Raw genomic sequence first — 57671 nt, 5'->3', positions numbered from 1 at the left:
AACGCCCCAGTCCAGCTTGCTTAAAAAACTGACCAGGTCCGGTTCCTGGCTGATGACCCGGACATGGGGAATCAGGTCTTTCAGATTGTCTGCCGGGAGCTGGAGATTGTTCTTCCTGCCCAGATCGAGAATGGTTGCCGGTCGGATATTGCCATCCAGATGACGGTGGATATCGGTCAGGGGGATTGCTGGTGTAATCATGGCGTTGTACTTATTTCTATGATCAAAAGGTGAAGGGATTCTATGATACCTGATTTTTTCAGATAAGGAGGCGTTCCCGAGGGTCTTGGGTTGGAGCAAGCAGGGTGCATGGCGGTTGCCAATGTCGGCTCCTTCAGGAACCGACGCGGTAAGACCCTTTTATGGGCTTTTGGCAAGAGCTGATCGTGGGAACGAGTCCATAAGAGCAATGTCCGAAATCATAATATTCCGGACATTCGACCAGATGTTAGTGATTAAAATGCTTAAAACGCCTGATCAAACCATTGGTTGAGCTATCCTGATCGGTGGTTTCCTCTTTGGCACGAATTTTCTCAATCAGGCGATCACCCAGTACTTTACCCAGCTCAACGCCCCATTGGTCGAAGGGGTTAATCTGCCAGATAGTGCCCTGGACAAAGACTTTATGCTCATACATGGCAATCAGTGCACCGGTGGTTTCCGGTGTGATCTTCTCTGGAACAATCATACTGTTCGGACGATTGCCCGGAATCACCTTGTGAGCAGCCAGACGTTCGACCTGGCCAGCATCCATACCAGAAGCGGTGAGTTCATCCCGCACTTCTTCCAGTGTTTTGCCCTGCATCATGGCCTGACTCTGGGCCAGCGCATTGGTAAACAGCCAGGGATGTTGTTCGCCAATCGGGTTATGAGTGGTGGCCGGAGCGATAAAGTCCACGGGAATTAACCGGGTGCCCTGGTGCAGCAGCTGGTGGTAGGCGTGCTGGTCATTAGTACCGGTTCCGCCCCAGATGACGGATCCGGTATGGTAGGCAACGGTGCTGCCGTCTTCACGGGTACGCTTGCCGTTACTTTCCATATCCACCTGCTGCAAGTGGCCCGGCAGATCACGCAGGAAGTAGTCATAGGAGATAACAGCATGGGATTCAGCACCCATAAAGTTCTGGTACCAGACGCCCAGCAGACCGGCAATCACCGGCATATTTTCTGCCAGAGGAGCTGTGCAGAAGTGCTGGTCCATGGCTTCAGCGCCTTTTAGCAGACGCTCGAAGTTGTCGTAGCCGACCACCATGGAAATCAACAGGCCAATGCTGGACCAGAGGGAGTAGCGACCGCCAACCCAGTCCCACAGCGGCAGGGTATTTTCCTGGGCAATACCAAACTGGTCAATGGCTTTCAGGTTGGTGGAGATGGCCATAAAGTGCTTACGGATGTCCTGCTCGGCACAGCCCTGGGCAATCATCCAGGCTCTGGCCGCCTGGGCATTTTGCAGGGTTTCCAGAGTACCAAAGGACTTGGAGGCAACGATAAACAGCGTGGTTTCCGGATCGATTTTACCCAAGACTTCAGACAACTCGTTAGGGTCAATATTCGCCACAAAGTGATGCTCAAAACCCTTAACGTGGTAAGGAGTCATGGCATTAATCGCGGTTTTGAGCCCCAGGTAAGAACCACCGATACCAATATTCACGATGTGTTTGATCGGCTTGCCGGTATGGCCAAGCCACTGTCCGGAGTGAACCTGTTCAGTCATGGCCTGCATACGGGCACGGGTTTCACGGATCCCGGGCATGATGTCTTCACCATCCACCATCACCGGAGCATCACCAAAGCTTCTCAGTGCCGTATGGAGCACCGCACGCTTTTCCGTGTAGTTGATCTTGTCACCGGCAAACATGGCGTCACGGGCTTGTGCCAGATTGGCCTGCTCCGCCAGCGTTACCAGGGATGCCATGACATCGTCGTTAATCAGATGCTTTGAGTAATCAAGAAACAGGCCAGCAGCTTCAAGGCTGTAGCGGTCAAACCGGTTTGGATCTTCAGCAAACAGGCTGCGCAGATGAATATTGGCCATTTGCTGTTGCAGCGCCGCCAGATCTTTGGATGCGGGCAGATGATCCAGAGCAGTTGAGTTAATCACTGTCTTGCCTCATTAGATAAGGATGGAAGGTGGGCTGGATAAGAAAGGTGGGGAATATACCTTACTTATTGATAGCGGGAAAATAGTTAGCATGATACGAGTCAACCCTATCGATTATATAAAAAGACTTTCACCACAAAGGCACAAAGTCACAAAGGAAGAAAAAAGAAATCTTTTCTTTGTGTCTCTGTGCCTTTGTGGTTCAAATTCAAATCTATCAACCTAATATCAATCCCCCTGTTCGCTTACACCACTCACCGATTTTGTCGGCGTTTCAGGCAGTAATTGATACTCTGCAAGAGCCTTGATGACACTTTCCCGATAACGAGGGCCCCCCCCACAGCAAGAACTTGACTGCATATCCAGTGGGCAACGGCGCTCAACTGTCCATGTACCGTAATTTTGTGGCTTGGGAAGCGAGGGTTTCTGCCCACTGACAGCGTCACTTTGGGGCGCATTAACAGAACTGCCAGCCACCTGGCTTGCACAGCCGCCATCGTACACCTTGGCTGTTGTTGCTTGCATGATAACCTCTCTATTGACCAGTCACACCCCGAACAGGCTATTCCATACCCACTCAGTAGCTACTTTGAACTGGTCGACTGGTCTGGCCGAATTATCCGCAAAGGCAACTGTGGTCGTATAACTGACGATGTTCCGCCTATCCTGGAGCGCCTGGGTATTGACCCACTTGAGTGGCTGAAGACTATGCGCTGGAATAATCGCTTTCACCGCGCGTTGGCCTCACTGAAAATTCATGTAGAAAGCATTGGAAAAGGCTGGGTTCATGGCATGGCTGTGAGCAGGGGATTTTTTATCTCTTTCCCTTTGTTCGCATGAGGCTTCTGCTATCTGTTGCCTACCTACCGGTTCACCATGGTTATCGATGGATTCATACTCGGTCAGTTCTAAGTACACAGGGATGTCAGGGGGGGCGGGTTCTTTTTCATTACCCACGGGAGGATTGCTGTCCCCTGTTGCCGTGTTCCCTTGTCTGAACGTTAACGGTTGGTAATGGTCTGGGGGAGCAGGCAGCGGTCTTGTGTTCCTCGGCCTGAACGACAACGGTTGGTAATGATCCCGGGGAGGAGCAGGCAGCGGTCTCGTGTTCCTCGGCCTGAACGGCACCGGTTGGTAACGATCCCGGGGAGGAGTAGGCAGCTGTCCCTCAGCACGGGGGTGGCCGCTGGCTGGGGGCACCATGGGTTCCGCGCGGTTACGACCAGCATTAGTCGATGACCTTTGGCTGTAAGAGCGGTAGGCGACATAGACCAGCACAAAAATCACCGTGCCCACGATGGCGATAAAAGCTATAACGGCAGGGCTTGATGATGCCATTGGCGGTGTTGGTGCGGCAAATGTAGCAGAACCCGGGTCGAAGATGGTCATTTTTTGCACCTTGGGCCCAATTGTTGTGTTAGGACAATAATTATCGATTTGGTGCTTTAGTTTTGCCAAGTCGTGGGCAATAGTTCCACAGACATCATTATTCTGCCAATAGTCACACCCCTTGGCAGTGCTTCGTTGTTCGTCATTAACAATGACATTACAAATAACAGGGTTAGATCCTCTGAAGATATCCACAGCGGCATTTTCACTTTTAACGGTGCTATAGAACACCCTGGTGTTGGCGATACTTGCTTTTCCATAAAGGTTTCCTTTGCCAATACCGGCGTATGCTGATTCTCCCATTGTTTCAACATGACAGTTCACCGCCATTGTGTTGTTAACGATTCCACCACCCGTCGATGATCCAGCCCCAATACCAGCATCTGCATAAGAGTTGTCGGTTTTCACCGTGCAGCTCAACGCTGTCGTGTCTGTAACCGTTCCTTTATCACGCTGAGATCCCACCCCAATACCGGCACTTGCTGATGTTCCCTTTGTTTCAACAGTACAGTTCACCGCCATTGTGTTGTTAACGGTTCCCCCCCCCCCCGTCGATGATCCAGCCCCAATACCAGCATCTGCATAAGTGTTGTCGGTTTTCACCGTGCAGCTCAACGCTGTCGTGTCTGTAACCGTTCCTTTATCACTCTGAGATCCCACCCCAATACCAGCATTTGCATGAGTGTTCTCGGTTTTCACCGTGCAGTTCAACGCTGTCGTGCTTGTAACCGTTCCTTTATCACTCTGAGATCCCGCCCCAATACCGGCATTTGCTGAGCTTCCCTTTGTTTCAACAGTACAGTTCACCGCCATTGTGTTGTTAACGATTCCATCACTCATCGATCCAGCCCCAATACCAGCATCTGCACCAGTGTTGTCGGTTTTCACCTTGCAGTTCAATGCAGTCATGTTAGTAATAGTTCCTACGCTTACTTTGCCCACGCCAATAGCTGCGCCTACGTGTTCTTTATTGGTAGCAACGTGAGCACGTTCAACCCGAATATTATTGATCATGGCGTTGTCAGACATTTCACAAGCCACTACCCCGACCGAATCCGGTGAGGTTTTTATATTGGCATCACTAAGGGTCAGATTCTCGATACGGCCCCTAGCGGACAGGTGTTTTACCAGGCACTTCGATAAATTGCCAATAGTACGATAATTGCCGTCCAACTTGCCGGTGAAACCATTGTATTTGTATTTACCCCCAATGGACCGGGGCAATTGGCTACCGTCGATATCATCAATCAGGCGATAATCTTTGTCACATGGGAATTTCGCATCATGGCAGATATCGCCCAGGGTCTTGGCATCCGTCACGTTAATCCAGTCAGAGGCGGATGCTGATGCCGCACCGACCGCGGACAGGCCGACCAGAGCCCCCAGTGCCAAGGGTGTGTTTGGCAACTGGCTGGCCCGTAGCGTTGGGGCGGCGGATTTATCATACTGGTGTCGTAGGTTCTGTGAGGCTTTTCTGGCTTTGCCTTTCGTGTTTTCCAAAGTCTCGTCCGGTGTCTTTTCCCTGTGTGTGCCAGGCTCAGGTATCGAACCGCCGCAAGCATTGAACGCATTCAGCTGATCGCTGGCAAACCGGCCCACAGCCGCCAGGTTGGCAAGATAGCTCAGCAGACTATTGATTTCTGAAGGCATGCCGGAATAGGCTGCTATCGCCCGTCCTGCCAGTGCAGTGAACTGATGAAAATTATTGTTCTGGCCAACAACGCCCCAAGGATCAATGCCAGCAGCAGAGTCGGCAACATCCTGCACTGGCAGATGGCGGTGGCTATTGAGTGGATCATACAAGGGGTGCAGTGACCGAACAAATGCACTAGCCCCCGATTGGATCACCTCCCACCCTCTCCATCGACCCTCCGGTTCTGTAGTGGAGGTTGTTACAGGTTGCGGGTCGATGGCCATGCCTACCGGGTTTACGCCTGATTGCCGTATCAAAATCATTACCTCATAAAATTGTTTACGGAGATATTAATCCATTGCCTTACAGGGCAAACACAAAGAAGCAAACAGGTCAGTGATGTTTGAGTATTTCTTTTTTCTACATCGGTAAAAGCGTTAATAGGGGTTTGATAACGGTAGCCAGTTTTATGGCAGTGGTAAGAATAGTTTGAATTACATGGGGCTTTTTTTGCTATGAAAATGCAATTTCCGGACAGCCGCTTAGGAATTGTCTTTTAATAAGTTCCCGATTTCCGTTCACCCTGAGTGCTGAGCTTGTCGAAGTATCGAAGGGTCGTGCCACCGAACTTCGACAAGCTCAGTCCGAACGGAGTCAGGCAACGAAAATAGGGAAGTTATTTCCAGACAGCTCCTTAGCGCTGTTGGTGCGGCAAATGTGACAGAACCCGGGCCAGAAAAGGTCATGCCTGGTACTCCATCGTTTCTGTGATTGGAGACGGTAGAGGGGTTCAAAGCCTGGCCATAGTGTTTGGTCGTCTTCTGGAATGATAAAAGACAGAAGTGTAGTTTGATATCTACCTTAAGATGATCGATTGAAGTAAATATTATCAATCAATCGGGCTTTGCCTAAATAACCAGCAGCAAGAATAACCAGTGACTGCTCATTATGGGTAGCGGGCAGCAGGGTTTGTGGATTGCAGATATTAAAGTAATCCGGCTTGAACCCGGCCTGGGCCATGTGGGCAAACGCATTTCTGCGCAGCAGGTCAAAGTCGGTTTCGCCCGCCTGAATCGCGTCTCTGGCTTGTGTCAGGCAGCGATAAAGAGCAGGTGCTATCTCTCCGCGCTCTTGTGGGGTCAGGTAGCCATTGCGTGAACTCATGGCCAGGCCGGTTGGCTCCCGGGCGATTGAGGCACCGAGAATCTCAACTGGCATCACCATATCCTGCACCATTTTGCGAATGATGGTCAGCTGCTGGAAATCTTTCTCGCCAAATACCGCGATATCCGGGCGCACAATGTTGAACAGCTTGGTGACCACCGTGGCAATGCCCCGGAAGAAACCGGGCCGGGTATTTCCGCAGTGCATACCGTCCAGCACATCGACACTCACATGGGTATGGTTTTCGCTGCCTTCCGGATAGATTTCATGGGTGCTGGCGGCATAGAGCAAATCAACACCGTGATCCATCAGCAGCTGCTGGTCCTGCTCCATGGTGCGTGGATAGGAGTCATAGTCCTCGTTGGGGCCAAACTGCAAGGGGTTTACATAGATACTCACCACCACAAAGTCGCAGCTTTCTTTGGCTTTTTCCACCAGGGTCAGGTGCCCACCGTGCAGGTTACCCATGGTCGGTACAAAGCCAATGCGCAGGCCAGCCGATTTACGGGTGCCAACGATATCCTGAACTTCAGCAATAGAGTGTACAGTTTGCATGATGGATACTTTCCGTTTAGTCGAATCCGTGTTCCGGACCCGGGAATGTGCCGTTCTTGACTTCTTTGACGTAGGCAGCAACAGCATCCTGGGCAGAACCACCTTCAGCCATAAAGTTTTTTACGAATTTGGGTTTGCGTCCGGCGGTCATATTCAGCATGTCGTATATCACCAGAACCTGGCCGTCCGTGTCAGCACCGGCACCAATACCAATCACCGGAATCTGAACGGCACGGGTGATTTCCCGGGCCAGCGCCGAAGGTACGCACTCCAGCACCAGAATGGCGGCACCGGCCTTTTCCAACCCGATGGCGGCTGCAATCATGGCGTTGGCACGGGCTTCATCCCGACCCTGAACTTTGTAGCCACCCAGAACATGCACTGACTGTGGTGTCAGACCAAGGTGGACGCAGGAAGGGATACCCTGCTCACGCAGGCGGGTAACAATAGGTGCCAGCCAGGCTTCACCTTCCAGCTTGACCATTTCAGCACCCGCCTGCATAAGACGGGTTGCGTTGGTCAGCGCCTGTTGCTCATTGGTGTAGGAAGCGAACGGCAGGTCGGCCATTAACAGGGAGTCGCCCGCTTTGTTACTGACACAGCGGGTGTGATAACACATGTCGTCCACAGTAACAGGAACCGTACTGGTTTGTCCCTGACAGACATTGCCAAGGGAGTCACCAACCAGTATCACTGCCACGCCCTGACTGCTGGCCAGGTGAGCCTGGGTGGAATCGTAGGCCGTCAGGCAGGTGAATTTCTCACCCGTTTTTTTCATCTCGGACAGGATACTTAGGGTGACTTTAGCCATGGGTAAAGACCTTGATTAATTGCTGTCGCGGATTATACGAGAAGTGTGAATGCTTGTCAGTTAAGGGCTTGGCGCAACGGTCAGGCCGCCCTGTTTCCAGAGTGCGGGTTTGCAAAGCCAGACGGTTAAAACCATGGATAACGGTCAGCAATAACATTCAGCCCCTGGTACCCTAGTTCATCCACCATTACCTGCAATAGAGTACCATCCGGAAGTTCAAGATCCGGTGCAACATCCAGCAGCGGGCACAGCACAAAATTGCGAACCCGCATCTGATAGTGAGGAACGGTCAGTCGTTCTGACTCAATACACCGGTTGCCAAACAGAATGATATCCAGATCCAGAGTCCTCGGTCCCCAGCGTACCGAGCGCACACGACCATGGGCGTTTTCTATCGACTGCAGGGCATCCAGCAGCCTGAGCGGTGCCAATGTGGTATTCACAGCCACCACCGCATTGCAGTAATCGGGCTGGCCGGGGGGGCCAACCGGGTCACTCCGGTAGAGCCTGGAACAGGCGGCAACCGTTATTTGAGGCATACTGTCAATGTCATCCACAGCACGCTGCAACTGCAGGTCTGGTTGCTCAAGGTTACTACCCAGTGCCACATAAGCGGTTTCTGCCATCAGGACTCTCCAGACTGATGTGCTGACGAGGCATCACCACTGCGAGGCTTGCGCCTGCGCCGTCTGCGTTTAGTGCCCTGCTTTTTCTGCCCGCCATGGCTGGTAAGCGACCGGATCATGGCATGACGGCCATGTTCATCCAGTTCCTGTATTTCTGTCCACCATTGACCGGCCGCCGACAGGTTTTCACCGGCTTGCTCCCGGAGTACCAGGAAGTCATAGGCCGCACGAAATTTGGGGTGCTCCAGCAAGGTTTCAATCAGTTTCGGTTGTCTGCGTTCCAGTCGAATCTGCAGATCCCAGATATCACGAACCATCATCGAGAACCGGCGGGGAATCGCGGTGTGATGACACTGGTTCGTGATCACCGTCATGGAAGCCTGCTGGAATGCCGGAACAGGCGGAATACCCTGGTCCATAAGCTCTCTGGCCATTCGCCTCATGGGTGCCCATAAAAGTGCGGCGAACAGGAACGCTGGTGTCACAGGACGATTCTGTCTGACGCGTTTGTCGGTACTTTTCAAGGCTTCAATAATCAGGTGACCGGCAAGTCTGTCCTGTTCGTGCAAGCAATGCGCTGTTGCTGGAAACAGTGGACCAAACAACTGGTATTCCTGCAGTAATTCAAACGTACGTACACCCTGACCGGACTGCAGCAGCTTCAGAACCTCATCAAACAATCGTGCAGCTGGAATATCGTGCAACAACTGCCCAAGATCCCGAATGGGTTGCTCGGTTTCCGGTGCCATTGTGAAGTTGAGTTTGGCCGCAAAGCGAATGGCCCTGAGCATGCGAACCGGGTCTTCATGGTAACGGGTAACCGGGTCACCAATCAGTCGCAGGGTACCGGTGCGAATGTCGTCAACCCCGTTGCAGAAATCCACCACACTGAAGTCACGACCATCGTAGTAAAGGGCATTAACGGTAAAGTCCCGGCGCATGGCATCGTCTTCCATGGTGCCATAAACGTTATCCCGAAGAATTCTTCCGGATTCCGAGTGGCGGGACTTTTCCTGACCATGGTGCTGTTCATGGTTGGCACGGAAAGTGGCTACCTCAATCATTTCACGACCGAACAGCACATGAACCAGTTTGAAACGTCGGCCAATCAGTCTGGAATTACGAAACAGCCTGCGGACGTCTTCAGGACTGGCATTGGTCGCGACATCAAAGTCCTTGGGGTGAAGATCAAGATACAGATCGCGGATACACCCCCCCACCAGATAAGCTTCATAGCCCTGGCTGGTTAACCGGTTAATCACTTTGAGCGCATTGTCGTTGATGTAGCGACGGGAAACCGGATGTTTATCCCGGGGGATAACGGTTTTCTGCGGGTCGCCCGTTACATCAAATGTGGGCCGGTGGCGTTTTGACCGATTTCTGTTACGCATGAGCCAGAAAATAAGTGTGCCTCCAAGCACCAGGACAGCCATTGCTGTTGTAAAACTGTACATTCCGGTACCTGGCATCATAGGGTTTGCAGGATTTGTTTAAGTTGTGAAAAAAGTTGCATGGATAAAGTGGCTTACCGTGGTTGTTTGTGGCTTTGATCTGCCTGATCAACTTGACCTGAAGGGTAGGTCCGTAAGGATCAGCGCTTATCATAGCACCGCCGCTGTTTTCACTCCATTTGTCTTGACATCAGTGACAACTGTTGTCGGTTTTTATCAATAAAAAAGTTGCCGTGATTCAGAAATTTCACAGTCGGCAACCCGAAAAATTCCTGAACTGAAAAGTCAGTACCTGTTGCCACCGGAGTGCTGACCAGAACATCTCCGGCCAAAAATTTTACCAGACGATGTACCAATAATTAATTACAACTGGTATTTACGTACTTCTATTTCTTCACTGGTAATGGGAACAAATCATTTTTCTACTTGTCAGAGTTGTCGGTACGTCCATAAAACTTTTCACAACGTATCGAGAGGATAGTAATTATGAGTATCGAAACTTTGGGCTTGTTTGGTAATACAACCCAAGATTTGCTTGATGGTAAAGACCAATACTTGTTGGTGCACACCACGAAAAACCAGGAAAAAGTGGATACCGGTGATGACGTTCTGACAAGTTTCTTCGGTTCGAATCAGAGAACTGTACGCATCAAACCTCCAATAGAAAATCTGCTAACACCTACCCAGCCGGTAGGCGACGACATCAAATTTGGTGCCACCAGCAGAATTGATGTGGTCAAGGAAATGATGGCCGAGCGAAATCTGTTTCAGGATGCTTCTATCGAGGCGGTATTGCCCAGAGTCTATATCAGTTTTGAAAATGGCCTGCGGGTCAAACCTGACGGACTTGTCGACGTTGTCGGCGCTTGCATTGAAATCGACGGCAAATCTTACTACGGAGAGTCCGAAGAGGTCCCTGTTCGGGTCAATCAAGAGCGCATTAGCATGATGACGGACGAGATCCGCAAAGAATTGGGTCCGGATGCAGATGTTTACGATTTCAAATCCCATTATCACACCCTCAATGCAAAACAGAAAGAAGCTTTCAACTTGATGATATTTGGTCACAGAGATGGTTGTGACGCAAAAGACGCGGTGCCGGAGCCACAGGTTGCAGGCCTGCGCCAGAGGGTGATAGAGGAATTGAAAAACCAAGGCGTCAGGGACTACTGGCGGATATATACCGATGATCGCCTGACCCGTAAGCAGGGACTGTCTCAGGCAGTCAAGAACGCCGTGAACGATTTCATCAGTAAGCAGAGCGGTGAAGATAAACTGCGACTCGTCCAGACCCTGAAGCAATCCCTGATCAGTCGGGGGCTGCCTGCATCCCTTGGGGATCGCTATGGGCAAACAGTATGGATGCGTGATTTTGGTATTATGGCCTATACCCTGAGCAAACAAGACGTCACCCGCCCTGAGGCCCACAAAAAGCTGACGGACTCTCTGGCATCCATTGCCAGCAAGCAGTTCGACAGTGGACTGATTCCTCAGGTAGTGATTCCAGACCCGTATTTGAGCGAATTTGTCTATCAGCGGGTGCTGGGGGGAGACACCGGGAATGGCTGGTACTACAAGCTGCGTGACTATATGAAAGAAAAATTCCCCGAGATCACCCTGCCCACTCTGGATTCGGAGTCCCTGAAAACCATCGCACCGGAAGAACTGAAGACCATACTCAACCAGCTTTATGCTAACTACCTAATGGCGAAAGAGACGGGTGACCCGGGTGTACCCAATCCGACCCATACCTTAAGGGGCTTACTGACCGATACCCTCGGCACATTAACACCGGGCACCACCGACAGTGAAATTCACTTTATTCGCTCCATGACCAAACTGCTGGAACTTGCCGGCACTCAGGAGCAAAAGGACGACGTCCGGAAACTGGTTCCCAACCTTGCCCATGCCATGGCTTACCTTGATAAAAAAGTACTGGACCCGGCCAATGGCTTGCCTCAGGGTGGCGATAACCGTGATATGCTCGACACCTGGATGTATCAGAAACTGCTGTGCAGTAATGCCTGTTTTCTCTATCAGGGCTTCACCGGACTGGCCCATCATCTGGAAGAGATCGGCCCCCAGCTCAAGATCGAACTGAGTAAACATTTCCCACCCGGGACAACACCCGTTTCCGGCTTTATTTCCGCCTTGCTTGATGATAATCCGCAGGCCGTCAGCGATGAACTGGCGAAGTTCAAACAGTTGATTAAAGAAACCTTCCTCTATAACCAGGACGGCAAATTTGACCCGAGGGACTTTGTCCATTCGGATAATCCCACCGGCCGCGAGTCCATGAACAAACCCATGGAATATATCTCCCCACTGGTTAATGCCAACAAGGATTTTCTGGAGGGTAAGGAAGTCAACCTGCAGGGGCTGGCACTGGCTATTGAAAACGGGCTGATTCAACCGGAAGATCACCCGGCGGTGGTAAAACTGATCAGATCACAACTGACGAAAGCTGGCCTGAAGGTGTTTTCTCCCATCAATATGGCTAACGGTCACGAAAAAGACATGCTGATTAATAGCAAAGGTTTTCTGGTATGGCCGCAGATCGAATACCGGATAATTGATGCTCTGACCAATCACATGGAGAGTACTCCAGAGGTTAAAGAGCTGTTGTTGGAGTTGCACGAGGCAGGTGAACGTCGCAATGGATTACATGAATGGTATAACACGTATGAATCCGTGAAATCCGGGGAATCCGGGGAGAAGAAGGAGATAGTCGTTTATGGTGGAGGAGCCACCGGCCAGGCCTGGTCAATCATGTTGATGGACAAGGCACTGAGTCCTGCCAACCTGACGGGTGAAGAGGCAATGGAAGTCGATGAGGGCAACTGAAAAAATAGTGCCCATCCTGAAGACCCTCTTCCAGAAGGTTGCCCGGTAAAATCATCCATCCGGGTGTCTCCTGAGGAAGGGGGGACAAAAAATTGAGGGTAAAGATTCCGTTTTGTGAGGTGAATATAGGTTCTATTTGTCGCACAAAACGGATTTTTTTGTTTAATTCTCTGCACGACCATGTGAATGCAGGAGCAGTTACCGCACAGGGCAGTCTATTCTCGATCAGCCTCCTGGGACACCCCCATCTATTGACTCTAAAATGATTTATTGTTGAGCTGAGATAAGAGCTACTTTATAGAACAGTCGAGACTTGCAATGAGGCTCTGATAGAAAGTTGTCCTTTTTCTCAGGAGATCTTCTGTGCGATGTGTAAATGAATATATTGATAGGAGAATACACTAATGAGTTCAAATCATCAGAAGAAAGTCGCCGTCATTCTCTCCGGGTGTGGTGTCTACGATGGTGCTGAAATTCATGAATCAGTATTAACGCTACTGAGTATTGAACAGCAGGGAGCAGCCTATAAATGCTTTGCTCCTGATATTAATCAACACCACGTCATTAACCATTTGACCGGGGAAGAAAGCCAGGAACAGCGAAATGTTCTGGTGGAGGCCGCCAGAATAGCCCGAGGGGATATCGAACCCCTGGCAGCTTTGAAAGTCGCTGACTTTGATGCCCTGGTTGTTCCGGGTGGCTTTGGGGCAGCGAAAAACCTGTCGGATTTTGCGTTTAAAGGCGCTGAGCTGCGTGTGCAGGTTGATATGATGGTTGCCGTTAAGGCGTTCTCGGAAGCCGGTAAGCCAATTGGCCTGATCTGCATTGCTCCGGCAATGGCTGGTCGTATTTTTGCCGAAGGCGTTAGGGCAACCATTGGTAATGATGCAGCAACTGCCGAGGCAATGGAGCAAACCGGAGTGACTCACCAGCCCTGTGCAGTTGATGAAATCGTCATTGATGAGACCCATAAACTGGTAACCACTCCAGCTTATATGTTGGCACAAAATATCAGTGAAGCTGCCGCAGGTATTGGCAAGCTGGTCACTAAAGTGCTGTCAATGACCAGTTGATGATCAGCTTCAAGCCCGGGAATATAAGTAGTTAACCAAGATGTGAATATTCTCTGGCGTTCGCTTTTCATATTTTTACCTGCGAGCAGCTTGAACAAGCCGTTCAATGTGCTCTATCGGCAGATAACCCAATGCAATGGCTGATTTGATGATCCCTGCGGGCTTAATATCGCCTTGATCCCCGTAAAAATCGAGCAGTTTAGCGAATATTGAGGAGCATTCCTTTAATTGAATAAAGCTCCTGACATGGAGAGACTCTAATGTATTTATGGGGATCTTTGCATTCCGTAATGAGTCCTCAAATATTGGGTGCCGGAAAAGAGCAAGAATTTTACCTTCATCACGGCCTATATTGGCACCCAGTATTAAACAAATAACCCCACGATGTCTGTGAGGCATATCTTTAATGCCAAGGCCACTCTCCCACCGATTCAAGTCCCAACGGTCAGGATCTGTCGGGTTATTGCTGGCTGGTTTATTTGCCGCTGTACTACTGACAACCGATGGCAACACTCCGGTTTGATCCTGAATATAATTGATCACCCTGTCCAGAAGGAGGGATAATTTTTCTTCATTAAGATTGAACTCACCATTGGGATTGAGCTTACCGTCACTGCAATACCGGATAATACTTTGTCCGAATACAACAGCTGCACTGCTGTCAGGATTTGTACCCTTTGCAACAACTGCACGGCTATCAGGATTATGTGTACTTTCTGCACGATCAACTGAGGATGGCAAAAGAGGTGATTTTTCAGCTGAAGCTGAAGGATGCATATCAGAAGTCCCCGGGTATTTGATTCAGACGAATATGCTCAGGCTGTGAATATTCTCAGCGGACCGCTAAACATATATTTATGTCTCCGCTGTCAAGTTAAAAATCTTTTTAATGCCTTCTTCCGGCAGATAGCCCAATGCAATGGCTGATTTGATCAACCCTGTGGGCTTAAGTTGATGAAACGTTTTGGGCCCACCTGCGCAGATAGTAAACAGTTCACCTAATATTTTTGAAGTTGAAGCACCTTGGTGTTTCTGAAGAATGCCCCTGAAGTCGAGAGATGTTATATCTGTTTTGAGATCCCCTGCCCGCAATGATTCTTCAAATAGTGGGTGCTGAAAAAGAGCACGAATTTTATCTTCATCAGCCCCTATATAGGTACTAAGTGTGTCAAAAATGAGTTTGCGATAACGGACATGCAACAATACATTCAAGCCAAATCCTTCCGTACTGAATAACCTACTCTCCCAATTATTCCATTCCCAACGGTCAGGATTTGTCAGGTTATTGCTGGCTGAGTTTTGTTCCGCACCACCACTGACAATTGATGGCAGCTCCACTCCGGCATTCTCAGCAATATACTTGACTGTCTTGCCCAGAAGACCGGATAACCTGTCTTTATTGAGTTCGCCCTTGGAGTTTGAGCAATATCGCATCATAATTTTAGCTAAACTAACAGCTTGCGTGCTATCAGAATCCTTTGTGTCCCCAACGCAATAAGGAGAGGGTGGAAAGGGGGGAATTCACCAACCGAAGCTGAGCTTTTCATGCTAGATCACCATTAATATTTCATTCAGAGGAATATACTTTGATTGGACAACTAACCGGCAAAAATGTTCCATATTGATAATGTCTGAGAATCCAGATGGGGACTAACAGCCTCCTTCTGATACCCAGCAATCCCGTTAATCCAGGATAACGTCTGCCCTGAAATAAGCGCTAATATAGCGGGTGAAAGATGAAGGTAGTTGAATACCTTCCAGTTGACAGACCGCACCCAGGCAAGCCGAAATAATAGAGAGCCAGATAACTTTCATTTCTCTCTGAAAGCAGGTGGTCTCACAGTCTGCCCTTAATTGTGCCTTCTGTTCAGGTGAGAAGGATGCGTGATCTGCTAATCGATTCAGGACTAAGTCCAGATCCCTGATTTTAGTAAACTCTTCACTTAACCTGTTTTTGAATTTCAACTTGTGAGCGGGAGTATTAGCCCTGTGACTAATGGCAACCTCATCCCATAAAGTGTCTACCAGTCGATCTAACCTGGTATGATCCATTGCTTCAGGTGTGAATGGATCAGCCAGGCTACTCAGCAGGTGAACAATGTCAGGGTACTGAGTCCGCTGCGCTTCTGTGAGCGTGATGCAATGGCCGAAGTCGTTAAACCAGACATATATGTGGCCACCGGGCTTGAAACTTAACATGATATTGCCCGGGTGACAGTCACCATGAACAATGCCATGCCCTAAGGCAAGCTCACACCACTTTTTCTGGACCTGAAAATGAACTTTATCCAGTACAGACTTGAAAAGATCATCCTCAACCAGATGTACACCAAAACACCGTTGGTAGACGTCTGACCGCAGTCGCTGGTTTTGCGGGTTGGTCAATGTATTCAACGCGTGCCCGTCCTGAAGGTGTTCCATGATCAGGAGGTTATCAGCGTCAACTGCTTCGGTTATCTTTGGCACCCTGAAGGTTAATTGGGTTGCCTGTGGCAAGAGAGTATCAAGCCTTACGGTTTGTTCCGTTTGTTCCAATGCTTCTTTGAATGCAGCCTGGTTCTTTTTCTCTTCTTTAAGATTGCACTGCCGGATCAATGGATTGGTCATTTCCCGGATGGCCATTCTAATTTCTTTTGGCATGAAAAATAGCAGCATTCTTATGGATTTTAACCCTGCTGCCAAATCATTGGCTTTCCAGTCCGGAACCACTTTGGCCACCAGCGATTCTTCATCTTTTTTAATTTCAAAGCAGGAGCGTATCGTTCCTGTTTCAATATGGCGTTCCACTGAATAAGCTTTACATCCGGCTTTATCCAGGATTGATCTCGGAACGGTAACAGGTATTTCAGGATTGTTAGCCAAAACATGCTGAATTACAGCAGAAATTTGTTTACGTTCCCATTCTTTGCCCAACTCTTTTCCCAGTTCTTTTAATAGCCTTGGATTTTCAACCACAGCCTGTAGCACTTTTGGATAAGCCGAACCCAGCCTTTGTAAATAACTCTGCAAATGCTGACTGGTAAACTGAACCCTGAACAGATGGTGTTTGACAAAATAATAAGCAACCAATGATACTTTTCCCACTGCCCGACAGAATATTGAAATATTGCGTGGAAGGCTTTTAATAGAAGACCATGTACTGGTGCCTGAACCTGGTTTATCTTCTTTAAGGCGTGGTAATTCCCCTTGATATTGACTGACTTGCCTTCCTTGACAGGATGACTCAACACTGTAGGCATGAGCAACTGACGATTTAACAGGAAGCTGTAAATGATTTATCCCTGTCGGGTACTGCAGATGAGCATCCATGGCTACTCCCTTCATTAGAATAATATTTATCGATTCGATTCATATTGAACTTAATATCATGGGTATTTAGACAATATTTTTGCAATATCGTTCAATTTTCCTGCCAGATTTGATACAAAGCGTTGACAGCACGAACTGGGACATGCAGAGCTTGAACTGCTGGAACCCCACCGAAGCCGAATGACTTCTGTTGAATTAAGCACTGCTATCTGCAAAATGAGCTACGCAGTGGATTCAGAAACACGGAAAGAATGGCATGAAGCGAGCGAGAAAAGGAGAAGAGACCCGCTTGGACTTGATGAAATAGTGGCATGGGATTTGGATTCATTGGCGACATTGGATTCATTGGCGACAGAGTCAAAACTGGTCAACAACGATGACTGGATGGAAGAGTTCCTGCAAGGGCTGTGATATGCATTCACACGTTGCCGGTGAAAAAACCTTCTAAAACCCGTATTCCAGAGGATGACACCCGTTCTTTAAAGGTGAACCCCAAGGTTCTCGCAGGCTTCTCATGTGCAAATCTCACAGCCAGTGTGCCTGACAAAACAGGTCAGCCTTGTTTGATACCGGCTGCCTGGAACTTTACCGGGCTGACCTGGTCAGTTCTATTGTTGTCATCCCCAGACGATTCTCCAACTGGAAACAGGTAATCTCCGAAGAAACCATGCAGTCACCTTCCTCCTCAGTAACCGCAGACACGGCATCCCCGTTAACAGCCACTGAAACAGGAAGGCACCGGCCAGCAAACAGCCGAAAACAAGAAAGAAAGCGATCCATGTCAGGTTACCAGGTGGAACAGACAACAACGGGCACTGGAACATTTCCACCGCATCAACTGCAATCTGAATCCGGGTCCATCCCACCCATAAAGCGCAGGCGTGTTACTGACAACAGCAGGCGTATTGTCTGTTCTGCAACTTCGCTACCTGCTAATCCGGAGCCAATGGAGACCGAACCGGCCATGCCTGCTGACGCAGCTTCCAGGCTTCCGGGAGTGATCAGTTTCCTATCAAGAAACCTGCCAACAGTCAGCGACAACAGGCTATTAACTGGCAATGAACATACCTCAGCGATGGTGCAGGTCATGCCTGAACCAATGAAGGATGTACCGCTCACTACAGAAATTAACAGTGGAACATCAATTTCAGAATTTTCTGTAAGCCAGCAAAATGAACTGCGAACACATTTAAATAATCAAGAAATTCAAGCAATATTAACAAATGCCGGGACTCTTCTGAAAAACCTCAAAGACAGGAAAATCCAGTTAGCGCGAGACAGGGGAAAGCCGCCCGCACATTCCCTCTTTTCCAAGTTAAAAAACTTCAGCATTGTTAAAGATTCTCAGACTTTCAAAGGCTATTTTGCCAAGGCCAACACGTTCTTTTTAGCTGTAAATCCCCAGCAGATTACAAATACCAGCTGCCTTACCAGCATGCTCAAGTCGAAGACTCAGATAAAAAAGTTTGCAGAAGAAAGCGAGGAAAACATTCAGGCGGTTGCTGCTAACCCATGCTTGAAACAGATTGCCTCCATGTGTAATGGCAAAGGCTTGCCCGACAAAGCGAAGGTGGAAGCCTTCGTGGCGTGGGAGTGCTGGAAGGTGAACGGCGAATTCAGCCTGGAACTGCTGCGGGCCTTTTCCTCCATGATGAGCAGTAGGGGCTTGCCCGACAAAGCGAAGGTGGAAGCGTTCGTGGCGTGGGAGTGCTGGAAGGTGAACGGCGAATTCAGCCTGGAACTGCTGCGGGCCTTTTCCTCCATGATGAGCAGTAGGGGCTTGCCCGACAAAGCGAAGGTGGAAGCGTTCGTGGCGTGGGAGTGCTGGAAGGTGAACGGCAAATTCAGCCTGGAACTGCTGCGGGCCTTTTCCTCCATGTGTAATGGCAAAGGCTTGCCCGACAAAGCGAAGGTGGAAGCGCTCAAAGCGTGGGAGTGCTGGAAGGTGAACGGCGAATTCAGCCTGGAACTGCTGCGGGCCTTTTCCTCCATGTGTAATGGCAAAGGCTTGCCCGACAAAGCGAAGGTGGAAGCGTTCGTGGCGTGGGAGTGCTGGAAGGTGAACGGCGAATTCAGCCTGGAACTGCTGCGGGCCTTTTCCTCCATATGTAATGGCAAAGGCTTGCCCGACAAAGCGAAGGTGGAAGCCTTCGTGGCGTGGGAGTGCTGGAAGGTGAACGGCGAATTCAGCCTGGAACTGCTGCGGGCCTTTTCCTCCATATGTAATGGCAAAGGCTTGCCCGACAAAGCGAAGGTGGAAGCGTTCGTGGCGTGGCAGTGCTGGAAGGTGAACGGCGAATTCAGCCTGGAACTGCTGCGGGCCTTTTCCTCCATATGTCATGGCAAAGGCTTGCCCGACAAAGCGAAGGTGGAAGCGCTCAAAGCGTGGGAGTGCTGGAAGGTGAACGGCGAATTCAGCCTGGAACTGCTGCGGGCCTTTTCCTCCATGTGTCATGGCAAAGGCTTGCCCGACAAAGCGAAGGTGGAAGCGCTCAAAGCGTGGGAGTGCTGGAAGGTGAACGGTGAATTCAGCCTGGAACTGCTGCGGGCCTTTTCCTCCATGATGAGCAGTAGGGGCTTGCCCGACCAAGCGAAGGTGGAAGCGCTCAAAGCGTGGGAGTGCTGGAAGGTGAGCGGCGAATTCAGCCTGGAACTGCTGCGGGCCTTTTCCGCCATGTGTCATGGCAAAGGCTTGCCCGACAAAGCGAAGGTGGAAGCGCTCAAAGCGTGGGAGTGCTGGAAGGTGAACGGCGAATTCAGCCTGGAACGGCTGCGGGCCTTTTCCTCCATGATGAGCAGTAGGGGCTTGCCCGACAGAGCGAAGGTGGAAGCGTTCGTGGCGTGGGAGTGCTGGAAGGTGAACGGCGAATTCAGCCTGGAACTGCTGCGGGCCTTTTCCTCCATGTGTCATGGCAAAGGCTTGCCCGACAAAGCGAAGGTGGAAGCGTGCGTGGCGTGGGAGTGCTGGAAGGTGAACGGCGAATTCAGCCTGGAACGGCTGCGGGCCTTTTCCTCCATGTGTAATGGCAAAGGTTTGCCCGACAAAGCGAAGGCGGAAGCGTTCGTTCAATGGCTACCCTCGGATGAAAATAAGAATATTCTGAAACTTTCTTGCCGAATATTTGCCAGTTTTGGTTTGCCCTCAGGAGAAAAACTGACTGAAAATGAGAAAACACTGCGCCAATGTCTTAATCAGCATGGTTGTACCACTGAACATGGAGACGACAATAGTGATGAAGATCTTTTAGAATCGAGTCAAATGAAAGCACTGGCTCTGTTCTTCTCTGGGCCCGCAGCATGGCGCATGAAAATTGCCGAATTCCAACAATATCTGGCTGCCCACAAGAGTTCTCGAAATGACAGAGTGGCTGTTCGTGCTGCGCTGAAATCATTGCTACCGATATTGGCTATCCATGGAGGAACTGGTATCCAGTTCTGGATGGAAAAATATCGTGAAAATCCACGCTGCAAAGGAGTACTCACTAAGGCATTATCTATTCCTGCACCACTGGCTTTAACAAAATTTGTACTAACGCAACTCCCTGAATCTGAGAGGCAGGAATACCTTGAACTGTGCAGAAACCTGAAGCCAGCCCCGACTCAGGAACAGTGGTATGCATTAAAACCACTTTGCCAACAGCTTGGCCAGCAATTTGACTTCACGCAATCCAAACGCACGATGCTGGAGATTCTCTGGCAACAATCAGAAGATAACCGCTCAAAATACGCGGATAAGATGGATGAGCTATTCAAAACCTTGCCCACCGTCTCACAGTGGCGGGGGTTACATCGGGTGCTTGGACCACACAAAATGCAGCAATTCATGGATGCCTGTCTTGACTATCAGGCTACCCCTGAAACCGCTCCTGATGTCACGATTCAGCAACGGTTGCTGGCAGGAATGCTGCTCACCAAGCACTCTCTACCTGAACAAGGGAAAATACCGGATCTCTGCTTTTCAAACCGAGTGGCAACAGATGATAAAAGAGGGGTGATGGTCAGTGGTGATCCCGCCATGTCGGGCCAGGAACGCCTGTGGCGCTTTATCACGGCCATGTTAATTGAGCTTGAACAAACAGAATATCAATTCAAGAATCAAAGACTAACCGTTTTGCCAGCCGATGGCGATCCGGTTGTACTCCAAAATCCAGAGTTTACCCTCAGAGATACCGGCTTTGTTATAAAGAACTGGACATTGCAACAGTTAACCGCCTTTTTCAAGGCAACCGAGTTCACAGAACAATGGTATAAACAGCCTCAGGACAAGCGCGATCCCTATGCGATCAGGCTTGAGGCAAAATTAGCCCAAATGCAAGCGAGAACCAAAGAGCCCAAGAAAGCCAAGCCTAAAAAAATACCACACCTGGTGGCACCCTCTCTGATTATCAGTCTAATCAATTGCCATAAACCATTAAAGCCTGCGGTCTGGTCATCTCTTGAACACTATGCCAGCAGCGGCCAGCTAAACGCCCGTTTATGCACGGCACTCAGCCCGGTTATCAAAGATGATAAAGAGGGCATGGTTCCAGACCTCGTTAAGAAAGCGGTGGTTGCAAAGTTGGAACAGATTGAGGCAGCAAAAACGCCAGCAGTAACATCAATCCCTCAGCAAGGACTTCCAGCAAGGGCAAGCACATCAACTCAAGGGAACCACGTTTCCAACCGTCGCATTCAAGGGCCGCTATCTGACTTTGACGCGGCAATGGAAGCTCTGGATCGTTTTCGCGAATTGGGAAATGCAGAACTTGAACTGCTGGAACCCCACCGAAGCCGAATGACTTCTGTTGAATTAAGCACTGCTATCTGCAAAATGAGCTACGCAGTGGATTCAGAAACACGGAAAGAATGGCATGAAGCCAGCGAGAAAAGGAGAAGAGACCCACTTGGGCTTGATGAAATAGTGGAATGGGATTTTGATTCATTGGCGACATTGGATTCATTGGCGACAGAGTCAGAACTGGTCAACAACGATGACTGGATGGAAGAGTTCCTGCAAGGGCTGTGATATGCATTCACACGTTGTCGGTGAAAAACACCTTCTATAACCCGTATTCCAATGACACCCGTTCTTTAAAGGTGAATCCCAAGGTTCTCGCAAGCTTCTCATGTGCAAACACATCTCACAGCCAGAGTGCCTGACAAAACAGGTCAGCCTTGCCTGATACCGGCTGCCTGGAACTTTACCGGGCTGACCAGGTCAGTTCTATTGTTGTCATCCCCAGACGATTCTCCAACTGGAAACAGGTAATCTCCGAAGAAACCATGCAGTCACCTTCCTCCTCAGTAACCGCAGACACGGCATCCCCGTTAACAGCCACTGAAACAGGAAGGCACCGGCCAGCAAACAGCCGAAAACAAAAAAGAAAGCGATCCATGTCAGGTTACCAGGTGGAACAGACAACAACGGGCACTGGAACATTGCCACCGCATCAACTGCAATCTGAATCCGGGCCCATCCCGTCCATAAAGCGCAGGCGTGTTACTGACAACAGCAGGCGTATTGTCTGTTCTGCAACTTCGCTACCTGCTAATCCGGAGCCAATGGAGACCGAACCGGCCATGCCTGCTGACGCAGCTTCCAGGCTTCCGGGAGTGATCAGTTTCCTATCAAGAAACCTGCCAACCCTCAGCGACAACAGGCTATTAACTGGCAATGAACATACCTCAGCGATGGTGCAGGTCATGCCTGAACCAATGAAGGATGTACCGCTCACTACAGAAATTAACAGTGAAACATCAATTTCAGAATTTTCTGTAAGCCAGCAAAATGAACTGCGAACACATTTAAATAACCAAGAAATTCAAGCAATATTAACGAATGCCGGGACTCTTCTGAAAAACCTCAAAGACAGGAACATCCAGTTAGCGCGAGACAGGGGAAAGCCGCCCGCACATTCCCTCTTTTCCAAGTTAAAAAACTTCAGCATTGTTAAAGATTCTCAGACTTTCAAAGGCTATTTTGCCAAGGCCAACACGTTCTTTTTAGCTGTAAATCCCCAGCAGATTACCAATACCAGCTGCCTTACCAGCATGTTCAAGTCGAAGACTCAGATAAAAAAGTTTGCAGAAGAAAGCGAGGAAAACATTCAGGCGGTTGCTGCTAACCCATGCTTGAAACAGATTGCCTCCATGTGTAATGGCAAAGGCTTGCCCGACAAAGCGAAGGTGGAAGCGCTCAAAGCGTGGGAGTGCTGGAAGGTGAACGGCGAATTCAGCCTGGAACTGCTGCGGGCCTTTTCCTCCATGATGAGCAGTAGGGGCTTGCCCGACAAAGCGAAGGTGGAAGCGCTCAAAGCGTGGGAGTGCTGGAAGGTGAACGGCGAATTCAGCCTGGAACTGCTGCGGGCCTTTTCCTCCATGTGTCATGGCAAAGGCTTGCCTGACAAAGCGAAGGTGGAAGCGCTCAAAGCGTGGGAGTGCTGGAAGGTGAACGGCGAATTCAGCCTGGAACTGCTGCGGGCCTTTTCCTCCATGATGAGCAGTAGGGGCTTGCCCGACAAAACGAAGGTGGAAGCGCTCAAAGCGTGGGAGTGCTGGAAGGTGAACGGCGAATTCAGCCTGGAACTGCTGCGGGCCTTTTCCTCCATGATGTGCAGTAGGGGATTGCCCGACAAAGCGAAAGTGGAAGCGCTCGTGGCGTGGGAGTGCTGGAAGGTGAACGGCGAATTCAGCCTGGAACTGCTGCGGGCCTTTTCCTCCATGATGAGCACCAGGGGCTTGCCCGACAAAGCGAAGGTGGAAGCGTTCGTGGCGTGGGAGTGCTGGAAGGTGAACGGCGAATTCAGCCTGGAACTGCTGCGGGCCTTTTCTTCCATGATGAGCAGTAGGGGCTTGCCCGACCAAGCGAAGGTGGAAGCGCTCAAAGCGTGGGAGTGCTGGAAGGTGAACAGTGAATTCAGCCTGGAACTGCTGCGGGCCTTTTCCTCCATGATGAGCAGTAGGGGCTTGCCCGACAAAGCGAAGGTGGAAGCGTTCGTGGCGTGGGAGTGCTGGAAGGTGAACGGCGAATTCAGCCTGGAACTGCTGCGGGCCTTTTCCTCCATGATGAGCACTAGGGGCTTGCCCGACAAAGCAAAGGTGGAAGCGTTCGTGGCGTGGCAGTGCTGGAAGGTGAACGGCGAATTCAGCCTGGAACTGCTGCGGGCCTTTTCCTCCATGTGTCATGGTAAAGGCTTGCCCGACAAAGCGAAGGTGGAAGCCTTCGGGGCGTGGGAGTGCTGGAAGGTGAACGGCGAATTCAGCCTGGAACTGCTGCGGGCCTTTTCCTCCATGTGTCATGGCAAAGGCTTGCCCGACAAAGCGAAGGTGGAAGCGCTCAAAGCGTGGGAGTGCTGGAAGGTGAACGGCGAATTCAGCCTGGAACTGCTGCGGGCCTTTTCCTCCATGTGTCATGGCAAAGGCTTGCCCGACAAAGCCAAGGTGGAAGCGTTCGTTCAATGGCTACCCTCGGATGAAAATAAGAATATTCTGAAACTTTCCTGCCGAATATTTGCAAGTTTTGGTTTGCCCTCAGGAAAAAAACTGACTGAAAATGAGAAAACACTGCGCCAATGTCTTAATCAGCATGGTTGTACCACTGAACATGGAGACGACAATAGTGATGAAGATCTTTTAGAATCGAGTCAAATGAAAGCACTGGCTCTGTTCTTCTCCGGGCCCGCAAAATGGAGAATGAAAATTGCCGAATTCCAACAATATCTGGCTGCCCACAAGAGTCCTCGAAATGGCAGAGTGGCTGTTCGTGCTGCGCTGAAATCATTGCTACCGATATTGGCTATCCATGGAGGAACTGGCATCCAGTTCTGGATGGAAAAATATCGTGAAAATCCACGCTGCAAAGGAGTACTCACTAAGGCATTAGCCATTCCTGCACCACTGGCTTTAACAAAATTTTCACTCACGCAACTCCCTGAATCTGAGATGCAGGAATACCTTGAACTGTGCAGAAACCTGAAGCCAGCCCCAACTCAGGAACAGTGGTATGCATTAAAACCACTTTGCCAACAGCTTGGCCAGCGATTTGACTTCACGCAATCTAAACGCACGATGCTGGAAATTCTCTGGCAACAATCAGAAGATAACCGCTCAAAATACGCGGATAAGATGGATGAGCTATTCAAAACCTTGCCCACCATCTCACAGTGGCGCGGGTTACATCGGGTGCTTGGACCACACAAAATGCAGCAATTCATGGATGCCTGTCTTGACTATCAGGCTACACCTGAAACCGCTCCTGATGTCAGGATTCAGCAACGATTGCTGGCAGGAATGCTGCTCACCAAGCACTCTCTACCTGAACAAGGGAAAATACCGGATCTCTGCTTTTCAAACCGAGTGGCAACAGATGATAAAAGAGGGGTGATGGTCGGTGGTGATCCCGCCATGTCGGGCCAGGAACGCCTGTGGCGCTTTATCACGGCCATGTTAATTGAGCTTGAACAAACAGAATATCAATTCAAGAATCAAAGACTAACCGTTTTGCCAGCCGATGGCGATCCGGTTGTACTCCAAAATCCAGAGTTTACCCTCAGAGATACCGGCTTTGTTATAAAGAACTGGACATTGCAACAGTTAACCGCCTTTTTCAAGGCAACCGAGTTCACAGAACAATGGTATAAACAGCCTCAGGACAAGCGCGATCCCTATGCGATCAGGCTTGAGGCAAAATTAGCCCAAATGCAAGCGAGAACCAAAGAGCCCAAGAAAGCCAAGCCTAAAAAAATACCACACCTGGTGGCACCCTCTCTGATTATCAGTCTAATCAATTGCCATAAACCATTAAAGCCTGCGGTCTGGTCATCTCTTGAACACTATGCCAGCAGCGGCCAGCTAAACGCCCGTTTATGCACGGCACTCAGCCCGGTTATCAAAGATGATAAAGAGGGCATTGTTCCAGACCTCGTTAAGAAAGCGGTGGTTGCAAAGTTGGAACAGATTGAGGCAGCAAAAACGCCAGCAGTAACATCAATCCCTCAGCAAGGACTTCCAGCAAGGGCAAGCACATCAACTCAAGGGAACCACGTTTCCAACCGTCGCATTCAAGGGCCGCTATCTGACTTTGACGCGGCAATGGAAGCTCTGGATCGTTTTCGCGAATTGGGAAATGCAGAACTTGAACTGCTGGAACCCCACCGAAGCCGAATGACTTCTGTTGAATTAAGCACTGCTATCTGCAAAATGAGCTACGCAGTGGATTCAGAAACACGGAAAGAATGGCATGAAGCCAGCGAGAAAAGGAGAAGAGACCCACTTGGGCTTGATGAAATAGTGGAATGGGATTTGGATTCATTGGCGACATTGGATTCATTGGCGACAGAGTCAGAACTGGTCAACAACGATGACTGGATGGAAGAGTTCCTGCAAGGGCTGTGATATGCATTCACACGTTGTCGGTGAAAAACACCTTCTATAACCCGTATTCCAATGACACCCGTTCTTTAAAGGTGAATCCCAAGGTTCTCGCAAGCTTCTCATGTGCAAACACATCTCACAGCCAGAGTGCCTGACAAAACAGGTCAGCCTTGTTTGATACCGGCTGCCTGGAACTTTACCGGGCTGACCTGGTCAGTTCTATTGTTGTCATCCCCAGACGATTCTCCAACTGGAAACAGGTAATCTCCGAAGAAACCATGCAGTCACCTTCCTCCTCAGTAACCGCAGACACGGCATCCCCGTTAACAGCCACTGAAACAGGAAGGCACCGGCCAGCAAACAGCCGAAAACAAGAAAGAAAGCGATCCATGTCAGGTTACCAGGTGGAACAGACAACAACGGTCACTGGAACATTGCCACCGCATCAACTGCAATCTGAATCCGGGCCCATCCCATCCATAAAGCGCAGGCGTGTTACTGACAACAGCAGGCGTATTGTCTGTTCTGCAACTTCGCTACCTGCTAATCCGGAGCCAATGGAGACCAAACCGGCCATACCTGCTGACGCAGCTTCCAGGCTTCCGGGAGTGATCAGTTTCCTATCAAGAAATCTACCAACCCTCAGCGACAACAGGCTATTAACTGGCAATGAACATACCTCAGCGATGGTGCAGGTCATGCCTGAACCAATGAAGGATGTACCGCTCACTACAGAAATTAACAGTGGAACATCAATTTCAGAATTTTCTGTAAGCCAGCAAAATGAACTGCGAACACATTTAAATAATCAAGAAATTCAAGCAATATTAACGAATGCCGGGACTCTTCTGAAAAACCTCAAAGACAGGAAAATCCAGTTAGCACGAGACAGGGGAAAGCCGTCCGCACATTCTCTCTTTTCCAGGTTAAAAAACTTCAGCATTGTTAAAGATTCTCAGACTTTCAAAGGCTATTTTGCCAGGGCCAACACGTTCTTTTTAGCTGTCAATCCCCAGCAGATTACCAATACCAGCTGCCTTACCAGCATGCTCAAGTTGAAGACTCAGATAAAAAAGTTTGCAGAAGAAAGCGAGGAAAACATTCAGGCGGTTGCTGCTAATCCATGCTTGAAACAGATTGCCTCCATGTGTAATGGCAAAGGCATGCCCGACAAAGCGAAGGTGGAAGCGTTCGTGGCGTGGGAGTGCTGGAAGGTGAACGGCGAATTCAGCCTGGAACTGCTGCGGGCCTTTTCCTCCATGTGTAATGGCAAAGGCTTGCCCGACAAAGCGAAGGTGGAAGCGTTCGTGGCGTGGGAGTGCTGGAAGGTGAACGGCACATTCAGCCTGGAACTGCTGCGGGCCTTTTCCTCCATGTGTCATGGCAAAGGCTTGCCCGACAAAGCGAAGGTGGAAGCATTCGTGGCGTGGGAGTGCTGGAAGGTGAACGACAAATTCAGCCTGGAACTGCTGCGGGCCTTTTCCTCCATGATGAGTAGTAGGGGCTTGCCCGACAAAGCGAAGGTGGAAGCATTCGTGGCGTGGGAGTGCTGGAAGGTGAACGACGAATTCAGCCTGGAACTGCTGCGGGCCTTTTCCTCCATGTGTAATGGCAAAGGCTTGCCCGACAAAGCGAAGGTGGAAGCGCTCAAAGCGTGGGAGTGCTGGAAGGTGAACGGCGAATTCAGCCTGGAACTGCTGCGGGCCTTTTCCTCCATGTGTCATGGCAAAGGCTTGCCCGACAAAGCGAAGGTGGAAGCGCTCAAAGCGTGGGAGTGCTGGAAGGTGAACGGCGAATTCAGCCTGGAACTGCTGCGGGCCTTTTCCTCCATGATGAGCAGTAGGGGATTGCCCGACAAAGCGAAGGTGGAAGCGCTCAAAGCGTGGGAGTGCTGGAAGGTGAACGGCGCATTCAGCCTGGAACTGCTGCGGGCCTTTTCCTCCATGATGAGCAGTAGGGGCTTGCCCGACAAAGCGAAGGTGAAAGCGATCGTGGCGTGGGAGTGCTGGAAGGTGAACGGCGAATTCAGCCTGAAACTGCTGCGGGCCTTTTCCTCCATGTGTAATGGCAAAGGCTTGCCCGACCAAGCGAAGGTGGAAGCGTTCATGGCGTGGGAGTGCTGGAAGGTGAACGGCGAATTCAGCCTGGAACTGCTGCGGGCCTTTTCCTCCATGATGAGGAGTAGGGGCTTGCCCGACAAAGCGAAGGTGGAAGCGCTCAAAGTGTGGGAGTGCTGGAAGGTGAACGGCGAATTCAGCCTGGAACTGCTACGGGCCTTTTCCTCCATGTGTAATGGCAAAGGCTTGCCCGACAAAGCGAAGGTGGAAGCGCTCAAAGCGTGGGAGTGCTGGAAGGTGAACGGCGAATTCAGCCTGGAACTGCTGCGGGTCTTTTCCTCCTTGTGTAATAGCAAAGGCTTGCCCGACAAAGCGAAGGTGGAAGCGCTCAAAGCGTGGGGGTGCTGGAAGGTGGACGGCGAATTCAGCCTGGAACTGCTGCGGGCCTTTTCCTCCATGTGTCATGGCAAAGGCTTGCCCGACAAAGCGAAGGTGGAAGCGCTCAAAGCGTGGGAGTGCTGGAAGGTGAACGGCGAATTCAGCCTGGAACTGCTGCGGGCCTTTTCCTCCATGATGAGCAGTAGGGGCTTGCCCGACGAAGCGAAGGTGGAAGCGTTCAAAGCGTGGGAGTGCTGGAAGGTGAACGGCGAATTCAGCCTGGAACTGCTGCGGGTCTTTTCCTCCATGTGTCATGGCAAAGGCTTGCCCGACAAAGCGAAGGTGGAAGCGTTCCTGGCGTGGCAGTGCTGGAAGGTGAACGGCGAATTCAGCCTGGAACTGCTGCGGGCCTTTTCCTCCATGTGTAATGGCAAAGGCTTGCCCGACAAAGCGAAGGTGGAAGCGTTCGTGCAATGGCTACCCTCGGATGAAAATAAGAATATTCTGAAACTTTCTTGCCGAATATTTGCCAGTTTTGGTTTGCCCTCAGGAGAAAAACTGACTGAAAATGAGAAAACACTGCGCCAATGTCTTAATCAGTATGGTTGTACCACTGAACATGGCGACGACAATAGTGATGAAGATCTTTTAGAATCGAGTCAAATGAAAGCACTGGCTCTGTTCTTCTCCGGGCCCGCAAAATGGAGAATGAAAATTGCCGAATTCCAACAATATCTGGCTGCCCACAAGAGTCCTCGAAATGGCAGAGTGGCTGTTCGTGCTGCGCTGAAATCATTGCTACCGATATTGGCTATCCATGGAGGAACTGGCATCCAGTTCTGGATTGAAAAATATCGTGAAAATCCACGCTGCAAAGGAGTACTCACTAAGGCATTAGCCATTCCTGCACCACTGGCTTTAACAAAATTTGCACTAACGCAACTCCCTGAATCTGAGATGCAGGAATACCTTGAACTGTGCAGAAACCTGAAGCCAGCCCCAACTCAGGAACAGTGGTATGCATTAAAACCACTTTGCCAACAGCTTGGCCAGCGATTTGACTTCACGCAATCTAAACGCACGATGCTGGAAATTCTCTGGCAACAATCAGAAGATAACCGCTCAAAATACGCGGATAAGATGGATGAGCTATTCAAAACCTTTCCCACCATCTCACAATGGCACGAGTTACATCGGGTACTCGGACCACACAAAATGCAGCAAGTCATGGATGCTTGTCTTGAATACCAGGCTAAACCTGAAGCCGCTCCTGATGTAGCTACTCAGCAACAGTTGCTGGAAGGAATGTTACTGACAAACCACTATCTGCCTGAACACATCGATATACCGGATCTCTGCTTTTCAAACCGGGTGTCAACTGATGATGAAAGAGGCGTGGTTGTTGATGGTGATCACGTCATGTTGGGCCATGAACGCCTGTGGCACTTTATCACGGCCATACTGTTCGAGCTTAAACAAACAGAGTATCAATTCAGGAATCAAAAGCTTACTGTCATGCCAACCGATGGTGAACCGGTTGTACTCCAAAAACCGGATTTTACCCTCACGGATACCGGCCTTGTTATAAAGAACTGGACATTGGAACAGTTGACCGCCTTTTTCAAGGCAACTGAATTCACAGAACAATGGTATGAAAAGCCTCAGGACAAACGGGAACCCTATGCGATCAGGCTTGAGGCTAAACTAGCCCAAATGAAAGCAAGAACCAAAGAGACCAGGAAAGCTGAGCCTAAAAAAGCAGCATTTCTGCTGTCACCTTCCATGATTATCAATATCATCAAATACAAAAAACCATTAAAGCCAGCGGTGTGGTCATCTCTGGAACACTATGCCAGCAACGGCCAGCTAACCACAAGTTTATGTAAGGCGCTCAGCCCGGTTATCCGAAATGATAATGATGGTGTTGTTCCTGAGCTCGTTAAAAATGCAGTGGCTGAAAAGTTGGTACAGATTGAGGCAACAAAAACACCCGTAGTAACAGCAATCGCTCTGCAACAACCTCCTGCAAGCACGACACCCCCTTGGGATCAGGATTCCACCAGGAGCATTCAAGGGCCGAAATTTACCTTTGAAGCGGCAATGGAAGAGCTGGATCGTTTTCCGATATTGGGGAATAGAGAACTTGAACTATTGGAACCCTATCGGAAAGAGATGATACTTCCGCAGTTAATGAGTGTTCTCCAAAAGATCAACCATTATGATGTGGATAAACAGACACAAAACGCCTGGCATTCAGCTTTGGAATGCAGAAAAAAAGACCCTCTTGGGCTGAACGAAATTGACATTGACATTTGGGAATCGGATTCTGATTTATTGTCGCTGGATTTTGATTTATTTGCGACCGAGGCAGAACGGGTAGACAACAATGACTGGATGGAAGAGTTCCTACAAGGATAAACCAGTTGCCCTGACTCAAGCATTTTACAGTTAAAATGGCAATATACGCAGGTTAAATTGGTGCCTACCTGAAATTAGAGGAAACCGGAAGCGAATATCAAGAAGAAAGTCAAACCACCACGTGGCAAGAATTAGCGGTTTTCGCCAGCGGCTGACATACTTCCATCGGGGCGGCCTCTCACTGGGTGTAGTATTTCAGTAAACATCATACCGGTGTTTGGCCGTTACCCCATTCAGGCCGGACGAAATTTGTTGCTATGGAGGATTGCGTGGAGCGCAAACCCTGAAAATACAGTCAGTATGAGACTTTCACCCAAACGATTCTCCAATTGGAAACAGGGAGGACCTCCAAACAAACCATGCAGTCACCTTCCTCCTCAGCAACCGCAGATACTGTATCCCGGTTAACATCTACTGAAGCTGGAAGAGACGAGCCGTCAACCAGCCGCAAACGCAAAAGAAAGCGGAGCATGGCAGGTCGCCAGATTGAAAAGACAACAACGGACACTGGAGCGTTGCCACCGCATCAACAGCAACCTGAATCCGGGACCATTTCCCCCATAAAGCTCAGGCGTGTTACTGGCAATAACTCGTGTATTGAGCGCTCTTCTTCGACTTGGGTTCAGGGTAATCCGGAGCCAATGGAGACTGACACGGCCATGTCTGCTGACGCCGCTTCCACGCTTCCGGGGATATCAATAAATCTACCAAAAACCAGCGACAACAGGCTATTAACTGGCAATGAACATACCTCAGCGATGGTGCAGGACATGCCTGAACCAATGGAGGGTGTACCGCTCACTACAGAAATTAACAGTGGAACATCAATTTCAGAATTTTCTGTAAGCCAGCAAAATGAACTGCGAACACATTTAAATAATCAAGAAATTCAAGCAATATTAACGAATGCCGGGACTCTTCTGAAAAACCTCAAAGACAGGAAAATCCAGTTAGCGCGAGACAGGGGAAAGCCGCCCGCACACTCCCTCTTTTCCAAGTTAAAAAACTTCAGCATTGTTAAAGATTCTCAGACTTTCAAAGGCTATTTTGCCAAGGCCAACACGTTCTTTTTAGCTGTCAATCCCCAGCAGATTACCAATACCAGCTGCCTTACCAGCATGCTCAATTCCAAGACTCAGATAAAAAAGTTTGCAGAAGAAAGCGAGGAAAACATTCAGGCGATTGCTGCTAACCCATGCTTGAAACAGATTGCCTCCATGTGTAATGGCAAAGGCTTGCCCGACCAAGCGAAGGTGGCAGCGTTCGTGGCGTGGGAGTGCTGGAAGGTGAACGGCGAATTCAGCCTGGAACTGCTGCGGGCCTTTTCCTCCATGTGTAATGGCAAAGGCTTGCCCGACAAAACGAAGGTGGAAGCGTTCTTGGCGTGGGAGTGCTGGAAGGTGAACGGCGAATTCAGCCTGGAACTGCTGCGGGCCTTTTCCTCCATGTGTCATGGCAAAGCCTTGCCCGACAAAGCGAAGGTGGAAGCGTTCGTGGCGTGGGAGTGCTGGAAAGTGAACGGCGAATTCAGCCTGGAACTGCTGCGGGCCTTTTCCTCCATGTGTAATGGCAAAGGCTTGCCCGACAAAGCGAAGGTAAAAGCGTTCGTGGCGTGGGAGTGCTGGAAGGTGAACGGTGAATTCAGCCTGGAACTGCTGCGGGCCTTTTCCTCCATGTGTCATGGCAAAGGCTTGCCCGACAAAGCGAAGGTGGAATCGTTCGTGGCGTGGGAGTGCTGGAAGGTGAACGGCGACTTCAGCCTGGAACTGCTGCGGGCCTTTTCCTCCATGTGTCATGGCAAAGGCTTGCCCGACAAAGCGAAGGTGGAAGCGCTCAAAGCGTGGGAGTGCTGGAAGGTGAACGGCGAATTCAGCCTGGAACTGCTGCGGGCCTTTTCCTCCATGATGAGCAGTAGGGGTTTGCCCGACAAAGCGAAGATGGAAGCGTTCGTGGCGTGGGAGTGCTGGAAGGTGAACGGCGAATTCAGCCTGGAACTGCTGCGGGCCTTTTCCTCCATGTGTCATGGCAAAGGCTTGCCCGACAAAGCGAAGGTGGAATCGTTCGTGGCGTGGGAGTGCTGGAAGGTGAACGGCGACTTCAGCCTGGAACTGTTGCGGGCCTTTTCCTCCATGTGTCATGGCAAAGGCTTGCCCGACAAAGCGAAGGTGGAATCGTTCGTGGCGTGGGAGTGCTGGAAGGTGAACGGCGAATTCAGCCTGGAACTACTGCGGGCCTTTTCCTCCATGTGTCATGGCAAAGGCTTGCCCGACAAAGCGAAGGTGAAAGCGTTCGTGGCGTGGGAGTGCTGGAAGGTGAACGGCGACTTCAGCCTGGAACTGCTGCGGGCCTTTTCCTCCATGATGAGCAGTAGGGGCTTGCCCGACAAAGCAAAGGTGGAAGCGTTCGTGGTGTGGGAGTGCTGGAAGGTGAACGGCGAATTCAGCCTGGAACTGCTGCGGGCCTTTTCCTCCATGTGTCATGGCAAAGGCTTGCCCGACAAAGCGAAGGTGGAAGCGCTCAAAGCGTGGGAGTGCTGGAAGGTGAACGGCGAATTCAGCCTGGAACTGCTGCGGGCCTTTTCCTCCATGATGAGCAGTAGGGGCTTGCCCGACAAAGCGAAGGTGGAAGCGTTCATGGCGTGGGAGTGCTGGAAGGTGAACGGCGAATTCAGCCTGGAACTGCTGCGGGCCTTTTCCTCCATGTGTAATTGCAAAGGCTTGCCCGACAAGGCGAAGGTGGAAGCGTTCGTGCATTGGCTACCCTCGGATGAAAATAAGAATATTCTGAAACTTTCTTGCCGAATATTTGCCAGTTTTGGTTTGCCCTCAGCAGAAAAACTGACTGAAAATGAGAAGACACTGCGCCAATGTCTTAATCAGTATGGTTGTACCACTGAACATGGAGACGACAATAGTGATGAAGATCTTTTAGAATCGAGTCAAATGAAAGCACTGGCCCTGTTCTTCTCCGGGCCCGCAAAATGGCGCATGAAAATTGCCGAATTCCAACAATATCTGGCTGCCCACAAGAGTCCTCGAAATGACAGAGTGGCTGTTCGTGCTGCGCTGAAATCATTGCTACCGATATTGGCTATCCATGGAGGAACTGGTATCCAGTTCTGGATGGAAAAATATCGTGAAAATCCACGCTGCAAAGGAGTACTCACTCAGGCATTAGCCATTCCTGCACCACTGGCTTTAACAAAATTTGCACTAACGCAACTCCCTGAATCTGAGAGGCAGGAATACCTTGAACTGTGCAGAAACCTGAAGCCAGCCCCGACTCAGGAACAGTGGTATGCATTAAAACCACTTTGCCAACAGCTTGGCCAGCGATTTGACTTCACGCAATCCAAACGCACGATGCTGGAGATTCTCTGGCAACAATCAGAAGATAACCGCTCAAAATACGCGGATAAGATGGATGAGCTATTCAAAACCTTGCCCACCATCTCACAGTGGCGCGGGTTACATCGGGTGCTTGGACCACACCAAATGCAGCAATTCATGGATGCCTGTCTTGACTATCAAGCTACCCCTGAAACCGCTCCTGATGTCACGATTCAGCAACGGTTGCTGGCAGGAATGCTGCTCACCAACCACTCTCTACCGGAACAAGGGAAAATACCGGATCTCTGCTTTTCAAACCGAGCGTCAACAGATGATAAAAGAGGGGTGATGGTCGGTGGTGATCCCGCCATGTCGGGCCAGGAACGCCTGTGGCGCTTTATCACGGCCATGTTAATTGAGCTTGAACAAACAGAATATCAATTCAAGAATCACAGACTAACCGTTTTGCCAGACGATGGCGATCCGGTGGTACTCCAAAATCCAGAGTTTACCCTGAGAGATACCGGCTTTGTTATCAAGAACTGGACATTGCAACAGTTAACCGCCTTTTTCAAGGCAACCGAGTTCACAGAACAATGGTATAAAAAGCCTCAGGACAAGCGCGATCTCTATGCGATCAGGCTTGAGGCAAAATTAGCCCAAATAAAATCGAGAACCAAAGAGCCCAAGAAAGCCAAGCCTAAAAAAATACCACACCTGGTGGCACCCTCTCTGATTATTCGTCTAATCAATTGCCATAAACCATTAAAGCCTGCGGTCTGGTCATCTCTTGAACACTATGCCAGCAGCGGCCAGCTAAACGCCCGTTTATGCACGGCACTCGGCCCGGTTATCAAAGATGATAAAGACGGCATGGTTCCAGACCTCGTTAAGAAAGCGGTGGTTGCCAAGTTGGAACAGATTGAGGCAGCAAAAACGCCAGTAGTAACATCAATCCCTCAGCAAGGACTTCCAGCAAGGGCAAGCACATCAACTCAAGGGAACCAGGTTGCCAACCGTCGCATTCAAGGGCCGCTATCTGACTTTGACGCGGCAATGGAAGCTCTGGATCGTTTTCGCGAATTGGGAAATGCAGAACTTGAACTGCTGGAACCCCACCGAAGCCGAATGACTTATGTTGAATTAAGCATTGCTATCTGCAAAATGAGCTACGCAGTGGATTCAGAAACACGGAAAGAATGGCATGAAGCCAGCGAGAACAGGAGAAGAGACCCATTTGGGCTTGATGAAATAGTGGCATGGGATTTGGATTCGTTGGCGACATTGGATTCATTGGCGACAGAGTCAGAACTGGTCAACAACGATGACTGGATGGAAGAGTTCCTGCAAGGGCTGTGATATGCAAGGCTTGCATCGGTGTATACGACTGCTTCAATATTTATTCGACCGTTCAAATGACGACAAAGCTCGTCTGCACCCTGATTCTCCAGAATGCCATCAACCATCTGATTATCCCGGTCTCTGGCTACCATGACCGGTATTTGTCGACACTCTGTCTTCTTCTGATTACATTTGTTACGTACTGGAGGAACTGCCGTATGCGGATACGGTTGAGAAGCTGGAAGCACTCCTGCCCTGGAATGTAAAAGTCAGCGGTGCGCTATCCCGTAACACATCTCACAGCCAAACTGCCTGACAAAACAGGTCAGCCTTGCCTGATACCGGCTGCCTGGAACTTTACCGGGCTGACTAGGTCAATAGTTCGATTGTTGTCATCCCCAGACGATTCTCCAACTGGAAACAGGTAATCCCCGAAGTGCAGTCACCTTCCTCCTCAGTAACCGCAGACACGGCATCCCCGTTAACAGCCACTGAAACAGGAAGGCACCGGCCAGCAAACAGCCGAAAACAAAAAAGAAAGCGATCCATGTCAGGTTACCAGGTGGAACAGACAACAACGGGCACTGGAACATTGCCACTGCATCAACTGCAATCTGAATCCGGGCCCATCCCACCCATAAAGCGCAGGCGTGTTACTGACAACAGCAGGCGTATTGTGTGTTCTGCAACTTCGCTACCTACAGAAATTAACAGTGAAACATCAATTTCAGAATTTTCTGTAAGCCAGCAAAATGAACTGCGAACACATTTAAATAATCAAGAAATTCAAGCAATATTAACGAATGCCGGGACTCTTCTGAAAAACCTCAAAGACAGGAAAATCCAGTTAGCGCGAGACAGGGGAAAGCCGCCCGCACATTCCCTCTTCTCCAAGTTAAAAAACTTCAGCATTGTTAAAGATTCTCAGACTTTCAAAGGCTATTTTGCCAGGGCCAACACGTTCTTTTTAGCTGTAAATCCCCAGCAGATTACCAATACCAGCTGCCTTACCAGCATGCTCATATCGAAGACTCAGATAAAAAAGTTTGCAGAAGAAAGCGAGGAAAACATTCAGGCGGTTGCTGCTAACCCATGCTTGAAACAGATTGCCTCCATGTGTAATGGCAAAGGCTTGCCCGACAAAGCGAAGGTGGAAGCGCTCAAAGCGTGGGAGTGCTGGAAGGTGAACGGCGAATTCAGCCTGGAACTGCTGCGGGCCTTTTCCTCCATGTGTAATGGCAAAGGCTTGCCCGACAAAGCCAAGGTGGAAGCGCTCAAAGCGTGGGAGTGCTGGAAGGTGAGCGGCGAATTCAGCCTGGAACTGCTGCGGGCCTTTTCCTCCATGTGTCATGGCAAAGGCTTGCCCGACAAAGCGAAGGTGGAAGCGTTCGTGGCGTGGGAGTGCTGGAAAGTGAACGGCGAATTCAGCCCGGAACTGCTGCGGGCTTTTTCCTCCATGATGAGCAGTAGGGGCTTGCCCGACAAAGCGAAGGTGGAAGCGCTCAAAGCGTGGGAGTGCTGGAAGGTGAACGGCGAATTCAGCCTGGAACTGCTGCGGGCCTTTTCTTCCATGTGTCATGGCAAAGGCTTGCCCGACAAAGCGAGGGTGGAAGCGTTCGTGGCGTGGGAGTGCTGGAAGGTGAACGGCGAATTCAGCCTGGAACTGCTGCGGGCCTTTTCCTCCATGTGTCATGGCAAAGGCTTGCCCGACAAAGCGAAGGTGGAAGCGCTCAAAGCGTGGGAGTGCTGGAAGGTGAACGGCGAATTCAGCCTGGAACTGCTGCGGGCCTTTTCCTCCATGATGAGCAGTAGGGGCTTGCCCGACAAAGCGAAGGTGGAAGCGCTCAAAGCGTGGCAGTGCTGGAAGGTGAACGGCGAATTCAGCCTGGAACTGCTGCGGGCCTTTTCTTCCATGTGTCATGGCAAAGGCTTGCCCGACAAAGCGAAGGTGGAAGCGCTCAAAGCGTGGCAGTGCTGGAAGGTGAACGGCGAATTCAGCCTGGAACTGCTGCGGGCCTTTTCCTCCATGTGTCATGGCAAAGGCTTGCCCGACAAAGCGAAGGTGGAAGCGCTCAAAGCGTGGGAGTGCTGGAAGGTGAACGGCGAATTCAGCCTGGAACTGCTGCGGGCCTTTTCCTCCATGTGTCATGGCAAAGGCTTGCCCGACAAAGCGAAGGTGGAAGCGCTCAAAGCGTGGGAGTGCTGGAAGGTGAACGGCGAATTCAGCCTGGAACTGCTGCGGGCCTTTTCCTCCATGTGTAATGGCAACGGCTTGCCCGACAAAACGAAGGTGGAAGCGTTCGTGGCGTGGGAGTGCTGGAAGGTGAACGGCGAATTCAGCCTGGAACTGCTGCGGGCCTTTTCCTCCATGATGAGCAGTAGGGGCTTGCCCGACAAAGCGAAGGTGGAAGCACTCAAAGCGTGGGAGTGCTGGAAGGTGAACGGCGAATTCAGCCTGGAACTGCTGCGGGCCTTTTCCTCCATGTGTAATGGCAAAGGCTTGCCCGACAAAGCGAAGGTGGAAGCGTTCGTTCAATGGCTACCCTCGGATGAAAATAAAAATATTCTGAAACTTTCTTGCCGAATATTTGCCAGTTTTGGTTTGCCCTCAGCAGAAAAACTGACTGAAAATGAGAAAACACTGCGCCAATGTCTTAATCAGCATGGTTGTACCACTGAACATGGCGACGACAATAGTGATGAAGATCTTTTAGAATCGAGTCAAATGAAAGCACTGGCTCTGTTCTTCTCTGGGCCCGCAACATGGCGCATGAAAATTGCCGAATTCCAACAATATCTGGCTGCCCACAAGAATTCTCGAAATGACAGAGTAGCTGTTCGTGCTGCGCTGAAATCATTGCTACCGATATTGGCTATCCATGGAAGAACTGGTCTCCCGTTCTGGATTGCAAAATATCGTGAAAATCCACGCTGCAAAGGAGTACTCACTAAGGCATTATCCATTCCTGCACCACTGGCTTTAACAAAATTTGCACTAACGCAGCTCCCTGAATCTGAGATGCAGGAATATCTTGAACTGTGCAGAAACCTGAAGCCAGCCCCAACTCAGGAACAGTGGTATGCATTAAAACCACTTTGCCAACAGCTTGGCCAGCGATTTGACTTCACGCAATCTAAACGCACGATGCTGGAGATTCTCTGGCAACAATCAGAAGATAACCGCTCAAAATACGCGGATAAGCTGGATGAGCTATTCAAAACCTTGCCCACCATCTCACAGTGGCGCGGGTTACATCGGGTGCTTGGACCACACAAAATGCAGCAATTCATGGATGCCTGTCTTGACTATCAGGCTACCCCTGAGACCGCTCCTGATGTCACGGTTCAGCAACGGTTGCTGGAAGGAATGCTGCTCACCAACCACGCTCTACCTGAACCAGAGAAAATACCGGATCTCTGCTTTTCAAACCGAGTGGCAACAGATGATAAAAGAGGGGTGATGGTCGGTGGTGATCCCGCCATGTCGGGCCAGGAACGCCTGTGGCGCTTTATCACGGCCATGTTAATTGAGCTTGAACAAACAGAATATCAATTCAAGAATCACAGACTAACCGTTTTGCCAGACGATGGCGATCCGGTGGTACTCCAAAATCCAGAGTTTACCCCGAGAGATACCGGCTTTGTTATCAAGAACTGGACATTGCAACAGTTAACCGCCTTTTTCAAGGCAACCGAGTTCACAGAACAATGGTATAAAAAGCCTCAGGACAAGCGCGATCCCTATGCGATCAGGCTTGAGGCAAAATTAGCCCAAATGCAAGCGAGAACCAAAGAGCCCAAGAAAGCCGAGCCTAAAAAAATACCACACCTGGTGGCACCCTCTCTGATTATTAGACTAATCAATTGCCATAAACCATTAAAGCCTGAGGTCTGGTCATCTCTTGAACACTATGCCAGCAGCGGCCAGCTAAATGCCCGTTTATGCACGGCACTCGGCCCGGTTATCAAAGATGATAAAGACGGCATTGTTCCAGACCTCGTTAAGAAAGCGGTGGTTGCAAAGTTGGAACAGATTGAGGCAGCAAAAACGCCAGTAGTAACATCAATCCCTCAGCAAGGACCTCCAGCAAGGGCAAGCATAGCAACTCAAGGGAACCAGGTTGCCAACAGTCGCATTCAAGGGCCGCTATCTAACTTTGACGCGGCAATGGAAGCTCTGGGTCGTTTTCGCGAATTGGGAAATGCAGAACTTGAACTGCTGGAACCCCACCGAAGCCGAATGACTTATGTTGAATTAAGCACTGCTATCTGCAAAATGAGCTACGCAGTGGATTCAGAAACACGGAAAGAATGGCATGAAGCCAGCGAGAACAGGAGAAGAGATCCACTTGGGCTTGATGAAATAGTGGCATGGGATTTGGATTCATTGGCGACATTGGATTCATTGGTGACCGAGTCAGAACTGGTCAACAACGATGACTGGATGGAAGAGTTCCTGCAAGGGCTATGTTGGGTTTAAGGGTTGAAAGTGAATAAATTCCAAAATCTTGTTGACCAAAAAGTCAGTTATTAAAGCATTAATGCCAGCTAGGAGGCTGCCATCCTCGCTACGGGCGCTATTCTCGGTCAGCCTCCCAGGCAGATTTATCAAGAAAAGCAGGTTATCGGGGAATCAACACATATAGTTTGCCAGGCTCCTGCTGTGGCCCGGCAATCAAGGCTGCATCGTTGCCAGCGCCCATATAGATATCTCCCCGGACGGGACCCTTTATGGCACTGCCGGTATCCTGGGCAACCATCAGCTGCTGGAATTTCTCTCCGGTGGCGGTGAGGCGGGTATCGAGCCATACCGGCAGGCCAAGGGGGATATAAGATGGATCCACAGCCAGTGTTCTTTTCGGGGCAGCAGGCACACCCTGAGCGGTGATGGCACCTTCCTCAGAAAAACTGAAAAAGATGTAGCGAGGGTTCTGGTTGAGCAGCCATTCCCGTTGGTCCGGATGGTTTTCCAGCCATGACTGGATGGTTTGCATGGATACTTCTTCAAGTTCCCCTTGCTGTTTCAGTATCCTCCCAATGGCCACGTAGTTGTGGCCATTATTACCGGCGTAGCCAACATGAATAATGTTACCGTCAGGCAGTTCCACATTCCCTGATCCTTGAATCTGCAGAAAGAACTTATCAACAGGACTGCTCAGCCACAGGAGCACATCGCTGGCTTTCGCTGTCTGTTGATTGATTTCTGCCCGACTGCCATAGGGTTTCAGGAAGCCTTTCTCAACCCGCCCCACCAATCCCGGGCCACTGAGACCAAAGTCAGCCAGGCGAACCTTGACCAGATCGTGGGGAAGTTTCAGTAACGGGATTGGGTAATCTTCCGACGGTTTCAGACTGCCGGGAATAACCGGGGAGTAATAAGCGGTAAACAGGCCTTGTTTCTGGGGGGAGAGCTGGACAGGCGTAAAGTTTTGCTCAAAAAAGGTTTTCAGTTGACGGTCGGGGGTTTGCATCAGCTCCTTACACAACAATTGCCATTGCTGGTAGTTGCCCCAGGGGCTGTTGTCGGTCAGCACCGAACGGTTCAGGTGCTGGCAACTGTTCAGCAACGCCGGTCTTACGGCAATGGCCTGTTGCTGGCTCCAGCCCTCCAGCTCACTGAATGTGACCGGCTGTCGTTCCGACGCTTTGGTCATTAGCCCGCAACCACTGAATAACACAGAGCACAGAAGAGGAATGAACCTGAAAACGTTGCCGGTGACTGACTTGGAAAAACCGGAGGTAGCGTGTTTGAAGTGCTGGAATGCAAAGGTCACGTTGAGTGCTTCTGGTTGAGAACGGTGAATTAGAGGAAGGTGCTGAATCAGCTTGCCTATTAAACCATATTTTTTAGCCTGTTGTGCAGGCAACTACTTGCACATTGCACAGTTGCCCGGATAGCCGGGGCGCTCTCAATTTCCCATGTGACCAGAACGCCCCGTGAACACTCTTTATATTACTTCGGGTTGTTAAGAAACAACAGGCTCTGGCATACCACTTATCAATTTGCCCACTTCCTGATCAATGTAATAGAGGCCTTTGTTTTCCATACCGATCATATCAATTTTATCGAGAATCGTTTTGAACAGCTTCTCTTCTTCGTGCTGCTCCGCAACGTACCACTGCAGGAAATGGAACGTGGAGTAGTCCTGTTCGGTGAACGCAGTATGGGCCAGGGCGTTGATCTTCTGAGTAACGGTACACTCATGTTTATAGGTCGCAAGGAATACATCCCGGACAGACGCGAACGCATGGGGAGGCGCATCAATACCGCCAATAATGGCCATGGCTCCCGTTTCGTTGACGTAGTCAAAGAGCTTCTGCATGTGTTCCATTTCTTCCCGGGCATGGCGGCGGAGAAAATGATTGCACCCGTCCAGCCCCTGGCTTTCGCACCAGGAGGCCATTTGCAGATACAGATTTGAGGAGTAAAACTCCAGATTAATCTGTTCGTTTAACTTGTATCATGGTTTGGCTGAGCATGGCAACTCCTGACGCTGTTCTGTATTGAAATTGTTAGGAATAAGGACTCACAGGTGAACGCAACCCGGTGCACAAAAGGCCGACCGGGACTAACGACCGATAACCTTACAAAAGGTCTGGTTTTGGCGGGATTATAATACTAATTGTTTTTGCGAACTACACCAGACGAACAGATTGCATCGTCGGACGGCTTACAGAAATTTAATATTGAGACTCAGGCAAATGCACCACCATGCCGTCCATCTCATCAGTGACGACAACCTGGCAGCTCAGCCTGCTGGTTTCTCTCGGCTCACGGACAACATCCAGCATTTCCTGCTCCATGCCTTCAGCCGGTCCGACCATCTCAATCCACCCTTCATCAATATAACAGTGGCAGGTGGCACAGGAGCAGGCACCACCACACTCTGCAAGGATGCCATCGATCATGTTATCAACGGCACCCTGCATCAAAGTACTACCTGAGTCGATGTCGGCTTCATACTGGTTGCCGTCGTGAGTAACAAACTGAATCAGAGGCATGTGAGTCCTTTATTGTCTTTTTATTGCTGTTTCACTCTATCGGACTCACCACGGAAAGAAAAGCGACCACCTGTCAGACAAACCGCCCGGACATTATTTGTTGTATATACCGGGCGTTTCAAAGGGTCCATCACAGCCAAGCTCAGGATGCTTACCCGGATGAGAGAGAAAGAACTCATGCATTCTGGCAAAGTCAGAGGGAATATCTCCGGACATGGGCATAGGTGCGCCCATAATGACCTTGCGCTGCTGAAAGTCGAAGGCAATGGGTACAACCGGAACGTTGGCACCATGCGCTATATGATAAAAACCGGTTTTCCACTTTTGCACCTTTGACCGGGTGCCCTCAGGTGCGATAGCCAGCACGAAGTGGTCACTGCTGTTGACCTCTGCGATGGCCTGATCAACCCGGTTGATGGATTTATCACGCTCAATGGGAATACCGCCAAGCCGATGCATCAACACACTCAGGGGCCAGAAAAACAGCGAGTGCTTGGCAAAAAACCGGACACGTATACGGGTTACCAGCTTAACCGCAACGCCGATAACAAAATCCCAGTTTGATGTGTGATGGGCGACGATGATCACGTATTTATTGAGGTGTTCCGGCAGGTTTCCCTCAATTTTCCATCCGCCAAGTAACCACAGGACAAAGTGTCCCAGGCCTGTCTTGAACCGGTTTTTGGGAAGGTAGTTGCTGGTGAAGGACGATTGCATAGTTAACTTGCTAAAGCAGGAAAGCGCGGCAGTATGTCACTTTTGTTGCACTTCGTCAGTCGGTAAATACCTTTTTACAGAGGAGGGGTTGCTTACCGTCCTGAAATAACTTCTAAATCTCTACAGACGCTACCCGCCCCCCGCCTCCCGCTACCCGAAAAGCCTGAACCGCTTGTGCTTTTGCAGGCATCGGGTGGCGGGAAGCGGGCGGCGACCTTTTCCCAGGCTGAGAAAATGATGAAGTTATTCTGGAAATCCTTATGGAGACTCCACCGGTCAGATCAACAATCCTGAAGCCAGCCATTACGGACAGAGTGATCAATCTGCTCAAGAACATAACACCACAGCTTGGGGGCCAGGTGCTCCAGATATTGATTCCGTTTCAACACCTGACTGCGGGTAACCTGATACTTGGCCCAGGTGCCACCCTCACTGTCCATATTCTGGATTACGGGTAACAGGCAGTCCATGGCTTTGGCGAAGCGGGCATCCGGGCTGTGTACCTGCTCAAATTCAAGCCAGAGCGCCCTGAACTCATCGGCCTGCGCCTGTGGCAATAGCCCGAACAGGCGTTCTGCCGCTGCCATTTCTTTAGTTGACTGACCGGCCAGCTCAGTAGCCGCAGCAAACGCAAATGTATCTCCGGCATCAATTTCTACAATATCGTGGAGCAGCAGCATCTTGATCACCCGGCCAATATCAACCGGCTCTTCAGCGTACTCTTGCAGGGTCATCGCCTGCACCGCGATATGCCAGCTATGTTCGGCACTGTTCTCCTGTCGGCTGTTATCAGGCTTTACCATGGTTTTTCGATAAACCGCCTTGAGTTTATCCAGCTCCTTGATAAAAGCCAGTTGCTGCCCAAGCCTTGAGGAAATAACAGACATAAATTTTGAACCATATTACTAATATTGCGTCTAATAACATAAATCCTAACAGAACACTCAGCCAGTAACTAACCATCGATTTTAAAATCAATCAGTTATAATAGAAGCTGGTCATTGAGCAGAACCGGCAGAACACTCAAAACATAGTCGAATTAACCACCTGGTATGCCCGATGATCCCATCTATAAACAGCACTCTCTTTGCTCACAGCCCCTCTCCTGAGCCTGTCTATCACAACGAAGAATTATCTGAAGAGTGCTCGAATACCACCACTGAAGCTTGCTCTCAAAGTAACGCACCTTCAGGAAAAAGTGATGGGCTTGCCGCTAGAACCTGTGAGGTTATCGAAAAAACAGAAACGTTTATGTCCAGGGTAAAACGTCATGGTAAATGGTTGCTGTCAAACGTTCCCGGGGCACTGTGCACCCCACTGAGAGTCTGTACTACTTTGTTGCATGCGGGCATTTTTGCCGGTTATTACGTCACAGTAATGACCATTACCGGAATTGGAGCGCTTACCGGGGCGATGACGGGGGTAGCTGCTGCAATAAAAGCAAGTATCAGCCCCTGCCCGGCAGAAAAATCATTTAAAGAATACACCGTCAGTCATGCACAAAAAGTCTTTACATGGCTGGCTCTGCCCTATGAGATCTTACCAGAAAAGTTAAAGGGCTCAATTTTTCCGGCGCTAGCCAGTGTCGCACTTTTTATTGTTGAAACGGTGACTATTCCGGGAAAACAGCTCTCCATTCATGTGTATGAAAACATTTGCCACGCCACTTACCAGGCGACCAAACCCTATAAGCCTGTCACTGATATGACCGTAAAGCTGTTTGATACCACTAAGCGATGGATTGAGAATGGAAGCAAAAGCAGGGGGGATTGAATTCCCCCATTATTAACCCTGTTCCAGCAAACGCCGCAGATCAATAATTGCTGCATTGGCACGGGAGACATAATTAGCCATCACCAGAGAGTGGTTAGCCAGCAAACCAAAACCGGAACCATTCAGTATCATCGGGCTCCAAACCGCATCCTGGGTCGCCTCCAGCTCGCGGATAATCTGTCGGACACTGACCGTGGCATTTTTCTTGTCCAGAACATCAGCAAAGTCCACTTCTATCGCCCTGAGAAGATGTATCAGAGCCCAGGAAGTGCCCCGGGCCTCATAGAAAACATCATCAATCTGTGACCAGGGTGTTTTTACATCAATCAATACAGCATTGTCGGTGGATTGAGCCGCCGCGCCGGAAAGGTCGGTATTTAAACGGGGTTTACCAACACTGGCACTCAGACGTTGGGAAAGGCTGCCGAGGCGCGTTTCTACATCCCCCAGCCAGCGGGTCAGATTATCGGCCCGGGCATAAAATTGCGCCGAGTCATTGGGATCGGACAAACGGGTCATATAGCTGTTCAGCTTATCAATGCCCCTCTGGTATTCCCGCTCACTGGAAGGCAGAATCCAGCTTCTGGCATCAAAATTAAACTGCGGCTCGGCCACCGCAAGATCCTGGTCTTCCCTTGACTGCGACTGGGAACGACTGAAGTCCTTGCGCAGGGCCCGGGCCATATCACGCACCTGAATCAGAACACCCACTTCCCAATTGGGCATATTATCCATCAGTACGCCCGGTGGCATAATGTCATTGCGCAGGAAACCACCCGGCTTATTCAGCAGCGTATTCGCCAGGGTATAGAGTGTTGCTGTTGTGGTATAACCAGTGACGACTGCCTGAGCATTATCAGTGGCCAGCTTTTCGGCATTGGCCTTTACTGAGAACAGGTCTGGCTCCTGACTCCAGTACCAGCCAACAAGTGATAGAAACAGAATCAATACACCAGTGCCGACGGCCAGGGCTTTACCATAGATAAGACCCGACATTTTCTGCATACCCGACTGAAAAGCCGATTTCATCTTTTCCAGCGCCATAATTTCCCCGTTCGTCACCGCTCAGACTTTTATCCTGAATATGGCGTTCCAATATGGATGCGCTTCCAAACGGCCATTATCCTCTAATAATTGTGGTTGTGCGAGTTTCTGTTAGAGCCTGTCAAGCAACTATCTATTAATTTTTGAACCATAAAGCCCCCAAATACTCATTTTGAAGATGGTTTCGTTACTGCTGTTTCTGCATTGATTTTTAGCTGACTGAGTGTTGTCTTGCTGTTTTCCTGGACATCAGCAGCGGTGGTTCACTGTAACGTTGCACCGTAGGCAATCAGAGCAACAACAGCATCTTGCTGGACTTTCTCGGTTGCATATTGGAGGGGCGTCTTCCCGTCCTTGGTTCGAGCGTTGACGTCCGCACCTCTGGCAATCAGAGCATCAATGGCTTCCTGCTGGCCTTGCTCGGCTGCAAAGTGGAGGGGCGTCCTCCCGTCTGTGGTTTGAGCGTTGACGTCCGCACCTCTGGTAATCAGGGCATGAATGGCTTCCTGTTGGCCTCGCTCGGCGGCAAAGTGGAGGGGCGTATATTTAGTCTTTATATCTCTGGGGGCATTAATATCAGCACCTTTGGCCTTCAATTTGTCGACGAACCCCCAATCACAAGCCTGAGCGGCATACACAAGCATTGTTGAACCTAGATGATTACATGGTGCATTAACATCAAATCCAGCATTAGCAAAACTCTTGATCATTGAGATACTTAACTTTTTATTGTCACTGGCCCTTTTTAGGGCCGTATCTCCTTCCTCGGTTCGAGCGTTGACGTTCGCACCTCTGGTAATCAGAGCAACAATGGCTTCTTGCTGGCCTTGCTCGGCTGCAAAGTGGAGGGGCGTATAATTAGTCTTTATATTCCTGGGGGCGTTAATATCAGCACCTTTGGCCTTCAATATATCGACGAACTCCCAATCAGAAGCCTCAGCGGCATACCCAAGCATTGTTGAACCTAAACAATTACATGGTGCATTAACATCAAATCCAGCATTAGCAAAACTCTTGATCAATGAGATACTTAACTTTTTATTGTCGCTGGCCCTTTTCAGGGCCGTATCTCCTTCCTCGGTTCGAGCGTTGACGTTCGCACCTCTGGCAATAAGGGCATCCATGGCTTTCCGCTGGCCTTTCTCGGCTGCACAGTGGAGGGGCGTCCTCCCGTCTGTGGTTCGAGCGTTGACGTTCGCACCTCTGGTAATCAGAGCATTAATGGCTTCCTGCTGGCCTTGCTCGGCTGCACAGTGGAGGGGCGTCCTCCCGTCTGTGGTTCGAGCGTCGACGTTCGCACCTCTGGTAATCAGAGCATTAATGGCTTCCTGCTGGCCTTGCTCGGCTGCAAAATGGAGGGGCATATATTTAGTCTTTATATATCTGGGGGCATTAATATCTGCACCTTTGGCCTTCAATTTGTCGACGAACTCCCAATCACAAGCCTCAGCGGCAAACACAAGCATGGTTGAACCAAAATAATTACATGGTGCACTAACATCAAATCCAGCATTAGCAAAACTCTTGATCAATGAGATACTTAACTTTTTATTGTCGCTGGCCCTTTGCAGGGCCGTATCTCCTTCCCCGGTTCGAGCGTTGACGTTCGCACCTCCGGCAATAAGGGCATCCATGGCTTGCCGCTGGCCTTTCTCGGCTGCACAGTGGAGGGGCGTCCTCCCGTCTGTGGTTCGAGCGTTGACGTTCGCACCTCTGGCAATAAGGGCAGCAATGACTTCCTGCTGGCCTTTCTCAGCTGCACAGTGGAGGGGCGTCCTCCCGTCTGTGGTTCGAGCATTGACGTTCGCACCTCTGGTAATAAGGGCATCAATGGCTTTTCGCTGGCCTTGAGCGGCTGCACAGTGGAGGGGCGTCCTCCCGTCTTTGGTTCGAGCGTTGACGTCCGCCCCTCTGGCAATAAGGACATCAATGGCTTCCTCCTTACCTGCCTGGGCTGCACAGTGGAGGGAGGTTCTCCCGTCTTTGATTCGAAAGTTGACGTTCGCACCTCTGTTAATCAGAGTACCAATGGCTTTTTGTTGGCCATGAGCGGCTGCATAGTGGAGGAGTGCCTTGGTATCAGCAATAATACAAACATCACGACGACACAATGGGCAATCAGATCTTTCCTTCAGCCATTTCTTAATACTCGATGAATGAAAATGATGACCGCAAACACTAACAGAAACGCTCCGGGATCCGGATATAGATTCATGGCAAAAACTACAATTCTCCTCGACGTCTGCGTGTATGGATGCAGGAGAAGAAAAATGTTGCATGAGGGTATGACGTATGTTTGATATAAGTTTCATACTTCTAGGACCTTCCTGGACGCGAGAAGTTCTATAAATTCGAAACTATTGGTCATTTCACCCAGAAGAAAAGGAAGAAGAAAAGGAATTACCTGTCGCTGATAGTTGGCTCAGGTTCACTCCATTTTTATTCAGTCTGCATCATCGCAAGCAGTGCTGTGATAAAGTCCCTCCTCTTGATCTCGTAATCATTATAATGGTGAGTTGTTGAGAGCCAACCGTTAACTCTGTGCTCAAAATCACTGCGACAAACATGGCCAGACAATTTTGTTTGCAGATTGGCCGTCAGCGTATACAACTGTTGTCGTTGTTCTTGCAACAGCTTAGTCTGGACCGGTGTTCCGGGTTTGTCTTCAGAGTGCAAATCGATAAACTGCCTGGCTTTATGCAGAGTTAGCAGAGAGCGCATCAGCAAACCATAAATATATTCCCCGGGGTTTTCGGGAGTGTTAAAAAGAATGGTTCGGGGCAGGTAAAATACCTCTCCCTTTTGCAATTTTCTGGTCAGTGGATCAAGGTTTTTCGCGAGATATTCCAGCGTGTTGTTCAGTAATCGGGTTTCTTCGGCAAACGACAGACACCATACCGGCCTCTCAACACCAGGAACCTGAACGGCGCATCGTGAGGCATTGCCATCGGTGACTCTCGCATCAATACTGACCTGAACCCCCATTGCTTTCATACCCAAATCACCATCTTTCAGATGAATATTGTAGGCCTTTGGCAGTTGAATCTCCGGACATCCCGGAACGTCCCAGATGACGATGTTTGTGGGAATTTCCGAGGCTCTGTCGCTGTTAAGTGCCTGCAGCCGGTCAAACAGTCTCCTGGCAGGCTCTGCCGCGGTACAGATAATGTCAATATCATTGAATGATGAGCAACGGTTCTGTAAAAAACGCGCGTAGGAGCCGGTAATCAGAATGGGGGGATTGCGATAAGAACCATTGATTTCCTGAATAATCTCCAGTGTTTGTAGTGTTAGCGCATTGAACTGCGGATGCCTGTTCAGGAAACCCGGTTCAATAGACCATTGCTTCGGTACCTGAGCCGCACTGGCGGCCACTGTCTGAGTGGCAGGGACTGCGGTTCTGTGGGGACTCTTGCGCCTTGGGGCTGCGGCCCGTTCCTGTTGGAACAGGAATTCATTCATGATATTGGCTTCAGGGCTGAATCGTGCAAACCAGTGGCTTAAAGCATGGCGCAACTTGCTTCTTTCAGGAAAACCCTGAAGGCACTCCAGAACATGCTCCCTGCGGATGGTCTGTCCATCAACCGGCTGTCTCTTGATATAGCAATGTGCCAGGAAGAAGAAATGCATGCGCTTATTCTTAAATGAGTTCCTGAGTGTTTTCATGGATTGCAGTACCTCTTCTGCCGACACTCGCTGCTGATCAATCGACAATTCATGCTGCATCGCCATGAATTTCAGGATACATTGCAGCCGATGCTGCTCATCTTTTACCGGTGCGCTGTTTAATATTTGCCAGGCCTGTTGAATGATCTCCTGCGCCTCGTTGGTGTCATCGAACCACTGACGTTGTTTCAACCTGTGCATCAGGAACTCAGCCTGCCTGCAAGCATGATCTCCGGGTACTTCATTAAACGCTGCCAATACTTGCGCGTTATCCAGATAGGAGCCATTCAATTCTCTTGCATTCAATGCCAACCGGGTTTGAAAAATAGCACTTTCGAGCAACCAGCCACCGCGTTCAAAATCCTTGACTACGGCATCCGGTGTGACCTGCCGACGATGCAATGCCAGACCTCTCAGGCAACACGCCCCTTGAAAGCGCACCCTCGCCAGTTTTCCCTCGCGATTATTCGGGAAATCACTGACCACCTCATCCGGTACGACCGGCTGCCCCTGCAACATCAGGCCTCTAAAGCAACACTGCTCCTTAAAGCGTGCTAACCCTATTTTGCCATCTGAGCTACTGGGGAAACTCTTAACCACTGCCTCCGGCGTGACCTGCTGGCCATTCAGTGGCAGCTCCATCAGGCAACACATTTCCATGAAGCGTGCTATCGCCAGCCTGCCTTCCGGGCTATCCGGGAAGCCCTTAACCACCTCATCCGGTGTAACCTTCCGACCATGCAACACCAGGCCTTTCAGGCAACAGTCTGCTTTGAAGCGCCCCAGCCCCAGTCTGCCTTCCCGACTATCCGGAAAATCCCTGGCCACCTCATCCGGTGTGACCAGCTGGCCATGCAACAGCAGGCCCAGCAGACAACAGTCTGCTTTGAAGCGCCCCAGCTCCAGTGATGCATTAGCGCTCTTAAAATCCTTAACCACCTCATCCGTGGTGACCTGCTGACCATTCAATGCCAGACCTCTGAGGCAACATTCCGCTTTAAAGCGTGCCAGCTCCAGTAGTGCTTTAGCGTCCTTATAACCCTTAACCACCTCCTCTGCCGTAACCGGCCGACCATTCACTGCCAGAGCTTTCAGGCAACAATTCTCTTTGAAGCGCGCCAGCTCCAGAGGTGCATTGATGGCCTGAAACCCCTTAACCACTGCCACCGGCATGACCTGCTGGCCATTCAACGACCATCTTCTCAGGCAACATTCCGCTCTGAAACGCGCCAGCTCCAGTGTCGCTTTGGTTGCCTGATACTCGACCTGCTGATCATTCATCAACAGCCCCTTCAGGCGAGCCTCTTTGTTGCAGCGAGCCTGCTCCGCTTCTGCCTTGGCGACCTGATAATCATTAACCACTTCATCCGGCGTAATCTGCTGGCCATTTAACGCCACCCCTCTCAGACAACATCTTTCCTTAAAGCGTGCCAGCCCCAGTGGTGCGTTGGCTGCCCGATAATCCTTAACCACCGCCTCCGGTAAGACCTGCTGACCATGCAACATCAGACCTCTCAGGCAACATTCCATTTTGAAGTTCGCCAGCGCCATCGTTGCTTTGGCTGCCTGAAACTCCCTGACCACCTCATCCGGCGCAACCTGCTGGCCATTCAGCGTCAGGCCTCTCAGGCAACATTCCTTTTTGAAGTAGGAAAGTTTCAGCGTTGCGTTGACTGCCTGAAACCCCTTAACCACGGCCTCCGGTCTGACCCGGCGGCCATTCAGCAGCAGCTCTGTCAGGCAACAGGTCTCTTTGAAGTGCGCCAGCCCCAGTTTGCCTTCATGACTGGCCGGGAAAGCCTTAGCCACCTCATCCGGTGTCACCGGCTGGCCATTCATCATCTTGCCTGTCAGGCAACAATCCGCTTTAAAGCGTGCCAGCGCCAGCTGGCCCTGCGGACTGTCCGGGAACCCCTTAACCACTTCATCCGCTGTGATCTGCTGGCCATTCAATGCCAGGCCCTTTTGGCAACATTGTTCCTTAAAGCGCGCCAATCCCAGTTTGCCCATCGGGTTGTCCGGGAAATCCCTGATCACCGCCTCCGGTGTGACCGGCTGGCCATTCAGCTGCAGCCCCCTCAGACAACATTCTGCTTTGAAACGCGCCAGCTCCAGCGTGGCGTTGATTGCCTGAAAATCCTTAACCACCGTATCCGGTGCAATCTTCTGGCCTCTCAAGGACAGGCCCTTCAGGCAACAGTGTTCCTTAAAGCGCGCCATCCCCAACTTGCCTTGCCGACTCTCCGGGAAATCCTTAATCACCATCTCCGGTTTGACCAGCCGACCATCCAATCTGAGGCCCGTCAGGCAGCATTTCTCTTTGAAGCGTGCTAATGCCATTTGGCACTTATCATTTCGTCCTGGCCTTCGGTTGAGCTCCCGAACAACATGGTCCGGGTCACTTTGATATTGCCATGTCGCATGTTTTGTAAGCAAAGTTGCTGCAAGAAGCAGCCGCTTCTAAAAGATGTTTTATCCTTTCCGTAGGCGTTAAGCACATCAGCGGTGTTGATTGGACGCCCTTGTAATGGTTTTTTCTGCCAAAAGGCATCCTCAATGTGCCTGCCATCATCCAGCGTGATGGCGGTACCTGTACGGGGGTGGTGGTTTGCAACCTTTTTGCCGTTGAATTTACTTCTGGAGCTGCCAGGAATTCTGCTTGAACCGGCTTGTTGATCCCCGACAGACTTTCGGTGAGAGCGGGTTGATGTGGTTGCTTTCAGAATCCCCCCCTGCACACGTTAACTATAAATACCGCCGTTTGACCTCAAAATGCTGATCAGGTTCCCTCCATGGCCGTTGAACAGTTCAGAGTAACTCGGGATGCCCCAGATAATATCCCTGACCACCAGCAACACCCAGCTGTTTTAATGCCTCCCACGCCTCTTCCTGTTCAACGCCCTGGGCGAGAACACTCATATCCCGGGACTCAGCCATCATGGACAGTGTTCTTATATATAGTTGATTCTCATAGCTGGACGTCAACTGTCTTGCAAAACTGCCGTCCACTTTCAGGTAATGGGCATTGATCATCTGCAGGAACGTCAGCGCCTGACTGGACACACCAAAATGATCAATGGAAAACTGACAACCGGTTGCCACCAGTGCATCCACCCGTTCTGCAACCCGCTCCCCCACCAGCATAAGTGAGCGCTCAGCCGTTTCCAGAATCAGACGCCTGGCCAGATCCTGACGTAGTCTGAGGGCATCCAGTAACCAGTGATAAAAATCATCATCCATCAGGGAGTAGGGTGAGATATTCAGGCTGTAGGTTTGATAGTCATCCCGGTCATCCATATAGTCCGTCAGGGCAAAAAATACCGCCCGATCAAAGGCACCATAGAGATCATAGCGCTCAACCACCGGCATAAAGGCATCAGCAGACACCACTTCACCATCCAGCGTTATCCGTGCCAGCACCTCCGTAAATGCTACTTCACCATCTGCTCCCACAATGGGCTGGCCATACAGCTCGATAAGGCCTTTTGCCATCACCTCTTTGAGCGCTTCGACCCATTGTGTGTCACTCCAACCCATGTACGGATAACCAGACTCACCACTGATATCCAGCACATCCCAGCAATTTTTAACCCGGGTCTCCTGTTCCAGCAGCTGCTGATCACCATGCTCCAGCAGCAGCTGTGGGGAACAGCGCCCCTGGTGGGTCACTGCGGCAATATGCAGGTTATTGCTACCTTCCGGTGACGAGAAAAACTCCATGGCCACCAGAACCTTGAATAATCGTTCCGTCACCTTACGGATTTCATCGACATTGCAGGCGGGCACACACACGCTAAAACCGGATCCATTCCAGCGGCCAGAAAAAGCTTCGGGCCAGGCCAACAGGGTTTTGCCCAGCCAATAGCTGACGGTCACCAGCAGGTCATCAACAAACTTTTGTCCATGAGACCGGTTCAGTGCCTCCAGCCCTCGCACCTGAATCATGATCAGACTGGCACCCGCTTCACCGATGTCTTCACTTAACACGGTCTTCATCCGACGGTTAAAGGCCCGTCGATTGAGTAATCCGGTCAATGGATCCTTGACCGACTTGCGACGGAGTTCTTCTGTCAGAGCCACCTGCTCAGAGAACGCCTTTTCCAGCTTCTCTGCCATCCGGTTCATGGCCTGAACCACTCTGCGTAAATCTCTGGTTTTGGGTAACTCGGGTTGTATCTCAAAATGACGGTCACAGATTCGGTTTGCCTGCTGCTCCATCCTTGTTAAAGGCCGGAGAACCACACCCAGCAGCATATTCAATCCGACCATGGCAACCATCAAACCGATACCGAACAGCAGCGCATCTTTGCTCACCTTGGACCAGAGACTGCGGTAGGCATAACCCGGATGACTGGCCACCAGAAGCTGCCCCATGGGCACCCAGCCACTGTTAATCTCGCTGGTGACTGCCGGAGTTTTCAGGTCAATCAGCTTCACAAACCAGTCCGGTACACCTTCCAGCGTTCCCGGGTGTTCACTGTTGACCAGCACGTTGCCCGACATATCGGTAAAACGAATCTGCCGGTAGTAACCACGATCAAAAACCGCATCAATCATCGAATCCATCCCGGCAATATTGCCAGCACCGGCGGAAGCAATGGCAACACCAAGGGAGGTGGCTGTATCCTGGGAATGAGAGTTCAACTGTTCCTGGAGGTAATGACGGGCATCATTGACGGACAGCACAAAGCTGCCAGCAAACAACAGAATCAACAGCAAAGTTAAAGATAGTGCCAGTTCACGAAGTAGCGTCATGGTGGCCTCCCTGTCCGTTTTCAGTTCCGGGGAAAGCAGGATAAGCCATCAGCTGCTCCCGTCATTCAGTCGTCCCTGACTGTTCGACTTCTGCAGCCGTCGGCGCAGCTCAGTCCAGGTTTTTATCTTACTGGACTCGCCGAGGCGAACCCCTTCACCACGCTGACGGGAAAGCCAGAGTCCGTCACCGTTAAAGTTATAAACTGGAACCAGATCTTTGCGATGACTTGCAGGACGAATTTCACTGACCAGGTTATCCAGAATCAACGGCTCTTCCCCCGGACTGGCGAAGTAACTGAGCACCATATGGGCCTGATCAAGCTCAACCGCCCTTACATAGGTAATCCTCAGCTTCTCATCGGCCACGCCAAGCTCACGGAGGGTAAAATACTTGGCAATGGAGAAGTCCTCACAATCACCCGCGCCACTGGCCAGCAGTTCCACCGGGGTCGCCCAGAAATCCTCTTCCCCCCAGTGGTCAATATCATGCACAAAGCGCATACGGTTAAAGAAGTCATTCACTTCAACCAGCTTCCGGGGTTCTGGCAGCTTCCTGCTGTAGGTCATCAGATTCTGCCAATGGGTCAGCCGTTCAGCAGCAGCGATACCGTAGAGTTCCCGGGCACTATCCACCAGCGCTTTACCCACCACCAGGTCGCCAGCCAGCACCACGGCAACGAACCAATGTCCCCATTTGGATGGAAGAAGGTGGGATAGCATCCAGAATATTTCCAGCCGATTCCTGATCTTATATAGAGTCGGCAGTGATCAGCCGGGCCTGTAAGGAAAAACCGTCAAAAGGCGATAACAGGGTTGGCGGCAGAGTAAATCTATGCGTATAATCCAACCGCTTCAGGGCCTATAGCTCAGTTGGTTAGAGCAGCGGACTCATAATCCGTTGGTCGAAGGTTCAAGTCCTTCTGGGCCCACCATTCATCAAAGACTACGTGTCTGTCTTATCTGAAAAACTTCACTGCCTGTTTTTTCGCTTGCTATTTATACGGCCAGTTCTTATACCAATTCCACCTTCTAAATATGAACTGCGCAGCCATTTTGAACAGCTGGATCTTCGTTGGAATTCCTCGCAATAGCCCTGCTATTACTCGTCATTCCGCCTTGCTCAGCTGTCCAAAATGACTTGCTCGATCTCATATTTAGAAGGAGGAATTGGTATTACCTGAAAAAATTCCGGTTATTGAAAAGAACCAATCTTCAATGAAGAAATTGAAAGACAGCAAGCAGCGATCGGTAGCCACTTGCCAAGTGAGGTCATGATCAATCGAAATGTTTTCTCAACACATACTTTTGAATGCGACAACGGAAACCGTGCAACCCTCACCAATACCCTGGGCTTTCAGGGCAGACGGCAGCTTAGTACAACGGGTTCGGGTTTCACTCCAGCTACGATGTCTATCACCATGAAGTGGCTGTCCGGTCAGGATAAACCCGGGCGACACGGTGCAGAAAAGAGATAGGAGCTAGCCCGGATATTTCATAAACGTGCTCCCGATCTCGCTTGTCCTTTGCCGCTCTAAGGGAGTTTTGCTCAGTCGACCGAACTCCCCGGTACGGCGCTCCTTCACAAAATCCCTTAGAGCGACAAAGTCCTTCGCGATATTCGGGGCAGTTTATGAAATATCCGGGCTAGGCTGTCATAATTGGCAGCGTTTTTATCCAGACCAATATTATAGATGTTGTGCTTTATCATTATTATTATCCTCTGGCCGCAGATATCACAGACTGAAGTCATTCAGCCTGTAGCCTTGAAATATAAAATGAAGGCCGTATTTTTTATTAGCTAACCGACGTCTGGTCTTCCACCAGCTCAATGGGTTCCTCTTCTTTGGACTTGCTCCCCTTCGCTGAATTGCCACGGTATTCAATCAGTAGATAAAGAACGACACCCGCAGCCAGCCCATAGCCAGCACCGTACACCGCAAGAACAACCCCCATGGTGCCTGCGACACCCATCTGAGTTGCGCTGTGAATCTGCTCAACCCCAACGCTGATGCACAGATAGCCGGTAATCAGCAGAGTAATGGACAGGGCAATGGGTAACACTGGTTTGAACAAGGTAATCAGCGGCAGAATAAACAGGGCAATAAAGCCAACAATCCAGAAAATACCGGCACCGCTGTAGATGCTGTCCATTGCAGCACGTCCCTGGCGATAGCGCTCGGCAATGGTTGCCATGGCACCGGTAAACATTGGGCCAGCCAGGCCGGGATAAGGAGCAAGAAATGAGTGAATCAGATTACGGATACCAGTTACCAGATGCAGACGATCCACATCCAGATCAATCTTTTCATCCGGGCGCAGATGATCCACACGATCAAGCAGGCTTTTGCCCACGACAATATCACCAAAAGCGATCACATAGGCAATGATTGCAGTAGGCACTGCCGCAATAAGCATATCCGTGGATGGCATGCCTAAGGTGAAAGGCAGGTAGTTCAACATTTCACCAAATGCCGGTGCAGATAAGCCCCACTCAATTTGCGGTAAGGGATACTCACTGACAGCCCAGCCAACCCCCATAGCCACCAGTGTGCCCGGGACCATACCATAACCGGAAATAATCGTCAGAATACGGCTTTTGGCGATGATATCTTTAAACGACAGCGAGAACAAAAAGTAAGCCGTTACCAGAAAGCCAATGACCAGTGAGATCGGTGTGGCGGCAACCCGTCCACCTTCACTGATTTCCCCGGTTAAAGCAGCAATACCCGCGCCAATCAGGATTCCTGCTTTCATGGAATCCGGAAATAAATCAACTATCTTGCTCCCCAGTCGGGTGATACCCAGAAAAAAGAAGATAAAGGTCACAATCAACTGTAGTCCGACAAGGGCTCTGATGGCCTCAGGACCGGCTTCAAACTGCCCC

31 protein-coding genes, 1 tRNA gene and 2 pseudogenes (2 of these 34 cut by a window edge) are annotated in these 57671 nt (G+C 50.3%); 11 read left to right on the top strand and 23 right to left on the bottom strand.

The window, feature by feature from the left end; all coding sequences use genetic code 11:
- The 8 genes from add to pcnB all read right to left on the bottom strand — a co-directional run.
- Positions 1–201 carry the 5' portion of an adenosine deaminase gene (gene add, locus O3276_RS17515; RefSeq protein ID WP_269672494.1) on the bottom strand. It extends 804 nt beyond the left edge of the window, so only the first 201 of its 1005 coding nucleotides appear in the window; the start codon lies at positions 199–201; its stop codon lies off the left edge, out of view.
- A gap of 247 nt (positions 202–448) precedes the next feature.
- Positions 449–2101: a glucose-6-phosphate isomerase gene (gene pgi, locus O3276_RS17510; RefSeq protein ID WP_269672493.1), complete on the bottom strand. Its 1653-nt coding sequence runs from the start codon at positions 2099–2101 to the stop codon at positions 449–451.
- A 228-nt stretch (positions 2102–2329) separates the two neighbouring features.
- Complete coding sequence (locus O3276_RS17505; protein ID WP_269672492.1) at positions 2330–2626, bottom strand: hypothetical protein; 297 nt, start codon at positions 2624–2626, stop codon at positions 2330–2332.
- A gap of 219 nt (positions 2627–2845) precedes the next feature.
- Positions 2846–5446: a ZmpA/ZmpB/ZmpC family metallo-endopeptidase-related protein gene (locus O3276_RS17500; RefSeq protein WP_269672491.1), complete on the bottom strand. Its 2601-nt coding sequence runs from the start codon at positions 5444–5446 to the stop codon at positions 2846–2848.
- Positions 5447–5984: 538 nt separating this feature from the next.
- Complete coding sequence (gene panC, locus O3276_RS17495) at positions 5985–6842, bottom strand: pantoate--beta-alanine ligase (RefSeq protein WP_269672490.1); 858 nt, start codon at positions 6840–6842, stop codon at positions 5985–5987.
- A gap of 16 nt (positions 6843–6858) precedes the next feature.
- Positions 6859–7653 carry a 3-methyl-2-oxobutanoate hydroxymethyltransferase gene (gene panB / locus O3276_RS17490; protein WP_269672489.1) on the bottom strand — a complete coding sequence of 265 codons (795 nt, stop codon included), beginning with the start codon at positions 7651–7653 and terminating at the stop codon, positions 6859–6861.
- Between the two features lie 125 nt (positions 7654–7778).
- Entirely contained in the window at positions 7779–8279 is a 501-nt protein-coding gene (folK, locus tag O3276_RS17485) for a 2-amino-4-hydroxy-6-hydroxymethyldihydropteridine diphosphokinase (RefSeq protein ID WP_269672488.1), read from the bottom strand.
- Positions 8279–9733 (bottom strand): polynucleotide adenylyltransferase PcnB, encoded by a 1455-nt coding sequence (pcnB, locus tag O3276_RS17480; RefSeq protein WP_269672487.1) that lies wholly within the window; start codon positions 9731–9733, stop codon positions 8279–8281. Before pcnB ends, folK begins: the two co-directional genes overlap by 1 nt.
- Positions 9734–10216: 483 nt before the next feature.
- Here pcnB and O3276_RS17475 point away from each other — a divergent pair, with 483 nt between their 5' ends.
- Together O3276_RS17475 and elbB are read left to right on the top strand one after the other, a co-directional pair.
- Complete coding sequence (locus tag O3276_RS17475; protein ID WP_269672486.1) at positions 10217–12574, top strand: hypothetical protein; 2358 nt, start codon at positions 10217–10219, stop codon at positions 12572–12574.
- A 404-nt stretch (positions 12575–12978) separates the two neighbouring features.
- Positions 12979–13647 (top strand): isoprenoid biosynthesis glyoxalase ElbB, encoded by a 669-nt coding sequence (gene elbB / locus O3276_RS17470; protein WP_269672485.1) that lies wholly within the window; start codon positions 12979–12981, stop codon positions 13645–13647.
- A 75-nt stretch (positions 13648–13722) separates the two neighbouring features.
- Here the strand turns inward: elbB and O3276_RS17465 are convergent, their stop codons facing one another.
- The 3 genes from O3276_RS17465 to O3276_RS17455 all read right to left on the bottom strand — a co-directional run bounded on the left by O3276_RS17465 (position 13723) and on the right by O3276_RS17455 (position 16956).
- Positions 13723–14424, bottom strand: coding sequence for a hypothetical protein (locus O3276_RS17465; RefSeq protein WP_269672484.1), 702 nt, complete (start codon positions 14422–14424; stop codon positions 13723–13725).
- A 78-nt stretch (positions 14425–14502) separates the two neighbouring features.
- Positions 14503–14985 carry a hypothetical protein gene (locus O3276_RS17460; RefSeq protein WP_269672483.1) on the bottom strand — a complete coding sequence of 161 codons (483 nt, stop codon included), beginning with the start codon at positions 14983–14985 and terminating at the stop codon, positions 14503–14505.
- Positions 14986–15330: 345 nt separating this feature from the next.
- Complete coding sequence (locus O3276_RS17455) at positions 15331–16956, bottom strand: AarF/UbiB family protein (protein WP_269672482.1); 1626 nt, start codon at positions 16954–16956, stop codon at positions 15331–15333.
- A 180-nt stretch (positions 16957–17136) separates the two neighbouring features.
- Here O3276_RS17455 and O3276_RS17450 point away from each other — a divergent pair, with 180 nt between their 5' ends.
- Positions 17137–17367 carry a hypothetical protein gene (locus tag O3276_RS17450; protein ID WP_269672481.1) on the top strand — a complete coding sequence of 77 codons (231 nt, stop codon included), beginning with the start codon at positions 17137–17139 and terminating at the stop codon, positions 17365–17367.
- Here the strand turns inward: O3276_RS17450 and O3276_RS25850 are convergent.
- Positions 17364–17476, bottom strand: a pseudogene (locus O3276_RS25850) (IS1595-like element ISEnu2 family transposase); the annotation flags it as partial. The gene O3276_RS17450 and the pseudogene O3276_RS25850 sit on opposite strands and share 4 nt — an antisense overlap.
- Before the next feature lie 39 nt (positions 17477–17515).
- On the opposite strand from O3276_RS25850, the gene O3276_RS17445 reads away from it, so the two are divergent.
- From O3276_RS17445 to O3276_RS17420, 6 genes and pseudogenes are all read left to right on the top strand, one after another.
- Positions 17516–21961 carry a hypothetical protein gene (locus tag O3276_RS17445; protein ID WP_269672480.1) on the top strand — a complete coding sequence of 1482 codons (4446 nt, stop codon included), beginning with the start codon at positions 17516–17518 and terminating at the stop codon, positions 21959–21961.
- Positions 21962–22110: 149 nt separating this feature from the next.
- Positions 22111–26328 carry a hypothetical protein gene (locus O3276_RS17440; RefSeq protein ID WP_269672479.1) on the top strand — a complete coding sequence of 1406 codons (4218 nt, stop codon included), beginning with the start codon at positions 22111–22113 and terminating at the stop codon, positions 26326–26328.
- Between the two features lie 149 nt (positions 26329–26477).
- Positions 26478–31160: a hypothetical protein gene (locus O3276_RS17435; RefSeq protein WP_269672478.1), complete on the top strand. Its 4683-nt coding sequence runs from the start codon at positions 26478–26480 to the stop codon at positions 31158–31160.
- Positions 31161–31519: 359 nt separating this feature from the next.
- The gene (locus O3276_RS17430) at positions 31520–35848 is read left to right on the top strand and encodes a hypothetical protein (protein WP_269672477.1); all 4329 of its coding nucleotides are present in this window, start codon (positions 31520–31522) and stop codon (positions 35846–35848) included.
- Positions 35849–36002: 154 nt separating this feature from the next.
- Positions 36003–36146 (top strand): annotated as a pseudogene (locus O3276_RS25845) (transposase domain-containing protein); the annotation flags it as partial.
- Between the two features lie 120 nt (positions 36147–36266).
- Complete coding sequence (locus tag O3276_RS17420) at positions 36267–40310, top strand: hypothetical protein (RefSeq protein WP_269672476.1); 4044 nt, start codon at positions 36267–36269, stop codon at positions 40308–40310.
- 142 nt (positions 40311–40452) lie between these two features.
- On the opposite strand, the gene mltA is transcribed toward O3276_RS17420, so the two are convergent.
- From mltA to O3276_RS17395, 5 genes are all read right to left on the bottom strand, one after another.
- Complete coding sequence (gene mltA / locus O3276_RS17415) at positions 40453–41484, bottom strand: murein transglycosylase A (RefSeq protein WP_269672474.1); 1032 nt, start codon at positions 41482–41484, stop codon at positions 40453–40455.
- Positions 41485–41796: 312 nt separating this feature from the next.
- A complete protein-coding gene (gene ftnA, locus O3276_RS17410; protein ID WP_269672473.1) occupies positions 41797–42234 on the bottom strand; it encodes a non-heme ferritin in 438 nt (145 codons plus the stop codon).
- Positions 42235–42511: 277 nt separating this feature from the next.
- On the bottom strand, positions 42512–42832 hold the full coding sequence (locus O3276_RS17405) for a 2Fe-2S iron-sulfur cluster-binding protein (protein WP_101745696.1): 321 nt from the start codon (positions 42830–42832) through the stop codon (positions 42512–42514).
- 93 nt (positions 42833–42925) lie between these two features.
- Entirely contained in the window at positions 42926–43549 is a 624-nt protein-coding gene (locus O3276_RS17400) for a 1-acyl-sn-glycerol-3-phosphate acyltransferase (protein WP_269672472.1), read from the bottom strand.
- A 281-nt stretch (positions 43550–43830) separates the two neighbouring features.
- Positions 43831–44436 (bottom strand): HD domain-containing protein, encoded by a 606-nt coding sequence (locus O3276_RS17395; protein WP_269672471.1) that lies wholly within the window; start codon positions 44434–44436, stop codon positions 43831–43833.
- A 172-nt stretch (positions 44437–44608) separates the two neighbouring features.
- On the opposite strand from O3276_RS17395, the gene O3276_RS17390 reads away from it, so the two are divergent.
- Positions 44609–45322 (top strand): hypothetical protein, encoded by a 714-nt coding sequence (locus O3276_RS17390; RefSeq protein ID WP_269672470.1) that lies wholly within the window; start codon positions 44609–44611, stop codon positions 45320–45322.
- Positions 45323–45334: 12 nt separating this feature from the next.
- On the opposite strand, the gene O3276_RS17385 is transcribed toward O3276_RS17390, so the two are convergent.
- The 5 genes from O3276_RS17385 to O3276_RS17365 form a co-directional block, all read right to left on the bottom strand.
- Entirely contained in the window at positions 45335–46366 is a 1032-nt protein-coding gene (locus tag O3276_RS17385) for a DUF2333 family protein (RefSeq protein ID WP_269676787.1), read from the bottom strand.
- Positions 46367–46629: 263 nt separating this feature from the next.
- On the bottom strand, positions 46630–48645 hold the full coding sequence (locus tag O3276_RS17380; RefSeq protein ID WP_332328280.1) for an ankyrin repeat domain-containing protein: 2016 nt from the start codon (positions 48643–48645) through the stop codon (positions 46630–46632).
- Positions 48646–48805: 160 nt separating this feature from the next.
- A complete protein-coding gene (locus O3276_RS17375) occupies positions 48806–52372 on the bottom strand; it encodes a hypothetical protein (RefSeq protein WP_269672468.1) in 3567 nt (1188 codons plus the stop codon).
- Positions 52373–52840: 468 nt separating this feature from the next.
- Positions 52841–54787, bottom strand: coding sequence for a bifunctional diguanylate cyclase/phosphodiesterase (locus O3276_RS17370; RefSeq protein WP_269672467.1), 1947 nt, complete (start codon positions 54785–54787; stop codon positions 52841–52843).
- 48 nt (positions 54788–54835) lie between these two features.
- Positions 54836–55507, bottom strand: coding sequence for a transglutaminase-like cysteine peptidase (locus O3276_RS17365; protein ID WP_269672466.1), 672 nt, complete (start codon positions 55505–55507; stop codon positions 54836–54838).
- A gap of 135 nt (positions 55508–55642) precedes the next feature.
- Between O3276_RS17365 and O3276_RS17360 the strand changes: the two genes are divergently transcribed.
- Positions 55643–55719: transfer RNA gene (locus O3276_RS17360), tRNA-Ile, on the top strand.
- An 862-nt stretch (positions 55720–56581) separates the two neighbouring features.
- Here the strand turns inward: O3276_RS17360 and O3276_RS17355 are convergent.
- On the bottom strand, positions 56582–57671 hold the 3' portion of the coding sequence (locus tag O3276_RS17355; RefSeq protein WP_269672465.1) for a permease family protein. It continues 302 nt past the right edge of the window; the window shows 1090 of its 1392 coding nt (coding positions 303–1392); its start codon lies off the right edge, out of view; it ends in the stop codon at positions 56582–56584.

It is taken from the genome of Endozoicomonas sp. GU-1 (genome assembly GCF_027366395.1).
Lineage (GTDB): Bacteria > Pseudomonadota > Gammaproteobacteria > Pseudomonadales > Endozoicomonadaceae > Endozoicomonas.
Note: the sequence above shows the minus strand (reverse complement) of the source record. Positions and strands in the feature narration are given on the sequence as shown.

What these genes read in the sequence shown, in the direction of transcription:
- O3276_RS17505 (WP_269672492.1), bottom strand. Translation starts at nt 2,626, where the DNA reads ATGCAAGCAACAACAGCCAAGGTGTACGATGGCGGCTGTGCAAGCCAG.
- O3276_RS17500 (WP_269672491.1), bottom strand. Translation starts at nt 5,446, where the DNA reads ATGATTTTGATACGGCAATCAGGCGTAAACCCGGTAGGCATGGCCATC.
- panC (WP_269672490.1), bottom strand. Translation starts at nt 6,842, where the DNA reads ATGCAAACTGTACACTCTATTGCTGAAGTTCAGGATATCGTTGGCACC.
- panB (WP_269672489.1), bottom strand. Translation starts at nt 7,653, where the DNA reads ATGGCTAAAGTCACCCTAAGTATCCTGTCCGAGATGAAAAAAACGGGT.
- folK (WP_269672488.1), bottom strand. Translation starts at nt 8,279, where the DNA reads ATGGCAGAAACCGCTTATGTGGCACTGGGTAGTAACCTTGAGCAACCA.
- pcnB (WP_269672487.1), bottom strand. Translation starts at nt 9,733, where the DNA reads ATGTACAGTTTTACAACAGCAATGGCTGTCCTGGTGCTTGGAGGCACA.
- O3276_RS17475 (WP_269672486.1), top strand. Translation starts at nt 10,217, where the DNA reads ATGAGTATCGAAACTTTGGGCTTGTTTGGTAATACAACCCAAGATTTG.
- elbB (WP_269672485.1), top strand. Translation starts at nt 12,979, where the DNA reads ATGAGTTCAAATCATCAGAAGAAAGTCGCCGTCATTCTCTCCGGGTGT.
- O3276_RS17465 (WP_269672484.1), bottom strand. Translation starts at nt 14,424, where the DNA reads ATGCATCCTTCAGCTTCAGCTGAAAAATCACCTCTTTTGCCATCCTCA.
- O3276_RS17455 (WP_269672482.1), bottom strand. Translation starts at nt 16,956, where the DNA reads ATGGATGCTCATCTGCAGTACCCGACAGGGATAAATCATTTACAGCTT.
- O3276_RS17450 (WP_269672481.1), top strand. Translation starts at nt 17,137, where the DNA reads ATGACTTCTGTTGAATTAAGCACTGCTATCTGCAAAATGAGCTACGCA.
- O3276_RS17430 (WP_269672477.1), top strand. Translation starts at nt 31,520, where the DNA reads ATGCAGTCACCTTCCTCCTCAGCAACCGCAGATACTGTATCCCGGTTA.
- mltA (WP_269672474.1), bottom strand. Translation starts at nt 41,484, where the DNA reads ATGACCAAAGCGTCGGAACGACAGCCGGTCACATTCAGTGAGCTGGAG.
- ftnA (WP_269672473.1), bottom strand. Translation starts at nt 42,234, where the DNA reads ATGGCCTCCTGGTGCGAAAGCCAGGGGCTGGACGGGTGCAATCATTTT.
- O3276_RS17405 (WP_101745696.1), bottom strand. Translation starts at nt 42,832, where the DNA reads ATGCCTCTGATTCAGTTTGTTACTCACGACGGCAACCAGTATGAAGCC.
- O3276_RS17400 (WP_269672472.1), bottom strand. Translation starts at nt 43,549, where the DNA reads ATGCAATCGTCCTTCACCAGCAACTACCTTCCCAAAAACCGGTTCAAG.
- O3276_RS17395 (WP_269672471.1), bottom strand. Translation starts at nt 44,436, where the DNA reads ATGTCTGTTATTTCCTCAAGGCTTGGGCAGCAACTGGCTTTTATCAAG.
- O3276_RS17390 (WP_269672470.1), top strand. Translation starts at nt 44,609, where the DNA reads ATGATCCCATCTATAAACAGCACTCTCTTTGCTCACAGCCCCTCTCCT.
- O3276_RS17385 (WP_269676787.1), bottom strand. Translation starts at nt 46,366, where the DNA reads ATGGCGCTGGAAAAGATGAAATCGGCTTTTCAGTCGGGTATGCAGAAA.
- O3276_RS17380 (WP_332328280.1), bottom strand. Translation starts at nt 48,645, where the DNA reads ATGCAACATTTTTCTTCTCCTGCATCCATACACGCAGACGTCGAGGAG.
- O3276_RS17375 (WP_269672468.1), bottom strand. Translation starts at nt 52,372, where the DNA reads ATGGCATTAGCACGCTTCAAAGAGAAATGCTGCCTGACGGGCCTCAGA.
- O3276_RS17370 (WP_269672467.1), bottom strand. Translation starts at nt 54,787, where the DNA reads ATGACGCTACTTCGTGAACTGGCACTATCTTTAACTTTGCTGTTGATT.
- O3276_RS17365 (WP_269672466.1), bottom strand. Translation starts at nt 55,507, where the DNA reads ATGCTATCCCACCTTCTTCCATCCAAATGGGGACATTGGTTCGTTGCC.